Here is a 56,959-nt window from a genome sequence, read left to right as displayed (position 1 = left end):
GCGACGGCCGGCGCCAACCAGGCGCACGACAACCGCATGGCGACGCAGACGCTCAACTACCTGATCTGCCTGAACGGCTTGTTCCCGGACAGGCCGTGACCGGCCATCGCTAAGGAGTTCGACATGTCCAACAGTTTCATCGGCGAGGTGCGTGCGTTCACCTACAACTTCGCGCCCGAGGGATGGCTCGACTGCATGGGCCAGTTGGTGAGCCTGCAGCAGTACCAGGCGCTGTACGCGGTGATCGGCATGCGCTACGGCGGCGACGGCCGCACCACGTTCGGGCTGCCCGACCTGCGCGGCCGCGCAGGCATCGGCCAGGGCCAGGGCGCCGGCTTGAGCAATTACGTCATCGGCCAGTTGCAGGGCGCCGATGCGGTCGCGCTGACGTCCGCGGCGCAGCTGCCGGTGCACAACCACCTCGTCGCCAGCAAGTTCATGGCGCCGGCCACTGCGCCGGGCGCGTTCAGCAGCGCGCCCAGCGGCAATGCCTACGTGTCGCGCCTGCTCAATCTCTCGACCACGCCGCCGACCACGTTCCTCGCGTACGTGCCGGAGGCCTCGGCGCCCGCGCTGGGGGCGATGGCGCCCACCGCACTGTCCGCGTTTCCGCCCACCCCGGCGGCGGTCCAGGCGCATGAGAACCGGCAGCCGTATGTGACGCTGCGGTTCTGCATTTGCGCCACCGATGGCGTCTATCCGCCCCGGCCCTGACGGCGCGGCCATGCCGCGCCTGCCTGCGCCATGGCAGGCGCGCGGATTGGCGCTGCGCCACGAAGACGCGCAGGACCTGCCGGCGTTGCGGGATATGTTCCGGCAGCAGCGCTGGGGTGAGTTCGCGGCGATGCCCTGGGACGACGCGGCCAAGGCCGCGCTGCTCGACCAGCAGTTCGATGCGCAGCGCCGCGACTACACGCGGCGCCATCCGGACGCGCGGTTGCTGGTGCTGACCGAGTACGCACAGGTCGTGGGCCGGCTGTACCTGGCGCCGGACACCGACGGCACAGTCCGCATCCTGGACATCGCGCTGCGTGCCGCCTGCCGCGGCCAGGGCATCGGCCGTGCGCTGATCGGCGCGGTGCAGGTGCAGGCGCGCCGCGTGCGCTTGCAGGTGTACAAGGACAACCCCGCCGCGGCGCTGTACCGGCAGCTGGGTTTTCGCGCCGTCGCCGACACCGGCGTCGCCTGGCAGATGCAGTGGGATCAGCCGGACGCGGTGCCGGTGTCGTAGCCCAGCTGCCGCATCATCGCGCCGTGGTCGGTCACCAGTCGCGCGGCCTGGCGCGCGTGCAGCGCGCTTTGCCAGGCGCCGGCGCGGCCCTGGCGGAAAAAACGCGGTTGACCGTCGCGGCGCTCGATGAACCCGCTGTGCTCCTCGATTTCGCGCAAGGCGTCGAAACGGCAGGCCGCGACCGCGCGCGCCACCCGGTCCGCGTCGGCGGGCAGACCGAGAAACGCCGCCAGGCGCGCGGTCTCGCGCGACGGCTGCGCCTGCAGGTCCTCGTAGCGCAGCAGCAGACACGGCGCCGGCGCGTGGTGCAGCCAGGAGGCGACGTGTCCCGACCAGGAGCCGAAGCGCTGTCGCGCCTGCGGCCGGTAGGCATGCAGGCCCTCGCTCATGGTCAGGTGCGGATCGGCCATCTGCCGGATGGCGGTGTCCAGATCCACGCGCATGTGGTCCGCCCAGGAGGGCGCCACATCGCGTGGATCGCGCACGATGTAGACGGTGCCCAGCGTGGCCTCGGCCGGAAACAGGTCGGCGTCGTAGCTGTCGTGGATCTTGAGCAGGCTCATCGCGTGTGCCGCGCATTGCCGGTAGGCGGCGCTGCGCAGCAGGTCCAGTTCGGCATGCATGAGATCGCCGGTGTCCATGTCGACGAAGCGTTCCAGCCAGATGCGCGAGGCCGCATTGGGCAGTTGCCGCCCGAGACCGTTGAGGTCCATCGCCGCGGCGTCGTTCTGCAGGCTGGCGATCAGGCAGCGCACCCAGGTGTTGCCGGACTTCGGGTAGGACGCGAGCCAGAAGATCCCGTGTCGGTTCATGTGCCCAGTTGCACCTCGATCAGGTCCGCCGTCGCCTCCAGCGCGTCGAAGCGGCGCGGCCGCTGCAGCCGCCAGACCGGGATCTGGCGGGCGATCGCGGCGGCCTGGGCGAAGGTGGTCGCGCGCAGGCCCAGACGCGCGGCCACCTGCGGCCGGGCCAGGTAGCCGTGCAGCACCGGCAACGCGGCGCTGCGCGGATAGCGCTGCAGTTGCAACTCGGGCGCATCGCGCAGCACCACGATGCCATCCAGCGCGGCAGGCGCGGTATCGAACCCGGAGCGCGGGCGCAGATCGAACTTCTCCATGCCGGGGCGCACCCGCGGCACGCCGGTGTCGGGAAGCTGCAGTGATTGCAGCGTGTCGCGCCACAGCTTCAGTCGCGGGAATGCCGGCAGTACCTCGATGCCCCGGTCCTGAGGGATGTCGCGGATGACGGTCAGGTCGTCGCTGAGCAGGCCGTGGCCGCGCTTGAGCAGCGTGGCGGCGAGGGTGGATTTTCCGGCGCCGCTGTGGCCCGCGATGGCCAGGATGCGGGTGCCGATGCGCACGCTGGCGGCATGCAGCGGAAACACGCCGCGTTGCAGACACAGGTAGCCCAGCGCCGAGCCGAGCAGGAACAACCGCCAGCCTTGGTCGTGCAGGCACAGGCGCTGTACCCGGATCGTGTGCCCGCCCAGGACATGGATGCGGACCAGCTGCGGAACCTGCAGCAGCACGGAGCCGTCGTCGCCGACGCTCAGCCATGTCCCGGGGGGCGCCGCCGGATCCAGCCGCTCGGGGAGCGGCGCATCCTCGATGACCACATCCGCGTGGTCGGCGCCGGCGGCCGTTCCTGGCCATCGCGGCAGCTCCGGCAGCGCCAGAGCACTGCGCACGTGCCAGCCGCAGAGCAGGTAGTCGTGGCCGCCCGCCTGCATGGCCGCCCGCGTCCGGCTGGCCGGCGTGCGGCTCAGGCGCGGATCTCGACCGCGCCGGCGCCGCGCAGCGTCTCCAGCAGCGCCGCCACGTCGGTGGCGATGGCCGCCCTCGGCCCTGCGTAGTCGGCGCTCAGGCGATCGCACAGGGCGGCGAAGGTGCAGGGCGAGGCGAGGCGCGACCAGACGTCCCTGCCGACCGGGTCCAGCGAGAAATACAGGCCGCGCTCGACGCTCATGATCACCAGCTCCTCGCCCATCTCGGCGGCCAGGCAGCCAGGCGTCTGCGCGATCACGGCGTTCGGCTCGATGCTCATTCGCGGGATCTGAGGGAGGAAATCGCGACCTTACCTGGGAAGCGTTCCGCTGGAAAGCACGCCCTGGCCCAATGGGTGCGCGCGGCGCCGGAACACCACCTGCTCGTCGGCCGGCACGCGCAGGCGGACGTTGTCCGGGCCGAACAGCGGGGTGTCCGCACGCTCCGGCAGCGGCATGCACAATGCCGTCTCGAACCAGCGTGCCGCTCCGGTATCGCGCAGCCGGAAGTGGGCATGGCGCAACACCAGCAGTCCGCCCGGGCGCAGGCAGCGCGCGAAGTCCGTCAATTGCGCATCGACGTCCTGGAACTGGATCAGATGGTCGCAGCGGTCGCCGCGGTGCGCCGCCAGTTCGCCGCGACGCAGCACCGCCATGCAGAAGATGGCATCGTAGGCGGCGTCGGCCTCGCCCGAAGTGCTGCCGGCGACGCGAAAGTGCAATTTCGGATCGGGCCTGGCACGCAGCTGCCTCCGACAAGTGGCGATATGCCCTGGATGAATATCCAGGCCGGTGATCGTCGCATTCCGAAAATAGGCGCGCAGGCTGAACACCTCTTCGCCGCTGGCACAGCCGAACGAGAGCAGCTGCGCGTCCCGATCCGCGCCCAGCGCCGCCTGGACGAAGCCGAACAAGGCCGGATAGCGGTCCATGGCGGTGGTGCCATAGTCCTGAAACAGCGGGAGCGGCGAGGTGAGGTGCAGCCACGCGTAGGCACGGCCCTCGCGGCTGCGCAGTGCGCGATAAAGCAGTCTGGCTGCGGAGAGCGACAGCAGCCGCGGCCGGCGGAGGCGTGGCAGGGTCATCGAACGTGCGGTGTGTAACGGGCAACCTGGGGTCAAGTGGCAGTCGGGCCGGATCGCGGCCCACTGGAAAGCGGCGCAGGAAACGCAGATGATAAACGCGCGAAGGGCGCGCGGCGCGCGGTGATAGCCTGTCCGGGCAGCGCATCGCGTGTGCCGGCGACAGGTGCCGCCGGGCGCGCAGACAGAACCGGAAGCCGGCCGCCCAGGCGCCGCGTTTGGCATTGGCACAGGAGATTTCGCAATGTACGAGAACCGTCCCGTATCGCCCGAGCCGTCTCTCCAGGACGGGCGCAAGCCCTGGTCGACACCGGTGGTGTCGTTCCTGGCGATCGAAGAAACCGCCAACAATGCGACCCTCGGCAACGATGGCGCGGGACCGACCACTGGCTCCTGAGCGGCGGCACCCGCCAGCGTGAGCGACTTCGCCGGCGTCTGGCGCCTGGACGGCGCGCCGGTCGCGCCGGCGGATCTGCACCGACTGGGCCAGGCGCTGCACGGGCGCGGTATCGGCCCGGCGCGGGTATGGCAGGACGGCGCGATCGCGATCGTCCATCGCCAGCACCGGTTCACCGCCCAGGACCGGCACGAGGCGATGCCATGCGTCGGCGCGTCCGGCGCGGTGCTGGCGGCGGACGTGGTCCTGGCCGCGCGCCATGAACTGGCCGCGGCGCTGGGCGCGCCGGCGCCCGCTTCAGCACCCGACGGCGCGCTGGTGCTGGAGGCGCTGCAGCGCTGGGACACTACGGCGCTGCAGCGCCTGTACGGTTCCTACGCGTTGGCGTTGTACCGGCCCGACCGGCGCCGGTTGTTGCTGGCGCGCGACCCGTTGGGCCTGCGCTCGCTGTTCGTGCACCGCGGGCCGCGCCTGATCGCCTTCGCGACCCGCTTGCGCGCCTTGCTGGTCCTGCCCGGGATCCCGCTGGAATTGGACGAGCAGGCACTGGCCGACCAGTTGCTGATGGACCGCACGCGGTCGGCGCGGACCGCGTACCGCGCCATCGATCGGGTGCCGATGGCCCATGTCATGGTGATGACGCCCGAACACACCCACCTGACGCGCTGGTGGTCGCCGCCGCAGGCCGGTGCGTTGCGCCTGCGCAGCGATGCGCAGGTCGAAGCGGCCGCCGCCGAGGTCCTGGACCGTGCCGTGGCCGACGCGTTGCGTGCCGAGGGGCCGGTGGCCGCCTGCCTGACCGGCGGTCTGGACAGCGGCTCGGTGGTGCTGTCCGCGGCGCGGCAACGCGCACCCGCGCCGCTGCTGGCGCTGACCCGGGTGCCGCAGGCGGCCACCGCGCCGGACAGCGCGACCCATTACTACGACGAGTCCGCGCGCGCGCGCCTGCTGTCCGCCACGCATCCGGGAATCGATTGGCACCAGGTCGGCGACGACGGCGGCGACTGGGGCGAGCACGACGCCGAACGGTGGTGGCGCGAAAGCGCGCAGCCAGCGCGCGCGCCGCTGAACATGGCCTGGTTCTTTCCGCTCTACCGGTTCCTGGAGGCGCGTGGCGGCCGGGTCCTGATCGGCGGTGAACTGGGCAATGCGGTCTTCAGCTACGACGGCCTGACGCTGCTGCCGCAACTGTTGCGCGAGCGGCAATGGCGGGAGTTGCTGGCGCAGACGCGCGCCCTGGCCGATAGCCAAGGGCTGGGCCTGCGCAAGGCGGTGCAGCGCCATCTGCTGCGCCCGCATGCGCCGATGGCGGTGTTGCGCCGCTGGCACCGGTTGCCACGCGACGTCTGGGCGCGCGCCGCCGCGCTCAACCCGCGGCTGGCGCGGCAGCTGAATCTGCGCGAGACGCTCGACCATGACCGCTACCGGATGCGCCTGGGCGGGCGCCACCGCTCGCTGGCGGTCCTGCGCGAGTGGCTGCTTGGCAATGTCGCGGCGATGGATGCCTGGGGCGTGCTGCGTGGCATGTCCGGGGTGGACATGCGCATGCCGCTGGGAGACCGGCGCGTGATCGAGTTCTTCGGCGCGCTGCCGCTGGACCAGTTCCTGCGCGAGGGCGTCAGTCGCTCGTTGCCGCGCAGGATGCTGGCGGCGCGCGGCGCGCCGCAGGAGATCTTCGACAATCGCGCGGTCGGCGTGCAGCATGGCGACTGGTTCGCGCGCCTGTGCACCCAGCGTGGCGTCATGCAGCGGCAACTGGCGCAGTTGCGCGCTTCGCCGCTGGCCAGCCGCATCCTCGATCTGCCGCGCCTGCAGGGCCTGCTCGATCGCTGGCCGGCGGATGCCGCGGCCGCCGAACCCAGGCGCGACGAGTACCTGCAGACACTGGCCCACGCGTTGCAGATGGGCGGCTTTCTGGCCTGGCGCGAGCGCGGCGGCGATTGATCCGCCGCCGCGGCGCGGCCGCGCCTCACTCGGCGGGCGCGTCGTCTCCCAGCCACGCCGCCACGGTCCGCGCGTACTCGCCGCTGGCCTTGCTCAGGTGCAGCCACTGGTCCACGTAGGCCTTCCAGGCGATGTCCCCGCGCGGCAGCAGGAACGCTTTCTCGCCGTACTGCAGCGGCCGCGGCGGGTCCACCGCGCACAGGCCGGGCCTGCGGCGCTGCTGGAAGCGCGCTTCCGATGCGTCGGTGATCATCACGTCGGCGCGGCCCTCCAGCAGTTCGCCGAAGATCGCGGCGTTGTCGTCGAGCACGGTCAGCCGCGCCAGCGGCAGTTCGCGCCGCGCGAAGGCTTCGTTGGTACCGCCGCGCGGTTCGATCACCCGCACGTCGGCGCGATTGATCCGGGCGACGTCGCGGTAGCGGTCGCGGTCGGCGCAGCGCACCAGCGGGATCTTGCCGTCGACCTCGAGCACGGCGCTGAACCAGGCCTGGCGTTGCCGCGGCAGCGATATCGAGATGCCGCCGACCGCGATGTCGCAGCGATCGGCCAACAGGTCCGGCAGCAGCGTCGGCCACCGCGTGGGCACCCACTGCACCGTCGCCTCCAGGCTGGCCGCGAGCGATTGCGCCAGGGCGATGTCGATGCCTTCGTAGCCGCCATCCGCGCGCAGGCGGCTGTAGGGGGCGTAGTCGCCGGTGGTGCACACGCGCAGCGTGCCGCGCTGCACGACGGCGTCCAGCTGCGACGCGGCGGCGGGCGCCGGTAGCGCAGCGGCGGCACTCAGCAGGCAGGCGGCCAGGCATCGGATCATGGAATGCTCCACAGGGGGCGTCGTCGGTGCGGCGCGCGCCAGCTGTACGCCGGCTGTCCCTGCGCCTAGGCCGGCCACCTTAGCCGGTTTCCGTGCGGCATGGCGCAGCGCCAGGCGCGGCAAGGCGTTGCCTACGCTGCGCGGCGGCCGTTGCCGGGCCATGGCCGCATGCCGCCGCGCGCCACGCGCCGACACCGGAACTCACGGCGCCCTTCTCCGGTCCGGAGACAATCTTGTGGTGGACGCCTGCCTCGCCATGCAATCCCGATCGTCGTGACGTCTGCGCTTGCGGAAGAGCGGCTGCTGCGCCTGGGTGCGGCGGCCACGACAGCGCTGATCCTGCTGGTGCTGGGCCGGCTGCTGTGGATCGCGCCGTCGTCGTCGCCGACGCCCGCGCACGCTGCGCTGCGATTGGCGTTCGTGCCGCGCCCCGTGGCGGCGGCCGCGGCGCCGCGGCCGTCGGCGCCCGTGGCCCAGGCCGCGCCGCAGGCGCCACGGCGCGCGCCTGCCGCGCCGCGGTCGCCGCCAGCGCCGCGCGCCGCCAGCGCCGCGCCTGCACCCACAGCACCCGCAGGCACAGAGTCGCTGGCGGCCACCCTCTACGGCCGCGACGGCCATGCGCGGCTGCCGGACGGCGTGGCGGTGGACCCATTCGCCGAAGCGCAAGGCACCGCGCCCGGCACCACCAACCCGCGCGACCTGGCCAAGGCCAAGCGCTTGCTCGAGCGCCCGAACCCGATCGACTACCGGTCCACCCGCTTCGACAAGGATTGGGCCAGCGACGGGACCCTGGGCGATGTGGCGGTCCAGGGCATCGGCAATGCGATGAAGAAGCTGCTGTCCAAGCGCGCGCACCAGCCGGCGGTGGCGCGGCCGCCGCCGGACGTGCGCTTCAACCCGGCGTTGCACGAGCGCCCGAGCGACTTGGGCAGCCAGGCCACCGGCGACGCTTACAAGGCCGCGCCGATCGCCTTCGAGAAGGCGCCCGGGCTGCAGGGCGAGGCCAGTCGCCGCATCCGCCAGGCCGTGGGCGACCTGGAGCGGCGCCGTGCGGCCTGCCCGTGGCCGCAGCGCGAGCGCCTGTTGGCGCCGGTGCTGGTGCACCTGGACGCGCTGCAGCGGGTGGAAAGGGCCATGGCCAAGGGCGCCGATCCGATCCTGGCGCAGCAACTGCTGCCGCGCGAGGCCGACAGCGCCTACGACCTGGCGCGGCGCGCGCTGTGGTACGCGGACCAGACGTTGGCGGCCTGCGCGCCGTAGGGGTTTCTCTCTGCGGTTCTTTTGTAGGCGGCTTCAGCCGCGACAGGAACTTTCGTCTCCCTGTCGCGGCTGAAGCCTCCCACAATGCGTGCGTCAGAACGAGCGCCGCGTGTCCTCACCCGCGCCGACGCGCGGTGCGCGATCATCCGCGTCTTGCCTCGCCCCGCGCGGTCGCTGCCCGATGCCCTTTTCCCGGACGCCGCCGAGCCTGCTGTCGTGGTGCTGCGTCGCCGCCGGCGCGCCGGCGCGCACGTTGTACCGCTGCGTGCGCGACGCTACGGCCAGCCTGGCGCCGCGCCGGAGCCGGGCGCGTGCTGCACGCCGAAGCAACTCGGCGATGCCGCGATCGGCACGCCCAACCTGTGGGGCAACATGGGCGCGTTCAGCGGCATGCTGTACGAGCGCGAGCAGGACGGGCGGCTGGTGTGTACTCCACGCGCAACCTGCCGGGCGCGCCGGTACCTGCGCTTCACCGCCGTCCCACCGCCAGGCGAGATCGCGCATCTGGGCCTGGGCAAGGTCGGCGCAGCACGGTTTAACGTGCATGCCGGGCAGTTCCGCGCCGCCGCGCGCGCCACCGGCGTCGACGATGCGTGGCTGCGCGCGATCACGCACGCCGAAAGCGGCTTGGATGCCGCAGCGGCGTCGCCGAAGGGCGCGCAAAGGGGTGATGCAGCTGATGCAGGAAAGCGGCGAAGGAGTATGGCGTGGCCGACCCGTTCGCCGCCGGCCGGTCGATCGCCGGCGGCGCGCGCGACATGCAGTCGCTGCTGCGCCGCTGCCGGGGCGACCGCCTCCTCGCCGCCGCCGCGTACAACGCGGGCATCGGCACCGTGGCGCGCACCGCGGCGTGCCGCCGTATGCGCAGACCTGCGAGTACATCGACAAGGCGATGGCGCCGTACCAGCGCCATCGCGCGGCGATGGGCATCGGCGCGCAGACCCCGGCGCAGTAGCGTGCCCGCGCGCCGGCAGCGCGCAGCGCTACGCCCGTCGCGCGCGGGGCCGGGGCGCGAGAAGCACGTTCGCTGTCGGCCACGCCGACCGCGCGCGACGGCTGGCCCAGCACGGCTTCGGCCCGCTGATGGGCGCGCGGCCGGTGCGCGGGCCGGCCCGGACCGCCGGCGCCGGCCATGGCGGCCGCGTTCAGCGCCTGGCCTGCAGCGCCACTTCCTCGTACGGTTGCACCACCACCCAGCCCTCGCCGGCGAAGCGCAGTTGGATGCTCTCGCCGGAGCCGCGCCCCAGCAGCGTGCCCAGGCTGAGGTCGGCGACGATCTTCGGGGTCAGCCCGCCGGACCAGGCCACGGTGGCGTTGGGGTCGGTGAACACCGGGCCGCTGTGCCCGTTGACCGGCAGCGTCAGCGGTTCGTAGTGCGAGGTGATGGCGACGATGCCGTGGCCGCTCAGGCGCACGTTGAACAGGCCGCCGGAAAGCATGCCGGCGACCCTGCGCATCATGGCGATCCGGCTGTCGATGCCGGCTTCGGTGGCGAGTACGTCGTTGCCGTTGACGAAGATCGATTCGCCGGCCAGGCGCAGCAGGGTGATCTTCTTGCCGGCGTCGGCCAGGTACACGCGGCCCTGGCCTTGGACCTTCATCAGTTGCATGCCTTCGCCGCTGACCGCCTTCTTCAGCAGGTTGCCCAGGCCCTGTTCGATCAGTCCCTGGCGGGTGAACTTGACCGCGCCCTTGCGCGCCACCATGGTCCCGGCCTTGGCCCAGACCAGGCCGTCCAGGCGTACTTCCAGCAGGTGCGGGCTTTCCAGTTCGAACGCGTCGGCGCAGGCGTCCTTCTCGCGCGAGGCGGACAGGAAGTCCGCCAGGGTAGGGATGCTCATCCTCGGTCCTTGGGTGCGGGCAAGGATCGCAGCATACCGGTCGCCCGCCGCGTCAGGGCGTGGCCGGCTCCGGCTGCCGGTGCCGGTGCCGGTGCGCGGCCGCGGCGGCCGGTGCCGGCGCGGCTGGCGCGGCGTACAGGTCCAGCAGCAACAGGGTCACGCCGTTGGTCCAGCCGAAGCCGTCCTGCAGCGCGTATTCGCCGCCGCCGCCGCCGCTGGCCTGCGCGTCCATGCCGTACTTCTCCACCAGCTTGTGCTGCTGCGCGAACAGCGCCTGCACCCGCGCCAGGAAGCGGCTGCCGATGCGTTGCGCCAGCGCGTCCTGGCCGTAGCGGCGCAGTCCGTTCACCGCGATCCACTGCAGCGGCGCCCAGCCGTTGGGCTCGTCCCACTGCTGGCCGGTGTGCAGCCGGGTGCTGGCCAGGCCGCCGGGGCGCAGCAACTGCGCCTGCACGGTGGCGGCGCTGCGCCGGGCGCGCGCCGGCGAAGCCACGCCGACGAACAGCGGATACAGCGCCGCGGCGGTGATCTGGTCGCGCAGCCGGCGTTGCTGCCAGTCGTAGTCGGCGTAGTAGCCGGCCTCGCTCCACAGGTGCTTGTCGATCGCGCGCTTGCGCGCGCCGGCCAGCGCCGCGTAGTCGGTGTCGCAGCCGGCGGTGCCGGGGTTCTTGGCGCAGGCCACGGCCAGGGTGGTCTCGAGGTGGTAGAGCAGGCTGTTGAGGTCGACCGGGACGATGGCGGTGGTGCGGATCGTGGCCAGCGTCCTGCGGTCGCCGAGCCAGCGGCTGGAATAGTCCCAGCCGCTTTCGGCGCCGGCGCGCAGGTCGCGGTAGACCTCGGCGGCCGGGCGGTCCTTGGCTTGGGCGGCGGTGCGCACGTCGTGCAGCCAGGCTTCCGGGCGCGGCGTGTCGCGCGCGTCCCAGTAGCGGTTGAGCAGGCTGCCGTCGGCCAGCCGCACCGCGTGCGCATGGGCCTGGCCGGGCGCCAGCGACTGCGCGCCTTCCATCCAGTACGCGTGTTCCTTCTGCAACTGCGGCAGGTAGCGCGCGTAGGCGGCGTCGCCTTCCACCCTGGCCTGCAACTGCACCATGTGCGAGAAGAACGGCGGCTGCGAGCGGCTCAGGTAATAGCTGCGGTTGCCGTTGGGGATGTGCCCGTAGGTGTCGATCAGGTAGGCGAAGTTGTCCAGCATCTGCCGGCTGCGTTCGGTCTCGCCGCTCTCGACCAGACCGAGCATGGTGAAGTAGGAATCCCAGTAGTAGACCTCGCGGAAGCGCCCGCCCGGGACCACGTAGGGGTGCGGCAGCGACAGCAGGCTGCTGTGCGCCGGCACGTCCACCTGGCGCCGCACCAGCAGCGGCCACAGCGCGTCGATGTGCTCGCGCAGGTCGGTGTCCTGGCGGATCGCCTCGGTCTGCACCGGGCCGGATTCCTCGAAGTTGGCGGCGACGAAGCGGCGCAGGTCGAAGCCCGGCTGCTGGCGCTGGGCCAGGTAGTCGGCGTTGATCAGCGCCGGGTCGCGCAGCGGCAGCGCGTCGACGAAATGCTTCTGGTCGTCGAACAGTTCCTGCTGCTGCACCGCCTGGAACAGTTCCGGGTAGGCCAGGTCCGGGGTCGGCGGCGCGGGCGCAGGCGTAGTCTGCATCGCGGTCGGCGCGGCTTGCGCCGAGGCAGGGTCGCAACTGACCAACAGCAGGCCCAGCGACAAGCTCAGCAACGGCGTGCAGCAGGGAGGTGCGGCATGGCTCATGTCGGGTCCAGAGCAGGATGCGTGCGGCATGGTAAACGACCCAGGAGGAGGCGGGTGACCGGCGGCTGTGGCCGCCGCCGGCCGCACGCGGGCGAAGGAGGGGGAACACGCAGCGGTCCGGGCCGAGGCACGGCGCCGGCAGCCGATCTGACCGCCATATCGGCCGGGCGCCGGCGGGCTTGAACCAGCGTTGCCGGGAGCTGCCGGGAGCGATGCAAGACTGGGGCCGCCGGTGCGGCGGCGGGGTCTGGCTGTGCGGGCCCGGCGGCCGCCCGCACAGCCGGGGCGGCGGGCGGCCGTGCCATGCGCGGCGCGGGACCTGCGCGACCGGGGATGGTGCGGGATGCCGGCGAGCGCGGGCCGCGCCGCCGGCCGGTGGTGCCGGCGGGTCGCGGCGCGGTCAGGCAGTTCCGCCTGTCGCCGAGCGGGTCCACGTCGCCGAGGAACGCCTGCAGCAGCGGCGCGACGCGGTACAGGCGTGTGTCGTGGGCGATCGTGCGCGGCGGCTCGGCCGCCAAGCGGAAGTCCGCCGGCACGCTGTCGGCCCAGCGTTGTGCCGGTAGCCGGCGGGACGATGCGCGCGGCAGAACGGGAATCGATCTCGACCGCGTCGAAGCGGATGGCATAGCGCGCCAGCTGGCTGGCGCCGTCGCCGACCAGCGTGCGCTGCGTGCCGGCGATCGACCAGCCGGCGCGCCGACGCGGATGAGGGGCCGGGGGCGGCGTTGCGCGGCGAAACGGTCGGTATCGGAGCAGGCGGCGGGGACGGGGTCCCGGGATAGCAAGCGCCGCGGCCAAGTGCCGCGAAGGCGCTGCCCGGTCCGCTCGCCGGGTGCGCACCGCAACGAGAAGCAAGCGGGCCGGGTCGCGTGCCGCCGCGCTCGCATATCGCGTCGCGGAACCGGGACGTCGGCGCGCGCACCGCAGACGACCCCGCGGCTGCCGGCCGGCGCCGCGCATGGCCGGGAACTCCCGGCCATGCGCGGGCCGTCTCACTGCCTGCCGGCGTCCTTGGCGCCCGCCTTGACCGGCCGGCCGTCGCTGTCCAGCACCTGCACCTCGCCCAGCTTCAGCGCGCGCACCGGCGCCTCGATCTGCTTGAGGTCGCCGACGATGACCCAGGTCATCGCCTGCGGTACGACGATCTCCTTGATCGCCGCTTCCGCGGCGCGCTGGTCGATCCCTTCCAGGCGCGCCTTCAGGGTCTGCACGTAGTCGTCCGGACGCCCGTACTGCACGATGCCCTCGAGCGCGCCCAGTACCGCGCCGGTGGTCTCGAAGCTGCCCGGCAGGGCGCGGATGCGCTGGTTCTTGATCTTGCCGATCTCGTCGGCGGTCAGTGGTTTGTCGCCGACCACGGCCTTGGCTTCCTTCAGGATCTCGGCCGCCGACTCGGCGGTCTTGTCGGTCTGCACCGGGGCGAAGAACAGGAACGGGCGCTGGCCCTGCGCGTCCAGCATGAAGCTGTTGGCGCCATAGGCCCAGCGCTTGTCCTCGCGCAGGTTCATGTTCAGCCGCGAGGTGAAGGTGCCGCCGAAGGCGCCGTTGGCCACGCCGATGGCCAGGTTGTTCGGCGCTTTGGTCGAGGGCGCCAGCAGGCCGGCCAGGATCAGCGACTGCGGCGCGTCGCTGCGGTGGATCAGGAACACGCGCGGCTCCGGTTGCGCGGCGACCTGCGGCAGCGTCTTGCTCGGGCGGCGGGCGGCCGGCGGCTGCCAGTCGCCGAACGCCGCGTCCAGCTGCGGGATGATCTGCGCCAGGGTGGTGTCGCCGGCGACCAGGATGCGCAGGTTGTCCGGGCGCAGCCAGGCGTCCTGGAACGCGCTCAGGTCGCTGGCGGACAGGCTCTCGATCGCCGCCTCGGTGCCGCTGCCGGTGAGCGGCACGCCGTAGGGGTGCCGCGGGCCATACAGCAGCGGCGGCAGGGTGCGCAGCGCCAGGCCCTGCGGTTGGGTCTTCTCCTGCGCGATGGAGGCCAGCCACTGGCCGCGGATGCGCTCGATGTCCTCGGCCTTGAACGCCGGGTTGCGCACGATGTCGGCAAATAGCGCCAGCGACGGCGCCAGTTGGTCGTTGAGCGCGTCGAGCGAGGCGGCGCAGCTGTCCAGCTCGCACGCCACGCTGGTGATCGCGCCCAGGCGCTGGCGCCGCTGCGCCACTTCCACCGAATCCAGGCTGCGGGTGCTCTCGTTCATCAGCGCGGCGGTGAAGTTGGCGGTGCCGAGCTTGCCGCCCTGGTCGACCGCATAGCCGGCGTCGAACAGCAGTTCGACCTGGGTCACCGGGATGGTGTGGCGCTCGGCCAGCACCACCTCGATGCCGTTCTTGAGCTTGCCGCGCTGCAGCGGCGGGAAGCGCAGGCTCGGGAACGCGCTGGTCTCCGGCACGCCGGCGGCGCGGTCGAGCTGGTGCTTGCCGACGCTGTAGCTGGCCTTGGCCGGCAGCTTGGGCGCGGGCTTGCCGTCGGCCGCCGGCAGCGGCTTGACCGCCTTGTCCTCGGCCGCCGCGTCGAAGCCCGCGGTGGCCGGCAGCACGGTCAGCAGGTAGTCGCCCTTGCCGAACCAGGTGGCGGCGGCCTTGCGCACGCTGGCCGCGGTGGCGGCCTGGGCGCGTTGCAGGTCGTGCTTATAGGCGCCCGGATCGTTGCGGTAGACCTGACCCTCGGCCAGGATCGCGGCCTTGCCGCTGAAACCGCCGACCTTCTCCAGGCCGCGCACGAAGCCGGCGCGGGAGGCGACCTGCGCGCGCTGCAGTTCGTCGGCGGTCGGGCCTTCGGCGAGGAATGTGCGCAGTTCGTCGGCGATGGCGGCCTCGACCTTGGCCGGGTCCACGCCGTCCTTCACGTCGGCGCTGATCTGCAGCTGGCTGGCCAGCGCGAACGGCTGCAGCGAGGCGGAGACGTCGTCGACCAGCCTGTCGCGGTAGACCAGGCGCTGGTACAGGCGGCTGGTCTTGCCGCCGCCGAGCACGGTGGTGGCCAGGTCCAGCAGCACCGCATCGTCGGTGCCCAGCTGCGGCGCCACCCAGGTGCGGTAGATGCGCGGCTGCGCGACGTGGTCGTGCTGCACGCCGCGGCGCTGCTTGGCCAGCGGGGTGATCCACGGCTGCTGGCGCGGCACTGGCCTGCCGGCGGGGATGTCGCCGAAGTACTGCTCGGCCTTGGCCTTCGCCTGGGCCACGGTGATGTCGCCGGCCAGCACCAGGGTGGTGTTGGCGGCGCCGTAATTGTCGTGGAACCACTGCTTGACGTCGTCCAGCGAGGCCGCGTCGAGGTCTTCCATCGAGCCGATGGTGTCGTGCTGGTAGGGATGGTTGGCCGGGAAGAGGTTGGCCAGGATGTTCTGGTCCACGCGGCCGTACGGACGGTTCTCGCCCTGGCGCTTCTCGTTCTGCACCACGCCGCGCTGGGTGTCCAGTTCCTTCTGCCCGATCGCGCCGAGCAGGTGGCCCATGCGGTCGGACTCCATCCACAGCGCCATGTCCAGGGCGGTGGTCGGCACGGTCTCGAAATAGTTGGTGCGGTCGAACCAGGTGGTGCCGTTCATGTCGGTGGCGCCGACCTTCTCGAACGGCTGGAAATAGCTGCCCTTGTGGTTCTCCGAGCCGGAGAACATCAGGTGTTCGAACAGGTGGGCGAAGCCGGTCTTGCCGGCCGGCTCGTCGCCGGAGCCGATGTGGTACCAGATGCTCACCGCCACCACCGGCGCCTTGTGGTCCTCGTGCACCACCACGGTCAGGCCGTTGCGCAGGGTGAAGCGGGTGTAGGCGATCTCCGGGACGGTGGCCTTGGCGGCCAGTGCCGGCGGCGCGGCCATGGCCGGGGCGGTCGCGGCGCCGACGCCGAGGGTGAGAATGCTGGAGATCAACAGCGACAACGGTCGGGGCATGGGCCTGGCCTGACGAGGAGAATGGACCAGCATAGAGGGCGCGCGCTGGACCCGGAACGTGACTGATGGCATGGCGGTGGCGCGCTGCCGCGCAGCGCCGCCGGCCGCTGCCGCTCGGCGGCCGGCGGACGCGGCGGGGTCAGCGCGCGGCGCAGAAGCCGAACTCGGTCGTGGCGCCGGGCGCCAGGGTCTTGCTGGAGCCGACGCCGGCGGCGGTGAGGGTGGTGCCGGACTGGCTCCAGCTGGCGTTCCACAGGGAGGCGACGGTGCCGCTGATCGACAGCGACACCGACCAGTCGGCGGCCGCGGCGCCGTCGTTGGTCACCTGCACGCGGTGGCAGTAGCCGGCGTTCCAGTCGCTGTCGACCAGGGTCTTGCTGTGGAAGCTGGCGCCCGGGGCCGGCGTGGGAGTGGGCGTTGGCGCGGTGCGGCCGGAACTGCCCCATAGCCTGTTCAGCAGGGCGATTTTGTCGGTCCGCACCGAGGTCCAGTCGTCGTTGAGGATGCCGCCGGTGTCGCCGCTGTCCGGGTTCCACGACCAGTAGAACCCGCTGTGGATGCCCTTGCCGATCAGGTAGTCGACCAGCGCGTTGTGCCAGGCCACGTCCAGCGCGTTGCCCCGGCCGTACTTGCCGCCGAACTCGCCCAGCAGCAGCGCGTGGCCGGACTGCACGAACTGGCCGAAATGCCGCTCCCAGATCGCCGGCATGTTGGCCGGGAAATTGCCGGCGCCGAAGTAGGACTGCATGTACGTGTCCGGTCCGTACACGTGCGGTGCCAGCAGCAGGCGGTTGGCCGGAATGGCGAGCGGGGTGCAGGCCAGCGGTTCCAGGTTGCCGCCCCAGAAGTGGCCGCCGCTGCTGGAGCAGGCCGGATTCTCGCCGATGCCTTCGACCACGATCAGCCATTTCGGCGCCACCGCCAACACCGCCGCCGAGACGCGTTCGGCCGCCTTGTTCCAGTCGGTGGCGATGTTGCCGGCGCCCCAGGTGGCGGCGCCGTGCGGCTCGTTCTTCAGGTCCAGCCCGATCACCCCCGCCACGCCGGCGTAGCGCTTGGCCACCAGGCGCAGGTCCTCGAGCCATTGCCGCTCGCTGTAGGACGGGGTGTACCACAGCTCGGAGATCGCGTTGCAGTCCGGGGTGTGGTGGTCGAGCAGCACGTACATGCCGCGGCCGCTGAGTTCGCCGATCACCTTGTCCAGCACCTGCAGCGCGGTCAGGCCCCGCAGGTCCGGGTTGCGCGCATAGTCGATGCTGCCCGGCGCGGCGCCATGCAGGGTCTGCGGGCAGAATGGCAGGCGCACCGCATTGAAACCCAGGTGCTGCATCTGCGCGATCATCTCCTTCCAGTTGCGCGTCCACAGGCCATGCACGACGTGCTCGTTGGTCTCGAAGCCGAACCAGTTGACGCCGCGCAGCTGCACCGCGTTGCCTTTGTCGTCGACCACCTTGCCGCCGGCGATGGCGTAGCTCCAGGCCGACCCGCTGGCGGCCAGCAGTGCTGCGGCCAGCAGGCAACGGGTGATGCGGGATTTGGTCGATGGCGACATTGGTTCTGTTGTTCTCCGAAAGCGGCCGGTCCAGGCGGGATCGGCCAAGATTGCGAGCGCCCGTGCTGCGCAGGGCCGCCATCATCGAGAGCGGTCGTGGCCGGCGTCGTGACTGGCGGCGCAGAAGGACGCATTGTCTACGGGTGCTGCGCGGCGCCCGGCACGCGTGGCATGCCGGCGCCGCGCCCGCTACACTCGCAGGCGGCACATCAACCGAGGGGCAAGCGTGAGGCGACCGATCGTGAGCATGCTGGCGTTGGCGGTATCGAGCGGTGCGATGGCGGCGCCGGCCGCGCCGCACTTCGACACGCAGCGCATTTCCGCCGACGTCAAGACGCTGGCGTCCGACGCCTACGAAGGCCGCGCGCCGGCCACGCCGGGCGAGAACAAGACCGTGGCCTACCTGAGTGCGCAGTTCCAGGCCGCGGGCTTGCAACCCGGCGGCGACCTGCGCGACGGCAAGCGCCTGTGGACGCAGGCGGTGCCGCTGCGCCGCGCCGACATCGTCGGCACCCCGCAGGTGGCGATCGCGGCCGGCGGCCAGCGCCGGGCGCTGATCCAGGGCCGGCAGATCGCGCTGCGCGCCGCGCTCGACGGCAGTGCGCAGGTCGCCATCGACGGCGCGCCGCTGGTGTTCGTCGGCTACGGGGTGAAGGCGCCGGAGCGCGACTGGGACGACTTCAAGGGCGTGGACCTGACGGGCAAGATCGCGGTGGTGCTGATCAACGACCCGGACTTCGAGACCGGCAAGGGTGCGTTCGACGGCAAGGGCATGACCTACTACGGCCGCTGGACCTACAAGTACGAACAGGGCGCGCGCCAGGGCGCGGCCGGCGTGCTGATCGTGCACGAGAGCGCACCGGCCTCCTACGGCTGGGTCACGGTCGCCAGCTCCAACACCAGCAGCATGTTCGACGTGGTCCGCGACGCTCCCAAGGCCGCGCATCCGGCGCTGGAAGGCTGGATCCAGCGCGCTCTGGCGGTGGATCTGTTCAAGCGCGCCGGGCTGGATTTCGAGGCATTGAAGAAGCAGGCGCAAACGCGCCAGTTCAAGCCGGTGGAGCTGAAGGGCGAACGGCTGTACGCCGACTATGCGGTGAAGTCGCAGGTCATCACCTCGCACAACGTGGTCGCGCGGCTGCCCGGCAGCACGCATCCAGACGACAGCGTGATTTACACCGCGCACTGGGATCACATCGGCGCCGGCGCGGCGGGCGCCAACGGCGACCGCATCTTCAACGGCGCGCTGGACAACGCCAGCGGCACCGCCGCGCTGCTGGAACTGGGCCGGGTGTTCGCCAAGGGGCCGGCGCCGCAGCGCTCGGTGGTGTTCCTGGCGGTCACCGCCGAGGAGAAGGGCCTGCTCGGCTCGGAGTACTACGCGTCCAAGCCGCTGTATCCGCTGGCGCGCACGGTGGCGGTGATCAACATGGACGGCATGAACCCGTTCGGCCCGTCGCGCGATTTCGGCATCTACGGCACCGCCAAACTGGACCTGCTCGAGGACCTGAAGACGCTCGCCAAGCGCTGGGACCTGCGCTACACGCCGGACCCGAAGCCGGAGGCCGGCTATTTCTTCCGTTCCGACCACTTCTCCTTCGCCAAGCGTGGCGTGCCGGCGCTGTCGTTCTCGGCTGGGCAGGACTGGGTGGACGGCGGGATCAAGGCCGGCAAGGCGGCCGCCGACGACTACACGGCCAAGCGCTACCACCAGCCCGGCGACGAATGGCTGCAGAGCTGGACCTTCGCCGGCGCCGCGCGCGACCTGCAGGTGCTGTACACGCTGGGCGCGGAGCTGGCCAACTCGCCGCAATGGCCGAACTGGAGCGGCGATTCGGAGTTTCGCGCCACCCGCGACGCCAGCGCGGCGCAGCGGCAGTCCGACGCCCCGGCGTGGTGAACCCCCAGGTGTCGGTGCCTGCGGCCGAGCCGCGGGCGGTCCCGGCCGGAGAGCGGGACCGCCTCGCCGGGCTTGCGCCGGACCAGGCCGTCGATCCGTTGCCGCGCTGGCTGGTCTACAGCGGGGTGGTGCTGGCGTTTCCGATCGCTGGCCCGCCGCTGGGCACGCTGGTGGTCGGCGTGCCGGTGGCCATCGTGTGGTCCGGGGACGGCCTCTCCGTCAACGCCCTGCTGCTGGCGCTGATGATGGCGCTGTTTTCCTATGCGTTCGGCGCGCTACCGGCGTTGCTGACCGGCCTGCTGGCCGCGCGCTGCTGGCCGCGCCTGCGCGGCTGGCGCGCGCATCTGCGCCTGGGCCTTGCCGCCGCGCTGCTGTCGGCGGTCTGCGTCGGCGCGGCCATCGCCCTGCTGAGCAGGGTGCCGGCACCGGCCCACCAGGTCGCCATTGCGCTGGCCTTGTGCGCGCTGGCCGGCTTCGTCGGCAGCCTCCTGGTCTCGCGCCTGCTGCAGGCGTTGCGCGGCGGCTGAGCCGGCGCGGCGCCTCAGCCGGCGCTGGCCTGCTGCAGCGACGGCGTGCGCCAGCCGGCGCGCACGCCCCAGAAATAGAAGCCCAGCGCGACCACGGCGACGACGACCAGGTCCGGTCCGTAGGACAGGTAGCCATGCCCGCCGAAGGTGGTGCTGCCGGCCCACGACAGCAGCGCGATGGTCGGCAGGTAGGCGATCAGCCAGCTGGCGCCGCGCAGGTGCCGGCCGACATCCTGCCAGCCCTGGCGGTGCTGGTAGTAGGCGTACACCGGCAGCGCCACCAGCATCAGCACGATGACCTCGCCGGTCAGCGGCCAGCGCGCCCAGTACAGCAGCTCGGTGGCCAGCACGAAGGCGACGGCGGCCAGCACCGGCAGGCCGACGATGCGCAGCGGGCGGTGCGTCTCCGGCGCGTGGCGGCGCAGCGCCATCGCGCTGATCGGGCCGGTCAGGTAGGAGATGATCGTGGCCACCGAGATCACCGCCGCCAGCGTGCCCCAGCCGCGGAAGAAGAACAGGAACAGGTAGGACACCGCCAGGTTGAAGAACATCGCCGGGCGCGGCACGCCCCAGTGCGGATGCAGCTTGCCCAGCACCGCCGGCAGGGTGCCGTTGCGCTCCATGCCGTAGATCATCCGCGCGGTGGTGGCGGTGTAGGTGATGCCGGTGCCGCTGGGGCTGACGAAGGCGTCCACGTACAGCAGCATCGCCAGCCAGTGCAGGTTGACGATGATCGCCAGCTGCGCGAACGGCGAGCGGAAATCGATGCCGTGCCAGCCGGCCTTGGCCAGCAGCTCCGGCGGCACCGCGCCGATGTAGGCCACCTGCAGGATCAGGTAGATCACCGTGGCCAGCGCGATCGAACCGAGCACCGCGAACGGAATGCTGCGCCCCGGATCGCGCGCCTCGCCGGCTAGGTTCACCGGGCTCTGGAAACCGTTGAAGCTGAACACGATGCCGGCGGTGGCCACCGCGGTCAGCACCGCGGCGAAATCGAGCGTATGCGCGCCGCCGTGCAGGCCGACGCTGAAGTTCTCGCTGTGGAAGCCGCTGGCGACCAGCGCGATGCCGGTCAGCGCCGGCACCACCAGCTTGAACACGGTGATCAGGCTGTTGGAGCGGGCGAACAGCTTCACGCTCCAGAAGTTCAGCAGGAAATACACCAGCACCAGCACCGCGGCGATGGACAGGCCGGGCACCGACAGTTCGCCGCCGCCGCCGGGCTGCTGCACGTACAGATCCTGCGCCCATCGCCACGGCCAGGAGGCCATGTACTGCACCGAGGCCTCGGCTTCGATCGGGATCACCGACACGATCGCGATCCAGTTGGCCCAGCCGGCGATGAAGCCGACCAGCGAACCGTGCGAGTAGTGGCTGTAGCGGACCATGCCGCCGGACTCGGGGAACATCGCGCCCAGTTCGGCATAGGCCAGGGCGATGGTGGTGACGATCGCCGCGCCCAGCAGCCACGCCCAGATCGCCCCCGGGCCGGCCAGCCCGGCGGCGCGCCAGGCGCCGAACAGCCAGCCGGAGCCGATGATCGAGCCCAGGCCGGTCAGCATCAGGGCGAACGGGCCGACATCGCGGCGCAGGGCGGTTTGGGTCATGGCATCGTTCCTGACGGCGACGGCAGCGGGAAACCGGCAATGATCGCAGAAGCGGGCGGCTGTCGCACGGTTCGGGAATGGGGACTGGGGACTCGGAAAAGCGCAGCGGCGCGACCTGACGCTTTACCGACCTTCCTTTCTTCGAGTCCCGAGTCCCCGGTCCCGAGTCCCGCAACGCTTACGCAAGCTTTACGCCGCAGGCACCTCAACGAATAGCGCGCTTACGCACCCCACGCCTAGAGTCTGCGGCGTCCTTTCCGTTGGATGTGTTCCATGTCGATTCTGTTGATCCAAGGTCCGCACCGCGGTGCGCCGGCCATTGCCGTGGCCCGGCGGCTGGCCGGCGCGTCCGGCGCCCGCGTGGTGCCGGTGGCCTGCGCCGATGCGGCGCAGATCGTGGCGCGGCTGCAGCAGGGCGCGCACGACGAGACCGAACTGGTGCTGCTGGATTCCGGCGAGCTGCCGGCCGCGGACCTGGCCGAGCAGGGCGCGCAGCTGCGCGAGGCGCTCGACGCCCTGGGCCACCCCTACATCGAGGTGCACGACGCCAGCGCGCAGGCGCTGGAGCCACTGCTGCATCCGCGTCACGCACCGCTGCTGACGGTGATCGCCAACGGCGCGCTCGCCGACGGCTACGCGATCGCGCTGGGGGTGGCCGCGCGCCGCCTGGGCGCGCCTGCGGCGGCGGCCGGCTGAGGGCGCCGCCATGTCGATCCTGTTGCTCCGCGGCCCGGACTGCGTGGCCGGCCATCGCGGCCGCCCCGCGCGCATCGCGCCGCGGGTGATGGCTCAATTGCTCGCGCACGCCGGCCGCGCCGGCAAGACCCTGGCGGTGCGCGGCTGCGCCAGTGAGGCCGAACTGCTGCTGGCGCTGGCGCAGGTCGACGCGGCGCGCGTGGAGATGCTGCTGCTGGATCCGGGCGCCTGCTCGGACAGCGCCGCCACCGCCGCTGCGGTCGCACACCTGGACCGGCCGTACGTGGAAGTGCACGACGATGCCTGCGACCAGCGCGAACCCTGCCTGTGCGCGGTTTCGCGGCAGCGCGTGGGACAGGTCGGCGGCTACTGCGCGCAGAGCTATGCGCTGGCGCTGTCGATCGCGCTGGAACACCTGGGCTGCAACGGCTACGAAGGCGATGTCCACGTCGGCACCTGAGCGCGCGCGCCACTACCTGGCCGACTACGACGCCTACAGCTACGGCCAGCGCGTGGCCTGGGGCACGCTGGCGCACAGCTGGGACGAAGACCTGCCGCTGGATCCGCAGTCGTTGCTGCGGCAACTGCGCATGCAGGCGGCGCAGCGGCACGGCGTGGACAGCGACGACATCCGGATCCGCAGCGTCAGCCGCCTGTAGCAGGGGCCAGCCATGCGGGCGCGGCCTGCTTCGCAGAGGCAGCGGGACTCGGGACTCGGGACTCGGGACTCGGGACTCGGGACTCGGGAAAAGCTTAACCCAGCCATGCCGGCGCGGCCCGCTTCGCAGAGGCAGGACGGCGGCGGCGCGGCGGCGTGGCGCAACCGGTGCGGGCGGGTGTTTGCTAGGCTAGCGGGCGCTCCCGGTCGCGCCGCGGCCAGCGCAGCAGCCAATGCCGCCGCGTCCGGCGGCGGCGCTGGCCGGCGCGGCGCCCGGGCTGTCGCCACCTCACTTGGATAGGTGTCCACGCAATGCGTGTTGTGCCGTCGGTCCAGCGTTTGTGCGTGTCCCTGCCGCGGCGCATCCGCGGGACGGGCAAGGCGCCGAGCATGCACGCGATCCGTGCCGTCGCCCCCGGTCCGCCGCGGCGGCGCGCATGACCGCGACGCCGGCGTCCCGCCGCCTGCGCGACAGGCTGGCCGCGTTCCTGCGCCTGCCGCGTTTCGAACGGTGCCTGCTGCTGCCGACGTGGATGGTGCTGGGGCTGGCCCGTGCGGCGGTGCTGGGCCTGGGCTTCCGGCGCCTGGCGCCCTGGCTGGGACGGCGGGTCGCGCTGCCGCCGCCGTTGCCGGCGCTGGACGCGCGGGCGCAGCGCCGCGCGCTGCAGATCGGGCGCACCCTGCGCCTGGCCGCACGGCATACGCCGTGGCGGTCCAACTGCCTGGTGCAGGCACTGGCCGCGTGTTGCCTGCTCGGCTTGTTCCGGGTCGCCCATGTGCTGTGCTTCGGCGTGGCGCGGACCGCGGACGCGTCGCGGCAGCTGCAGGCCCATGCCTGGGTGGTCGCCGGTAGCCTGCGCGTCACCGGCGGTGGCGGCATCGAACGCTTCGCCCAGGTGGGCTGCTTCGTGGCGCGTGCGGGGCCGGCGCGGTGACGGCGTGGCGCGCATTGGCCAGGTTGCTGGAGTGGGCGCCGCGCTCGCGCCGACTGGGCCTGGTCCTGCTGATGCTGCTGGCCGGCGCCAGCGAAGGAGTCGGCGTGCTGCTGCTGGTGCCGTTGCTGGGGGCGTTGCAGGGCGATGCCGGCGTTGGCGGCAGCGCGATCGCGCGCGGCGCGGTCCAGGCCATCGCCGCGCTCGGGCTGCCGCCGGCGTCGCCGCTGCCGCTGCTGGCGCTGTTCTGCGTGCTGGTGCTGCTGCGCAATGCGATCCAGCATGCGCGCGAGCACGCGGCCGCGCGGCTGCAGCAGGACGTGGCCGAGCGCTTGCGCGAGGCCGGGTTCGCCGCGTTGCTTGGCGCGCAGTGGCGGTGGCTGGTCGCCCAGCGCAGCGCCGCTCACGCCAGCCTGATGCTCGGCGACGTGGCCCGCATCGGCGTCGGCTTGGGGCATGGGCTGGGCTTGCTGGCCTCCGCGGCCACGGCGGCGATCTATCTGCTGGCGGCATTCGCGCTGTCCTGGAAGCTGGCGCTGGCGGCGACGCTGAGCGGGGCGTTGCTGCTGGCGCTGCTGCTTGGCCAGCGCCGTGCCGTGCTGGCCCTGGGGCGCCGGCTGACCCAGGCCAGCCAGCGCCTGCACGCCGGCCTGCACGACAGCCTGGCCGGCTTGCGCCTGGCCAAGATCCTCGGCGCCGAAGCACGCTACCGGGCCCGATTCGCCCGCGCTGCCGGCGCGCTGCGCGACCAGCAGCTGCGTTTCGCGTCCGCGCTCAGCTTGTCCAAGGCGCTGTTGCAGAGCGCCGGCGCGGTCCTGCTGGCGGGCTACGTGTATCTGGGTCTGCAGGTCTGGCAGATACCGGTCGCCGAACTGCTGGCGCTGGTGCTGGTCTTCGCGCGCCTGCTGCCGCTGTTCGTCTCGGTGCAGCAGCAACACCAGCAATGGCTGCATGCGATGCCGGCGTTCGCCGAGGCCGAGCGGCAACTGGCGCAGGCGCGCGCCTGGGCCGAGCCGGATGCGCAGGCCGACGCGCCGGTCGCGGTGGGCGCGACGATCGCCTTGCGCGCGGTCGAGGTGCGTTACGCCGGCCGCGTGGCGCCGGCCCTGGACGCGGTGTCGGTGACGCTGCCGGTGCGCACCACCACCGCGATCGTCGGCGCGTCCGGTGCCGGCAAGAGCACCCTGGCCGACGTGCTGTGCGGCCTGCTCGGCGCCGATCGCGGTGCGCTGGAGATCGACGGGGTGCCGCTGGACGCGCGCATGCGCCGTGCCTGGCGGCGGGCGGTGGCCTACGTGTCGCAGGAGACGTTCCTGTTCAACGACAGCATCCGCAACAACCTGCTGCTGGCTTCGCCGCAGGCTGGCGATGGCGCATTGCGCGAAGCGCTGGAGCAGGCCTCCGCGCAGTTCGTGCATGACCTGCCGCGGGGCTGGGACAGCGTGGTCGGCGACCGCGGCGTGCAGTTGTCCGGCGGCGAGCGGCAGCGCCTGGCGCTGGCGCGCGCGCTGCTGCAGCGCCCGGCGCTGCTGATCCTGGACGAAGCCACCAGCGCGCTGGACCACGACAACGAGCACCGCATCCGCGCGGCGATCGAGCGCCTGCATGGCGATCTGACCGTGGTGGTCATCGGCCATCGCCTGGCGTTGCTGGAACGCGCGGACAGCGTGGTGGTGCTGGAACATGGCCGGGTGCGTGCGCAGGGGCGATGGAGCGAGGTGGCGCCGGCCTGGATGGGCGCGCGATGAACCGTCGGCGCGGATGGAGGCGCCGATGACCTGGGCGATTCCACCGGGTTGGCGCGCAGGCGCCGGGGCGCTGTCGGCGCAGTGGCTGTCGATCCTGTTCGCCGCGGCGGTGTCGCTGGGCCTGTCGGTGTGGCTGGCGCGCGGCATGCAGCCGGCCGGGTTCGGCCGCTACGCCTATCTGCTGAGCGTGGCCACGCTGCTGGCGCTGGCGCAGGACGCCGGGCTGCGCACTCTGGTGCTGCGCGAACGGGTTGCCCCCAGTCCGGGGCTGGCCGCGTTCGACGCGGCGCTGCCCGGGCTGGCGCGCGGCCACCTGCTGCTGGTCACGCTGCTGCTGGTCGGCGCGAGCGGCGCGCTGGCGCCGTTCTACGGCGATCCGGCGCTGCCCTGGGCGGTGCTGTGCTTCGCTGCGGTGACCCTGTCGCAACTGGTCTCGGCGCAGCTGAAGGGGGCGGGCCAATGGCGGCGCGAGGCGCGCTGGCAGGCCGGCGCGCGCGCGCTCAGTGCGCTGTCGATCGTCGCCGCGGTGCTGCTGCTGGGCGCGGCGCCGGGCGTGGTGTTCGGCGCCTGGGGGCTGGGCCTGTTGCTGGCCTACGCGCTGCTGCGCCAGGACCTGCGCGACCGGCCGCAGTGGCGGCCGCAGGCGCCGGTCTATCGCGCCGCGGCCGGCTTCCTGTGGATCGATCTGGCGACCTGCCTGTACCGGCGCAGCGACATCGTGATCCTGCATCGCGTCGTGGCGCCGGCCGAGGTGGGCCAGTACGCCGCGGCGTATCGCTTGTTCGACGGCGTGCTGCTGCTGGTCGCGCCGCTGGCGCTGTGCTTCTTCCGCCGGCTGCGGCTGACGCGCGGCGACGCCGCCGCCGCGCGGCGCCTGCAAGGCCGCACCTTGCTGGTCGCCGCCATCGCGGGCGCGTTGCTGGCGCTGTGCGGCGCATGCCTGGGGCCGTGGGCGATCGGCGTGCTGTACGGCGCGGCGTACCAGCCGCTGGCCGGTGCGCTGGTCGCCTGGCTGTTCGCCGCCTTCGTGTTCGTGCTGCCCAACTATGTGTTGACCCAGGCCGCGATCGCGCTGGACCGCGAGCGCTGGTACGTGCTCGGCGCGAGCCTGGCGGCGGCCACCAATCTGGCGCTCAACCTGGCGTTGGCGCCGCGCTACGGGACGCATGGCGCCGCCGCCGCGGCGATCGCGACCGAGGCGGTGCTGGGCGCGACGTTGTGGCTGGGACTGCGCAGCGCGCAGCGCAGCCCGCGTTGACGCCCGACCGCATTGCCGCGCTCGCGGCGCCTGTGGCACAGTGCCGGCGCATCCGCTCGCCGGCGTGGCCGGATGCGGTCCCGTCGCGGATCCCGGCAGCGTGCCGGATGGGCGCTCCACCTTGCACTTGCACTTGAACAACGGCGACTGCTCCGATGCCAGGCTTAGACGATGTGCGTGACCGCAGCGACGACGCGTCGCTGGGCGACCTGCTGCTCGGCGTGTTGCGTTTCTACCGCCAGTTCGGCCGCTTGCTGATCCCGCTGGCGTTGTCGGTCGCGGCGATGGCCGGCGTGCTGGCCTGGCTGCGCCCGGCGTACAGCGTCACCGCGCTGCTGGAAGTGCCGCAGATGCCGCTGGAGCAATGGCGCCAATTGCAGCCGATGCTGTCGGATCGGGATCTGGTGGCCGATTCGCTGGCCGGCGCGGCGCTGCCGGCCGCGCAGCGCGAGCGGCTGCAGCAGCAGTTCCTGCAGCCGCGGTACTGGGAGACGCGGATCAGCTACCGCAGCACGGTCGAACGCGAGGATATCCGCCAGCAGGTCAACATCGACCCCAAGACCGTGGGCGCGCTGGGGTTGCAGGTGTCGCTCAACGCGCGCGACGACGCCGCGGCCGCGCAGCAGTTGCAGGCGATCGCGCGGCATGTCCGCCAGGTCATGCTGTGGCGCGGCCTGCGCGACTACCTGGACGCGCTGCGCCAGCAGACGCTGGAGAAGCGGCCGCAGCTGCAGATTGCGCAGATCGAGCAGCAGTTCGCCATCGAGCAGAGCACGCAGCAGGCGGCCGAGATGCAGAAGCTGCTGGAGCAGTATCCGCAGCTGCGGCGCAGCGAGGTCAATACCGTGGTGTCGGTCGGCGACGGCGGCGGCAAGTACCTGTCGCCGCTGGCGCAAATCGTGGCGTTGCAGGCCACCATCACCGAAACCCGCGCGAATCTGCGCCAGGCGCAGCGCGAGCTCGAGCAACTGGACTGGAGACAGCGCTTCCTCGACCGGATCGATCCGCAGGCGCGCGCGCTGCATTCGGGTTCGGCCTTGGCCGACTTGCTGCAGGCGCGCAGGCGCGCGCTGTTCGCCGATGCCGCCGCGGGATCGTCGGCGCAGCGGCAGGTCGCGCGCGAGCTCGAGTTGAATCTGGCGCAGCAGCGCTGGCGCGTGCAGCAGGTCCGCTACAAGGCGGTGCCGGCGCTGTCGGCGTCGCCAGTGCCGTCGCGGCGTCCGTTGCTGGTCGCGGCGGTGGCGTTCGCCGGCGCGCTGCTGGCGCTGTCGCTGGCGCTGGCGCTGTACGTGGCGATGCGGCGCCTGGGCGAGACCGGCGAGCAATGGTCCGCACAGCGCGATCCGCTGTTCGCCTGGCTGCCGGCCGGGCTGCGCAGCCGGCTGCTGCGGCCGGTGCCCGCTGCGCCAGGGCCGCAGCGCGGATGAGGCGGGTCCTGGTCACCGGCGCCGCCGGCATGATCGGGCGCCGGGTGGCCGCCGCGCTGCTGCGCCGCGGCGATGCGGTGGCGGGCCTGGACGATCTGTCCAGTGGCATGGCCCTGCCGGACGGGCTGAGTGCGGCTGCGATCGCCGACGTGCGCGATACCGCGGCGGTGGCAGCGTTGCTGCGCGATTTCCGTGCCGATGCGCTGCTGCACCTGGCGGCCGTGCACCATATCCCGACCTGCGAATCGCAGCGCATGCACTGCCTGCAGGTGAACGTGGTCGGTACCGAAAGCGTGCTGCACGCGGCCGCGGAGACCGCGCTGGAGCAGGTGGTGCTCGCCTCCAGCGGCGCGGTCTATGCGTGGGCGGCGGCGGCCTTGAGCGAAGCCGGCAGCCCCACCGAGGCGCGCGACAACTACGCCTTGTCCAAGCTGTGCAACGAGGGCCAGCTGCGGCTGTGGTGCGAACGCGGCGCTGGCCGTCGCGGGCGCGTGGCGCGGCTGTTCAACAGCATCGCCCACGACGACCCGAATGCGCACCTGATTCCCGAGGTGCTGGCGCAGCTGCGCGCCGATCCGGCGGCGGCGCCGGTGGTCCGGCTGGGCAATCTGCAGCCGCGCCGTGACTACCTGCATGCCGACGATGCCGCCGCGGGCCTGCTGGCGCTGCTCGACGACGCGCGCCCGGCGCCGGCCTTCGACGTGTTCAACCTGTGCTCCGGCGTGGAGTGCTCGGTTGCCGAACTGGTTGCCGAAATCGGCGATCTGCTCGGGCGCCGGGTGCGCGTGCAAGTGGATCCGCTGCGCCGCCGCGCGCTCGATCGCGCGCATCAACTCGGCGATCCGGCCAAGGCGGCGGCCTTGCTCGGTTGGCGTGCCCGCTGGGACCTGCGCCAGGCGCTGCGGCGCACCCTGTTCCCGGAACAGGCGGGCACCGCGCGGCCGTGAGCGCGCGGGACCTGGTCAATCTCGCCGGTGCCGACCTGGTGGCGGAGCCGGTCGCGCATTTCGTCAAGGACGGCTTCCTGGAGCCGCCGCGCTTCGCTGCCTTGCGCGACAGCTTTCCCGGCCGCGATGCATTCGCCGCTCCGGAGGTGGCGCGGTTGGCTGGCGGCCGCAGCGACCTCGAACCCGGCATGGAGGGCTACCGCCGCTTCCTGGCGGCGACGCCGGTGTGGCGCGACGGCATGGCCCCGGTCGCATTCGCGCGCCTACGCCGAGTTCCTGCTCGATGTGTTCGCGCCGTCCCTGCGCGCGCTGTCGAAATGGCGCCCGGCGTCGCTCGCGCCCCATCCGGACAGCGCCTATCTGCGTCGGCAGCGGCCACTGGGTGCGGCGTTGGCGCGCGCCGCGCGCCATCCCGGGGCCGCGCCTGGACCGGTTCGCATATCGCGGCATCGCCGCCTGCGCGGGCGCTTCTTCCTTGACGGCTGCGCCATCGCCAGCGCGTGGGACGGCGATGCGCAACCGGCGCACCGCGACACCCCGGACCGGATCATCGTCGACCTGGTGTATTTCAACGACCGGTCCGCCACGGCGGTGGTCGCGGCGGCGAGTTCCGCTTGTATCGGCCGCAATCCGGCGCGCGGCTGCGCGACGGGAGATGGGCCATTCCGGAGCAGGTCCGGCCGCTGCTGCGGGCGCCGCCGCGCGCCAACCTCGGGGTCGGGCTGCTCAATGTCCACGGCCTGCTGCACAATGGCGAAGCGTTCGCCGCCGGCAGCCAGCCGCGGCGCTTTTTGCATCTGGCGCTGAGCAAGTGCGACCCGCCCTATCCGTGGTGATCGCGACCGTGCCTGCGGCATTGCGCTGGCCGAGAGGAAGCCGCGATACTGCCGGTTCCCGCCCATCGCGCGATCTCCGCTTGCCCCCGACGCCGATCCAACGCCGCCCATTCGCCCATCGCCGTTGCCGGGCGGGGTGCGCGCCGCGGCGCGGCGGACGAGCGCGGCGCGCGCGGCACGCGTTCGCGCCGCATGTTCCGGCCACGGCGACCTGCGCCCGTCCGTGACCGCGGCCCGGCGCCTGCGCACGGGGTTCGTCGCGGGCGCGGTGCTGTATACGCTCGGCCAGGGCTGCACGCTGCTGTTGCAATGGCTGCTGCTGCGCCAGTTCGGCCTGCACGGCTACGGCGAGGTGGGACTGGCGCATCTGGCGTTGCCGACGGTACTGTTCCTCGCCGACCTGGGCTACGGCTCGCTGTTCCTGCGCGAGGATCCGGCCGCCGCGGGCTGGGCCACCCGCTGGCGGCAGGCGCTGGGCCATCGGCTGTGCGCGACCGTACTGCTGGACCTGCTGCTGTTGGCCGCCGCGTGGCGGCGCACGGCCGGGCACGGCGACGGGTTCGCGTATCTGGTGGCGGCGCTGCCGGCCACCGTGTTCGGCCTGGTCGGCTACTCGGCGCCGCTGCTCGCGCAAGGCCGGCGGATGCTGGGGTTCCTGGTCCAGCAGATCGCCATGCCGGTGGCGATCGTGGCCTGGCTGGCCTTGCGCGCGACGTCCGGCAGCGGCAGCGGCGGTGTCGCCGGCTTGGCGGTGAGCATCGGCTACCTGGTGCAGGCGCTGGTCAACGTGGCGGCGTTCGGCGGCCCGTTGCGCCTGCTGGCACCGCGTCGCGGCGGCGGCCGGCGCCTGATCGGCGCGGCGCTGCACCTGTCGCTGCTGGGGATCGCGGGCCTGCTGCACGACCGGCTGACACCGGTGCTGCTGGCATCGATCGCACCGGCGGTCCTGCCGGGCTATCTGATCCTGGGCTACGCGCTCAGCGGCGCCAGCGGCGTGTTCAACCAGTTCAACCGGCTGCTGCTGGCCGAGGCGGGGACCGAACTGGGCGAGCGCTGGACCCGCGGGCTGGCCTCGCTGGTGCTGGGCCTGTCGGCGCTCGGCGCGCACGCCCTGCTGCTGGCCGCGGCTGGCTGGGATGGCGCCGTGCGCGCCTGGTTGCCGTGGGCCATGCCGGTCCTGGCCGCGGGTGCGGTGTCGTTGCTCAGCGGGGTGCTGTCGGCGCTGTTGATCGGGCGCCATCGCGAACGCGCGCTGCTGTGGCTGTTGCTGTGCGGCCTGTCGTGCAGCGCCCTGCTGCAACTCGCCGCGGCTGCGCAGTCGGCCCCGCAGGTGCTGTTGTGGGCGCGGCTGCTGTGCCTGCTGGCGATCGCCGCGGCCAGCCTGCGCCTGTGCGGCATACGGCTGAATCCCGGCGGCCACGCCGCCGTGGCGTCGGCCCTGCTGGCCTCGGCGCCGTGGCTTGGCACCGGCGCCTGGATGGTCTCGGCGGCGTTGCTGCCGCCGGCGGCCTGGTTCGCATGGCGGCAGCGCGGCTTGCTGCGGGAACGCACGGCGGCCCACGCGCGATGAGCGGCGAGACAGCGCGATCCGCGCCCCGCGGGAGGCGATCATGTGCGGCATAGTGGCCTTGCGCAGCTTCGCTGGCGACACGGACTGGCAGGCGCGCGCCGGCCGCGCGCTGGATGCGCTGGCGCGGCGCGGCCCGGATGCGCGGGGCCTGCTGTGCCTGGAGCAGCCGCTGCCGACCGCGCTCGGCCATCGCCGCCTGGCGATCCTGGACCTGAGCAGCGCCGCCGATCAGCCGATGCGCTGCGCCGACAGCGGCAACGCGGTGGTCTTCAACGGCGAGATCTACAACTTCCTGGAACTGCGCCGCGAGTTGCAGGCGCTCGGCCACCGCTTCCGCACCGACAGCGACACCGAAGTGATCCTGCATGGCTGGCGCGCCTGGGGCGAGGCGTTGTTCCCGCGCTGCAACGGCATGTGGGCGGTGGTGGTGCTGGAGCAGGCGACCGGCGACCTGATCTACTGCCGCGACCGGCTCGGGGTGAAGCCGCTGTATCTGCACCACGATGGCCGGCAATTGCTGCTGGCCAGCGAGATCGGCGCCATCGCCGCGGCGCTGGGCGGATATCCGCCCCCCCACCCTGGCGCGATCTTCGATTTCCTGGTCGCCGGCCTGTCCGATCACCGCGGCGAGACCTTCTACGCGGGCATCCGCGCGGTGCCGCCCGGCTGGCTCTACCGCGTCTCGCCGTGTGGACACTCGCGCCGCCGCCGCTATCACCAATGGCCGTTGCCCGGCGAGGCGGAGCCGCTGGACGCCGACGCCGCGCGCGCGCTGCTGGAGGACGCCACGCGCCTGCGCCTGCGCTCGGATGTGCCGAGCGTGGCGCTGCTGTCCGGCGGCCTGGACAGTGCGATCCTGACCCGGATCGGCCTGCAGGCCGGCAACGCGCCGCGCACCTGTTTCGCCGGCGCCTTCACCTATGGCTACCGCGACAGCGCGCAGGCCGCGTTCGACGAGACCGCCCCGGCCGCGGCGCTGATGGCCGAGTGGGGCCAGAGCGCGCGCCATCATCTGCACCGCGCGCACGCGATCCCCGACGAGGACGAACTGCTGGCGCTGGTGGCCGCGCAGGAAGAGCCGTTCTGCACGCCGTCGATCCTGGCCAGCTTCCGCATGTACCGTGCGATCCGCGAGGCGGGCTTCAAGGTCGTGCTCAACGGCGAGGGCGCCGACGAACTGTTCGGCGGCTACGTGCGCGTGTACCTGGCCCTGGCCGCGCGCAGCGCCGTGCACGGCGCGCGCCTGCCGACCCTGCTGCGGCTGCTCGGCAGCGGCGCGGTCGATCCGCGCCTGCTGCTCAACCGCCTGGCCTGGGACCTGCCGGCGCCGCAGCTCGGCGCGCTGCTGCGCCGGCAGCGGCCGAGCGTGGCCTGCATGGCCGCCGGCCTGTGGCACGACCAGGCGCCGCGCTTGCGCGCGTTGCAGGCCGATCGCCGCGGCGATGTGCAGGCGCGGCTGCGCGGCGATGTGCTGGCGACCAATCTGCCGATGGTGCTGCGCATGACCGACCGCAACAGCATGCATGCTGGGGTGGAGGTGCGTGCGCCGTACCTGGACTGGCGGTTGGTGGCGCGCGCGCTGGCCACGCCGGCGCCGCAGCGGATGGGCGACTATCACGGCAAGGCGCTGCTGCGGCAGGCGTTCGCCGCGGACCTGCCGCAGCGCATCGTGGGCCAGCGCAAGAGCACCGGGTTCGGCCACGCCGAGCAGTTCCTGGTCGATCGCATGCCGTTGCAGCGGGCGCTGGCCTCGCTGCCGCCGGGGCTGGGCGCGTTCCTCGATCTGGGCCGCTTGCGGCACGAACTCGCGCAGGGCCGAGCGCACAGCACGCTGTGGTTCGCGGTGTCGGTGGCGCTGTGGTATCGGAGCGTCTATGCATAGGCAGGCGACGCCGATCGGCGCGGATCTGGCGCCGGACGACGGCCGCTGCCGCTGCTGCGGCGGCACCCAGGCGCAGCGCTCGGTCTGGCCCGAGGTCTACCTCGGTGCCGGCCAGGAGCTGCGCCGGTGCGGATTGTGCGCGGCGGCGTACCTGGCTCCGGACTTCAGCGATGCCGCCTTGGCGCGGTTCTACGCGCACGACTACCGCCTCCTGTTTCCGATGGAGGCGCCGTGGCGCAGCGAGGCGCGTTTCTTCGCATGGCGCGGCGATTGCCTGCTCGCACAGCGCCGCTTGCGCCGGATCTCGCCGGACCTGCCACACGGCGCCCGTGTGTTCGAGATGGGCTCGGGCTTCGGCGCGTTTCTCGGCGCCGCTGCGGCCGCCCGGGCGGACCTGCGGCTGTCGGCATGCGAGCCCGACCTGGCGCACCGCGCGCGCCTGCTCGACGGGGCGGCCGTGCGGTTCCTGCCGCAGTTGCACGCGCTGGCCGATGCGAGCGTCGACGCACTGGTGGCGTTCCACGTGCTGGAACACCTGCCCGATCCGCGCGCGTTCCTGGGCACGCTGGTGCGGGTGCTGGCGCCTGGCGGCCAGGCCTGGATCGAGGTGCCGGACGTGATGAGCGACTGGCGTTCGCGCAACTACGTGCATCCGGCGCACCTGAGCTATTTCTCTGCCGCGCTGCTGCAGCGCCTGGCACTGGCGGCCGGACTGGAGGTGGTCCGTTGCGGCCCCTGTCCGGGCGGCGGGGCGCTGGCGGAGAACCTGTGGGCGCAGCTGCGGCGCCCGCTGCGCGCGCGCGCAGCCACGCCGCTGGCGGCCGCGACGGCGCAGGAACTGCGCCTGCTCGACGCGCGCCTGGATAGCGTGCCGTGGCGCGCCCGCGATCGCCTGCGGCGCCTGCTCAAGCGCGCCGTGGTGCGCATGTTCGGCAGCGGCCTGCCCGGCGAGCTGCAACGCTGGCGCGGGCGCCGGCGGGTGCTGGAGGAAGAGCGCGATGCGCTTCCCTGAGTTCCAGCAGGCGCTGCTGGCGCAGTACGGCGAGGAGGCCGCGGCGGCACGCCACGAGGTCTACTTCCTGGCGCGGCGCGGGCGCAGCGCCGGCCTGCGCGCGGCGCTCGCCGCGTTGCGCGATGCCTGGCTGTGTTGGCGGCTGCCGCGCCGCTCGCCGCCGCTCGCCGGGTGGGCGGCGCTGGCGACCTTGCCGGGCAGCAACGGCTGGGGTGCGCTGGCGCCCTGCGTGGCGGACCTGACGCGGCGCGGCATCGCCTGCAGCGTGCTGATCCATCCGCGCCTGCGCGGCCAGGTCGCCGGCGAACTGCCTGCGCGGCCGGCGGCCGCGGCCTGGCGCCACGCGCTGGGCGCGTGGCGCTTGCCGCGCGGCGCCGGCCGCGCACACGTCGCGCCGCTCTGGCTGGTGCGCTGCTGCGTGTTCCGGCAACGCCTGTGGCGCGGCGCCTGGGCGCGCACGCTGCGCTCGGCCGCGCCAGGCGCGGCGCTGCTGCTGCACAACGATGTCGACCTGTATGCAGTGGCCGCGTTGCAGGCCGCCGGCGAGCGCTGGCGCAGCGTCTGCGTGCAGCACGGCCTGCCGACCGACGAGTTCTTCCCGGTGCGCGCGCAGCGCCATCTGTTGTGGGGAGAGAGCAGCGCGCGGGCCTACGCCGGGCGCGGCGTGGCGCCCGCGGCGATCGGCTACGGCCCGGCCCGGCCCCTGGCCGAGGCGGCCACCGCCACCGCGCCCACCGTGCTGTATCTGCTGTCGCAGACGCATACGCCGATCTATGGCCGCGCGCTGGCGGCGGATTTCCTGGCGCTGGCGCAGGCCCTGGCGCGAATGCGCCTCGCCGGGATCGCGCTGCGCATCCTGCTGCATCCGGAAGAAGCGCGCGGCGGCCATCCGTATGCCGGAACCCCACTGGCGGCCTTGTGCCGGACGCCGCCGCATCCGTTGCTCGATACCGAGGAGGCGCCGGCGCTGGTGGTCGGGTTCTGTTCCACCGCGCTGCTGCAGGCCGCCTGCCGCGGTCACTACGTCATCGGCATGGCGTGGCCGGCCGCGGCGTCGGCGGACGCGCTCGCCATCGGCCGTCCGCCGCGGCAGGTCGCCGATGCGGCGGAACTGGGCGCACTGCTCCTTGCGTTGCGCCAGGACGTCCGCGCGCGGCAGGCTTTCCAGCAGCGCCAGCGCGGCTGGCTGCAGCGCAGCTTCGCCGCCGATGCACAGTGGCCGCAGCGCCTGGGCGGCGGCGCATGAAGCGCGCGTACCTGCTGCTGCTGATCCTGTGGGTGCACATGGGCGATCTGCTGGCGGCCTGGCTGTATGCCGGCGGCGCCTGGCCCGCCGCCGCGCTGCTGCGCCCATTGCGCGATGGATACGTGCTGGCGGGCGCGGCGCTGTGCCTGCCGACGGTGCGCATGCCGCGCGGGTTGCTGCTGGCGATCCTGGCGTTCGGCGCGATCGCGGCGGCCTATGCGCCGGTAGGCTATGCGTACGGCCTGCCGGGCGGCGTGGTGCTGGGGTCGTTCGGCGTTCTGGTGCTGCCGATGCTGTTCCTGCTGGTCGGCTACGGATCCATGCCGCATCCGCAGGACTGCCGCCGCGCGGCGCGCTGGCTGTTGTGGCTGGGCGTGGCCAGTGCGCTGTTCGGCGTGTGGGACATTGCGCATACCGAATTCTGGGTGCGTGGCGTGCGCCTGCCGGACTACCTGGCCGAGGTCAAGGGCGTGCTGCCGAAGGACACCGATCCTGACACCGGCCTGCCGTGGAACTTCTTCGGCGGCGAGCGCTATGCGCGCCGCGCCGCGGGCCTGCTCGCCGCGCCGCTGGCGCAGGGCCAGTTCCTGTTCACCGCGGCGCTAGTCGCGCTCGGCCTGTGGCAGCGGCGCCGGCCCTGGCGCGCGCTGCTGGCCTGCGCCGGTCTGTTCGTCGGCATCTGGATGTCGGGCACCCGTGGCGCGATGCTGGCCGGCAGCGTCGCCGTGCTCGGCTATCTGCTGACCTCGCGCGGGCTGGTCCGCTCGGCCGCGGCGCGGGGGCTGCTGGCCTGCGCCGCGCTGCTCGCGATCGCCTGCGCGTCCTACGGCATCGTGGTGATCTCGGTGAACTTCCGCGACGGTTCCACCATCGGCCACTGGTGGGCGCTGCAGCGCAATCTGGCCGACCTGCACCAGGTGCTGCTGTTCGGCGGCGGGCTGGGCCGCCAGGGCGCCGTCGCCGCGCGCCAGTCGCTGACCGACCTGGGGGGCGGCGAGGGCGCGCTGTTCAGCATCGCCTACCAGATGGGGCTGCCGGCCGCGCTGTTGTTCCTGGCCTTCGTCGGCGGCTGCCTGCGCATGTTGTGGCAGGCGCACCGCGCGCACGGCGATCCCCTGGCGCTGGCGACCTTCTGGCTGCTGTGCGGGATGGCGACCACGCTGGTGTCCTCGGACAACGCGCTGACCGTGTCCGGCGCCGGCGGATTCTGGCTGTTGCTCGGCGGGGTGCTGCGCCACTGCCGGGAGCTGCCGCGGCGCCTGCCCGCCGGCGCCGCGGCCACGGCCTGCGCGCCGGCCGCGGCGCAGGGCTGAGCCGGTGCGCATCCTGCACGTCTACAAGGATTTCGCGCCGCACGCCGGCGGCGGCGGCGTCGGCCGCCATATCCACGGCGCGGCCACGCTGGCGGCGCAGGCAGGGCATGCGTTGCGCGTGGCCGCGCCGCTGGCCCAGGTGCAGGCGGCGCGGCACGGTTATACGGTGGTGCGCGCCGGCGCGTTGCGGCTGTGGCCGCAGATCGGCTGGGCCGACGTCGTGCACGTGCATGGCGCGCGCACCCCGCTCGCCGCGCTCGCCGCGGCGTTGGCGCGGCTGCGCGGCAAGCGCGTGGTCTACACGCCGCACTGCTACTACGACGACGATGCCGGCCTGGGCAAGCGCCTGCGCAAATGGGGCTGGGACCGGCTGATCGAACGTGCGCTGCTGCGCGGCGCCGATCGCGTGGTGCTGCTGTCGGCATACTGGCAGGACTATCTGCAACGGCGCGGCATGCCGGCCGCGCACCCGCTGCTGCTGCCCAATGCGGTGCTCGCGGCCGAGCTGCCCGCAGCGCCTGCCGCCGCGCCGCGCCTGGCCGGCGCGCCGGCGCTGTTGTCGCTGGGACGGCTGGATGCGGTCAAGCGCCTGCACGATGCGATCGCGGCCCTGGCCGGGCCGGGCATGGAGCAGGCGGTGCTGCACGTGGTCGGGCGCGGTCCGGACCGCGCGCGGCTGGAGGCGTTCGCGGTTGCGCACGGCGTCGCCGCGCGCGTGCGCTTCCACGGATTCGTCGCCGATGCCGAGGCGGCGGCGATGGCGGCGGCCGCGGATGTGTTCGTGCTGCCGTCGGCGGTGGAGGGGATGCCGACCGTGCTGATCGAGATGCTGCTGCTCGGCTGCGCGGTGGTCGCCAGCGACATCCCCGGCAATCGCACGATCCTGGCCGAGGTCGGTCTGCACGCTGCGCTGTATCCGCTGGGCGACGTCGCCGCGCTGGTCGCCTGCATCGCGGTCCAGCGGCAGCGCCGCCCCGCCCCGCAAGTGGCCGTGCTGGTCCGCGCCGGCTTTACCTGGGAAGGCCTGCGCCCGCGGGTGCTCGCGCTGTACGATGCGCTGGCCGTACAGAAGCCTGCACCTTGACCGACGCTGCCGTCCGCCTGCGTTTCCTCGACTGCCCGCTGGATCTGCTGACGCCCGGGCAACTGCTGCGGCGCGCGCAGGACGCGGTGGACGGCGGCGCGCCGCTGCGCATCGAAGGGCTGAACGTGGCCAAGCTGATCGACGCGCGCGCGCAGCCGCCGCTGCGCGCGGCGCTGGAGCAGGCCGAGGTGGTGCATATCGACGGCGGCGGCATCAGCATCGGCCTGCGCTGGCTGCAGCAGGAGCCGCCGCCGCGGCGCGCCGGCATCGACCTGATGCAGGACCTGTGCGCGCAGGCCGCGCACTGCGGCGCCGGGGTCTATCTGCTGGGCGCGCGGTCCGCGGTGGCGGCCGCCGCGGGCGAACGCTTGCGCGCGGCGTCGCCGGGATTGCGCATCGTCGGCGCGCGCGACGGCTATTTCGGCGACGCCGAGCTGCCGCAGGTGATCGCGGCGATCCGCGACTCGGGGGCGCGCTATCTGTTCGTCGGCATCAGTTCGCCGAAGAAGGAACTGTTCTTGCAGCGGCACTGGCGCGAGCTGGGCGTGGCGCTGGCGATGGGCGTGGGCGGTTCGTTCGACGTGCTGTCGGGCATGTTGCCGCGCGCGCCGCGGCTGATGCAGCGCTTCGGCATGGAATGGCTGTTTCGCCTGGCGCTGGAACCGCGGCGCCTGGCCTGGCGCTACCTGCGCACCAATGTCCTGTACTTGCTGCTGTTGCTGCGCGCCCGGCTGAGTCGGCGCTACCGGGCGCGCGCGTTGACCCGCGGATGAACCCGCGGCCGGGTTCGCCCGCCGCGGCCGCGGCGCGGCCGCCACAGACGCTGCTGGTGGTGCTGTGCCTGGGTGCCTACCTGCTGTTCTGCCTGCAACAGGTGGTGCTGACCGGCCGCTACTTCGGCGTCGGCCTGTCGCTGGGATCGATGGCCATCCGCGGTTTCGCGGTGGGCGTGTCGGCGTGGGCGCTGTGGCGGCATGGCGTGCCGGCGCGCCTGCGCCGGCCGCTGCTGGCAATCCTGGCCTGCATGGCGGCGCTGGCGGCCTCGGTGCTGGCCTCCGACCATCCGGCGCTGGCGTTCAAGTTCGCGGTGCGCTACGCGACCGCCTTGCTGTCGTTGTGGGCGCTGCTCAACCTGGCCGTGGCGTGCCCGCGCTGGCCGCGCGCGGCGACGCTGGCGGCGTCGATCGCGCTGTGGCTCAACCTGGCGCTCGGGGTGGCGGTGCAATGGCAGTGGGCGCCGGCGCTGCGCCTGTCGCTGGCCTTCCATGCGCAGGACACGTTCAAGTACCTGCCGCGGATCTCGGGCATGTACGACCATCCGGCGATCCTGGCCGCCACCGCCGTGGTGGTGGCGGTCCTGGTCCTGCGCCTGTACCGCCGCGGCGACCTCGGCCAGGTGGCGCTGATCGCGGCGCTGCTGGGCGCGGTGGCGGCGCTGGCGCTGACTCAGGTCCGCAACCCGCTGTTGCCGGTCGGCGGATTGATCGTCTGGTGGGCCTGGCCGCGGCGCGGCGCGGCGCGCGGCAGACGCCACGCATCCTGGCTGGCGTTGCTGGGCCTGGCCGCGACCGCCGGCTTCGTGCTGTGGCGGCGCTACGCGGAGATGACCAGCGCCGTGCACGAAAGCGCGCTGACCGCGATCTCGCTGGGACGCACCTACCTGTGGGCGGGGGCGATCGAGGCCTGGCGCAGCCACCCCTGGTTCGGGCTGGGCGCCGGCGTGTTCCAGTTCCTGGCGCCCGACTACACCGGCGGGCGTTTCGATCGCGGCGAACTGCATGCGCACAACCTGCTGCTGGCGGTGCTGTCCGAGACCGGGCTGTGCGGCCTGCTGGCCGGCCTGGGTCTGCTGTACGCGCTGTGGGCGCCGCTGTTGCGCGATGCCGCCGGGCGCGGTTGGGCGCTGATCTGGTTGCTGCTGCTGCTGGGCCTGGGCGTGTTCGATTCCTACCTGCCGTTCTACCCCTTCGCGCTGCACGCGGCGCTGGCCGTGGCCTCGCTGTATGCCAGCGGCGGCGACGGCGGCCACCGGCTCAACGACGCACCGCGATCCACGACTTGGTGAGTCCGCAGAAGCGTTCGCTCGTCAGCGCGCTGTCCGGAAACAGCCGTGCCATGTCGCGGCGGGTCAGCAGCCGGATCTCGTCCACCAAGCGGCGCGCCTGCGCGCGCGTGGGCGGCCGTTCCATCCGGCCCAGGGGGATCCGGTACAGCAACTCGGCCTGCCAGGCCGAGGGCAGGAACTGGATCCCGGGCGCAAGGTAGTGCGGCTCGATCGGGAACCAGTAATTCGGGGTCTGGACGTAATGCCGCGGCGCCACCCGCTGGATCTCGCCGGCGAAGGCCTGCATGCGCGCCGCATCGCCGACGTGCTCGATCACCGAGTTGGAGTGGGCGATGTCGAACGCAGCGTCGGCGAAGGCCAGCGCACAGCCGTCGCCGCGCTGCACGTGCAGGTGCGGGCATGGCGGCGATACCGGATCCGGCTCCAGGTTGACGATCGTCACCTCGCAGGCATGGTGCGCGAAGAACGCCTGCGGGACGTGCGCCCAGTAGGCGGGCGTGCCGCCGACGTCGATCACCCGGCAATGGCCCTGCCGGCGATGGCAGCCGCGCACCAGTTCCAGGAACGTGCGCAACCGCCGCGCACGCAGCCGCGCGCTGAGCGATGCCGGGTCGTTGTAGTCGGCTTGCGCAGCCAGTCCCATCGCCGGGCCGCCGTTCAGACGTGCTGGACGCGAAGGCGCGGCGCCTGTCGCCGGTCCTCCATCGCCAACAGCGCATCGAGAATGCTACGGAAGGCGTACCCGTCGCCGAACGGGTTGCGCCAGGTCACCGAGCGCGCGAGCAGCAGGTCGGCGGCGCGGCGCAGGCCGCGTTCGTCCAGGCTCAGCGGCAGTTCGGCGCCGCCGACCTGCAGCGTCTCCGGCCGTTCGGTATTGGTGCGCAGCACCAGGCATTTGCGCCGCAGGATGCAGGCTTCCTCCTGGATGCCGCCGCTGTCGGTCATGATCAGCGCCGCGCCCTGCTGCAGCGCCAGCATGTCCAGATAACCGACCGGGCCGATCGCGCGCAGGGCGCGATGGCGGGCGGCGGCGGCGGCGCCCAGCGCGGCCAGGCGCGGATGCATCGGGAACACCAGCGGCCGGCCGGCGGCGTCGGAAATCGCCGCCACCGCCTGCATCAGCGCGGCGAAATGCTGCGGATCGTCGGTATTGGAGCGGCGATGGCAGGTCAGCAGGTGGTAGCCGCCTGCGCGCAGTCCCAGCCGTTGCAGGATGTCCGAGCGCCGCAGCGCGGTCTGCGCATGCGCCAGCGTCGCGTCGGCGACGGTGTTGCCGGTGATGCGGATGTTCGCCGCAGGCAGGCCTTCCTCGCGCAGGATCTGCGCCTGCAGCGCGGTCGGGCAGAACAGATGTTCGGAGAGGTGGTCGATCAGCACCCGGTTGATCTCCTCCGGCATGCGCTGGTCGCGGCTGCGCAGCCCCGCTTCCACGTGCGCCACCGCGATGCCGAGCCTGTTGGCGGCCATGGCGCCGGCCAGGGCGCTGTTGGTGTCGCCCTGCACCACCACCACGTCCGGCCGCGTCCGCGCCAGCACCGGTTCGATGCCGCACAGCATGCGCCCGATCTGCGTGGCGTGCGGGGCCGAGCCGACGCCGAGGTTGTGGTCGGCCGGCGGCAGGCCCAACTCGTCGAAGAAGATGCGGTCCATCGTCTCGGCGTAATGCTGGTTGGTGTGGATGATCGAGAAGCGCAGCCCCTCGCGCACGCTGGCGGCGATCAGCGAGGCCAGCTTGATGATTTCCGGGCGGGTGCCGAGAACGTAGCTGATGTGCATTGGAATCGGACTCCCCTGGCTCGGCATCAGTAGGCGTCGCGGTCGAACAGCACGATCGCGGCGGTCTGCGCGATGATGCTCAGGTCCAGCCACAGCGACCAGTGCTGGATGTAGTGCAGGTCGTATTCGACGCGCTTGCGCATTTTCTCCAGCGTATCGATTTCGCCACGCAGGCCGTTGACCTGGGCCCAGCCGGTGAGGCCGGGCTTGACCCGGTGGCGTTGCAGGTAGTTCGGGATCAGGTCCTGGTACTGCGCGTGGTGCGCGAGCGCATGCGGGCGCGGGCCGACGATCGACATGCGGCCCTGCAGCACGTTGAAGAACTGCGGCAGCTCGTCGAGGCTGGTGCGGCGCATGAAGGCGCCGAAGCGGGTGACCCGAGGGTCGCCGCGCGCGGTCTGCGGCGCGGCGGACGCGGCGTCGTGCACGTGCATGCTGCGGAACTTCCAGACCTCGAACGGCTGCCCGTCCCAGCCGTGCCGCAGCTGCCGGAACAGCACCGGCCCGGGCCCGGACAGCCGGACCCCCAGCGCCAGCGCCAGCAGCAGCGGACCGGACAGCAGCAGGATCAGGCCGGCCAGCAGCTTGTCGGTGGTTTCCTTCAGCAGTCGCGCCGCGCGCGGCAGCGGGCGTACCGACAGTTCCAGCAACGGCGCGCCGGCCAGCTCGGCCATGCCGTGGTGGATCGTCCGGAACGCGAAGATGTCCGGGATCCAGCGGACGTCCACGCAACTGGCGCCGAGCTGGCGCACGCTTTCGCGGATCAGCCCTTCCTCGCGCATCGGCCAGGTCAGCCAGACCTCGGCCACGCCATGGCGCTGCAGCCATGGCGGCAGCGCGGCGATGTCGCCGCCACGAATCGCCGCCGGCACCGGCACCAGTTCCAGCCCGGACCACGGGCCCTGGCGGATCCGCATGCCGACCTGCTCCACGCGCTCCGGCGGCCCGAGCAGCACGATCCGGCGCGTGCCCACGCCATGACGGTGCAGCCAACGCAGCAGCCGGTCCATGGCCAGGCGCACGCCGACCAGGCCGAGCACGCCGAACCCGGCCCAGTATGCAAACCACAGCCGGGAAAAACTGGGACCGGTCTTGCTGAGGAAACTCAGCGAGGCCAGCACGCCCAGGACCACGCTCCAGCCCAGCAGCAGCCGGCCCAGCATCATCGCCGGCAGCGCCAGGCGCCAGCTGCGGTACAGCGCCAACTGCGAGAACACCAGCAGGGTCAGCAGCGCGCCGGCGAGCAGCGCATACGGGTAGCGGGGGGCGTCCGGCAAGCTCGCGTGGCCCACGCGCAGGGCATAGGCCAGCAGGCCGCTGCCGATCACCACGGCCACGTCGGCCAGCTTCAGCGCCGACACCGCCAGCGCCATCGCGTCGCCGACCAGCCCCGGGGCCGCCGCCGCGGCGCGCGGCAGCGGCCCGCGCAGCGATCTCATGCGCCACGGCCTCGTCGGTCGCACGCCCGGGATCCGGCCGCCGGCCTGTCTTGCCCTTGCTCCCACCACTGTCCTGTCATCCTTGTGCCCTGTCGTTGCCGTCTCCGAACGATGCTCCGCAGACGCTGCGGTACAGCGCCAGATAGGCGTCCACCATGCCGGCGGCGGTGAACAGCCGGCGATACCGCGCCTGCGCCCGCGCCCCGTAGACTGCCGCGGTCCGTGGATGGTCCCATAGATAGCGCATCGCGTCGCGCAAGGCCACCGGATCGCCCGGGGCCACCACCAGCCCGGTCTCGCCAGCGACGTTGACGAAGCTGGTGCCGGTGCCGATTTCGCACGAGATCATCGGCTTGGCGTGCATCGCCGCTTCCAGCAGCGCGATCCCGAACGCTTCCGAGCGCAGGTGCGAAGGGAACACCAGCGCCTCGCACGCGGCCAGCAGCGCATGTTTGTCGGCTTCGTCCAGCTGCCCGAGGAAATGCACGTGGGCCAGGCCGCGGCGCTGCGCCTCGCACCGCAGCGCCCCGGCTTCCGGGCCGTCGCCGACGATCGCGATCGGAATCTGCGCGCCCTGCGCGGCCTGCAGCAGGAAGGTCAGGCCCTTGTAGTAGCGCAGTACGCCGACGAACAGCAGGAAGCGCGGGCCGAGCCGCGCGCGCCAGGCCTGCAGCCGCGGCGGCAACGGCGTGCGCGGCGGCGCAACATCCAGCCCGATCGGGATCACGCTGACCTTGGCCCGGTGCTCGTCCAGCACCGCGCTGCTGGCCAGGTAGTTCGGCGAGGTGGCGACGATGCGGTCGACGCTGCGCAGGAAGCGCCGCTGCAGCGGGCGGTACAGGCGCAGCAACTGCCGCTGGCGCACGATGTCCGAGTGGTAGGTCAGGATCGACGGCGTGGCTGCGGACGCCGCGAAATGCAGTACGTCCATGAACGGCCATGGAAAGTGGTAGTGGACCAGGTCCGCGCGCTTGGCCAACTGCGCATAGCGGCGCAGCAGCCGCAGCGAGACCGGCATCGACGCGAACTCGAAGTCGCGCTGCACCCGATGCACGGCATAGCCGGCATGGCGGCAGCTGCCGGCATCCTGCGCGTCGGCGCACAGCGCCAGCACGTCGCAGTCCACGCCCTGTTCCTGCGTCCGCGCGGCCAGCGTATGCACCACTTGCTCGATGCCGCCGACCGACTCGGGCAGCGCGGTCTTGTAGACATGCAGGATGCGCGTCATCTGGCGCGGGCCCGGCTCACGCGGACCATGCGTCGCGGTAGGCGTCGGCGGTGAGTTCCGCGCAGCGCCGCCAGCCGAACTGCGCTGCGCGGCGGCGCCCGGCCGCGGCCAATGCGGCCCGCCACGGCGCATCCTCCAGGCCGCGCGCGAGCAGCGCGGCCAGCGCATCCACGTCGCGGGGGGCGAACAGCGCGGCGGCAGCGCCGGCGACCTCGGGCAGCGCCGCCGCATCCGAGCACAGCACCGGGGTGCCGCTGGCCATCGCCTCCAGCACCGGCAGGCCGAAGCCTTCGTACAGCGACGGGAACGCGAACAGCCGCGCGCCGGCGACCAGCGCCGGCAGGCGCGCTTCCTCAACATAGCCCAGGTAACGCAGCCAGCCGGCCTGTTCGGCCCGGCGCATGCGCGCATGCAGGCCGGCGCTGTGCCAGCCCGGATGGCCGGCCACCGCCAGCGGCCAGCGCGCGCGCAGCGCCATGGGCAACTCGGCGTAGGCGCGCAGCAGCGTCTCCAGGTTCTTGCGCGGCTCGATGGTGCCCAGGAACAGGCCGTAGCCGTCGTGGTGCAGGCCCAGCGCGTGCAGCGGCGCGGCCAACTCCGCCGCGGCGTGCGGGCGGAACGCGGCACTGGCGGCCAGCGGGACGGCGCGGATGCGCGCCAGCGGCCAATCGAACCGGTCGGCGATCTCGCGCCGCGAGAACTCGGAGACGGTGAGGATCAGCCGCGCGCGGCGCAGCGACAGGGCCAGTTCCTTGCGCATGTAGCGCACGCGGTCGGCGCGGTGGCATTCGGCCCAGCGGTAGATCGAGATGTCGTGGAAAGTGGCGACGCTGGGACCGTCGAAGGCGGGCAGGTAGTAGTTGCAGCCATGCAACAGCGCCGCGCCCTCGCCGCGCAGCGCCCTCGCCCTGGCCAGGTTGTGCAGATGCCGGTAGGCATCGGCGGCGGCGTGGACCCGCGACAGGCGGTCGCGCAGCCACGGCACCACCGCCGGCGCCGCCACGGGGTCGGGCAGGCGTTCGCACAGGCGAGCGCCATGCAGGAAACGCAGCGAGGTGATCTGCGGCAGCGCGGCCAACTGCCTGGCCAGTTCCTGCGTATAGCGGCCGACCCCGGTCAGCGGATGCCGGATCGATTCGGTGGCCAGGATGATCCTCACCTAGGCGAACAGGGCGGCCAGCCGCGCCACCGCCGTTTCCGAGGCGGCTCGGTCGGGCGTGGCGTTGGGATTGCCGAAGTCGCCATCGGCCTGCGCCTGCACCAGGATGCCGTCGCGGCGCGGCACCACGTCGAGGTTATGGCCGCGGTAGGCCAGCCCGTAGATCGCCTCCGGCTGCGGCACTAGCCGCGCGGTCTGCCCACGCACCGGCGCCAGGCTGTCGTTGCCGAGCAGGGCGCGCGCGCCGTAGCCGGTGGCGTCGACCAGGGTCTTCTCGCGCAGCTCGGCGAACTGGCGCGGGCTTTCGAAGTCGTGTGTCGCGAACTCGCCGCCGGCGGCCAGGAAATCGTCCATCAGCAGCCGCGCGTAGGCGCGGATGTTGAACGCCAGTTGCGTGTAGCGGCGGCGCACGTGCTGCACCGGGAACGGATGCCGGCCCGGCGCCGTCGGCTGCGCGCGCGGGTGCAGGTCGGCAGGCGCCGCGCTTCCAGCGGCCGATAGTCGGGCCCGCCGTCCGCGCCATGCGCGGTGGGCCGGTCGAACGGCACATCGGACAGCACGTCGCCGTCGCGCCACTCGATCGGGTCGCCGGGCAGGCCGAGCAGGTTCTGGTAGATGCCGAACGAACTGCGCGCCATCCGTTCCCGGCGCCGCGCGAACGCCGGCGTGGCATAGGCGCTGGTGCATACGCGCCAATCCGGCGACCACAGCCCGGTGGCGAACGAGGAGCGCACCGCCGGCGGCCGCTCCCTGGCGCAGACGCGCACGCGCAACCCGGCGCGCTGTGCGACCAGCGCGGTGGTCAGGCCGATCGCGTCGCAACCGATCACCGCCTGCTGCGCCTGGCCGGTGGCGCGCGCCAACTGCGTGGCGATCGCCGTCGATCCTCACGACAGCGACCAGCCGCTGCCCGCCATGGCCGCAGTTGTGGATCAGCGTCTTGCGGCCGCTGCGCTCGGCCTCGATGCGCGGCCCCTGTGCGCGGAACGGGCGCGTACAGGCATACAGGGCCACGATGCGGTCGGCGCTGGCGCGGATCGGCGCCAGCGCTGCCGTTGCCGCGGCGGCGAATGCGGCGCGGGGTGCGGGCGCCAGCGGCAGTGCAGCAGAGCCGCGCGCGGCGGCGACCAGCGCACCGCTGCGCAGGAAGTGTCGTCGATGCATGGCGGGCTCCCGATCGTGACCGGCTAGAGTCTAAGCGAGCGCGTGCACTTGCGCCGTCGTCCGCTGCCGTCGCGGCGCGCGGACGCGCATGTGGCGCGGCAGTGCGATTGCCATCACAGGCGGTGCGCGCCGCGCGGCGGCGCATGCCCTGGTCCGGCTTCAGCGCCGAGTCGGTTTCGGCGTTGCCTGTGCCGCGCGCGCCGCCTACCGTGGGGCCACCCCATGCATGCGGCGACGTCCGCAGGAGTTCGTTTCGGTGACCAGCCCGCTTGCTGCCGCTTCCGCCGCGCCGCCGCGCATCGTCGACCTGTCGATGGCGATCGAGAACGATGTCCCGTCCGATCCGCCGGTGATGGAACCGCAGATCACCTATCACGGGCACCACCAGACCGCGCCGCAAATGGCCGCGTTCTTCCCCGGGCTGGGCACCGCCGACCTGCCCGGCGGCGAAGGCTGGGCGATCGAGGAACTGCGCCTGACCACGCACAACGGCACCCACATGGACGCGCCGTACCACTACCACTCGACGATGGACGGCGGCGCGCCGGCGATGACCATCGACGAAGTGCCGCTGGACTGGTGCCTGCGCCCCGGGGTCAAACTCGATTTCCGCCACCTGCCCGATGGCCACGTGGTCGGCGCGGCCGAGGTGGAGGCGGAACTGGCGCGCATCGGCCACGTACTGCGGCCGCTGGACATCGTGCTGGTCAACACCGCTGCCGCGGCCCGCTACGGCGAGCCGGCCTATGTGGACAGCGGTTGCGGCATCGGCCGTGAGGCCACCCTGTACCTGCTCGAACGCGGCGTGCGGGTCACCGGCACCGACGCGTGGAGCTGGGACGCACCGTTCAGCCATACCGCGCGCCGCTATGCACAAAGCGGCGACGCCAGCCTGATCTGGGAAGGCCACCGCGCCGGCATGCATACCGGCTATTGCCACATGGAAAAGCTGCGCAACCTGGAGACGCTGCCGGCGCACGGCTTCCGCGTGTGCTGCTTTCCGGTCAAGATCCGCCGTGCCTCCGCCGGCTGGACCCGCGCGGTCGCGCTGCTCGACGCCTGACCCGTCGCGCCGCCGGCGTCGGGGGAGTCGCCCCGTCGATCCGGCGCTGCCCGCGCGGCGGCCTGCCCGCGGTTGCAGCGCCGGCCCGGTCCGGTCCGTGCGGCCTGGCGCCGCCTCAGCCAGCGACGCGGAGCACGCCGTTCTGGCCGCCGGGCGGCAGGCCCTCGAATTGGGTCAGCGCGGCCACAAGTTCGGCGTGCAGGCGGATGCGGCCCATCTCGCGCATGATGCGGATGTCCTCGTGGCGCAGTTCGCGGTTGGCGACCACCTCGCGCTTGTAGTCGAGGATCTCAGGATACTTGCGCGCCATGTTCAGTGCATCGGCGACGCATTCCACCGTGTCGGCATCGGCGGACAGCGGTTCGCGGCTGTTGAAGGCAGTGAGCCAGCGCTCGAAGCCGGCGGTGCGGTCGAACATGTTGGCGATGAACCAGATCACGAACAGGATCGCCACCCACGAACTGAACACGATGACGATGCGCGAGAAGGTCACGTGATAGTCGTGTTGCCAGAGCTGGTTGGTGACGACCCCCAGGATGATCAGCGACATCGCCTGCCAGCCGATGATCGAGGCCACCAGCCATTGCTGCTTGGCCTTGGCCAGCAGCGCCACTTCGGCGCGCAACTCGGATTCGCTCTTGTGCTGCCAGTGCGCGACCTGTTCGGGGAACGCGCGCTGATGCAGCGCGTTGTCCTCCAGCAGCAACCCCAACCCCTTGAACAAAGCGATCATGACAGGCTCCTCGCAGATGCGATGACGGACGACGGTGTCGTTGACGATCTTGCGGCAGCTCCTTTCTAGCACAACGTCCTGCATCGGCATGCTGCAGTCGCACATGCGGGGCGCGCCGCCCGCTGCCATGGCGCGATGACCGCCATGCTGCGTACGCTCGCCGCACCTGCCTCTGCCCAGCTCCGCCGCTGGGTGCTGGCGCCTACCCGGGCGGCCACAGTGGCATCGACTACGACCGGCCGCACGGCGACGCCTGCCTGTTCGGCGCGGACAGCGTCACCTGGTGCATCCATGCCGAGTTCCCCGGCGGGCTGTGCGCGCGGTTGCTGCAGACCCTGCACCCGCTGGCGTTGGCCGGGGTCTACGACCACTCCAACTTCCGCCAGGACCTGGTCGGACGCCTGCGCCGCACCACCCAGTTCGTTGCCGCCACCCGCTACGCCCCGCTGGCCGAGGCGCAACGCCTGATCCAGCGCGTGACCGCGATCCACGCGCGGGTCCGCGGCCACACGCCCGATGACCACGCCTATGCCGCCGACGATCCGGCGCTGCCGACCTGGGTGCACGTCACCGAGGCCTATGGCTTCCTGCAGGGCGACCGCCGCTATTGCCGCGCGGCGCCGGCGACCATCGCCGATCGCTACTACGGCGCGGCGCGTGGCCGAGGCCTTGGGCGCACGGCCGGTGCCGGCGGCCTGCGAGCGCGAGGTGCTGGCGTACTTCGCGCAGGTGCGGCCGCAGTTGCGGATGGACGCGCGCGCGCGGTGCTCGCGGTGCTGGCCGGCCTGCGCCTGCCGGTGCCGACGCCGGGCCTGTTGCGCGTGTTGTTGCTCGGCGCCGGTGCGGCGCTGCCGCCGCCATGGGCGGACGCGATGCTGGGGCGCGGGCGCCGGCAGCGGGCACACGCAACGGCGGCGTCGCGGGTCCGGCAGCGGCTGGCGCCGCTGTTCCGCGCGTCGCGCGGCGGCGGCGTCGCGCACCGCGCCTGCCGGCGGGTCGGCATCGCCCCGCAGCGGCTGGCGCATTGGCCCGACTGACCGGGCCGCGGTGCGGCGCCGGAGACGGTCGCGGCGCAGGCTGAACCATGCGGCGGAAAACCGCCATGCCGTCGGCGCTGTATCGGCCGTCGGTCAAGATCGCGCCGCCCAGGCCGCTTTATGCAACACCGATGCAGCCCTGTTTCTTCACCGACAAAACGCGCGAGGGCGGTTCCACGCAGCGCCTGCGGCAGGCGTTGCGGGCGCCGCTGCGCGCGATCCTGGTCTCGGGCATGGCGCTGGCGGCGATGCTGGCCTGCGCGCCGGCCTGTGCGCTGGCGCAGGACCGCGCCGACCACCGCCCGGCCGCCGGCTGCCCCGCTGGCGGCGCCTTCGGCCTCCCGTTGCGGTGGCTGCCGGGCGTGCGGCGCGGCCCGCCGCCGGGCAGCGCGTCGTTGGGCAACGCGCACCACGGCCGCATCGGGCCGCGGCGGCTGGCGGTCAGTGGCGGGCATGTCTTCGCCATGCCGGCGGTCGCCGCCGCGGCGGTACGCGCGGTGCCGTCGGCCTGGCGGTGGCCGGCCATGGGCGCGGCCGCGGTCTGCCTGCTGTCCCTGGCCGGGTTCACCTACCTGCTGGGCCGCCTGCGCCGCGCCGAGCACCGCCAGCGGCGGGTGCTGGACCGGCTGCACCGGAGCGAGGAGGCGGAGGCGCGGTTGCTCGACGCCGAGCGCCAGTTCCGGCTGGTGTTCGAGCGCAATCCGCTGCCGTACTGGCTGTTCGCAGTGGACAGCCTGCGGTTCCTGGAGGTGAACCAGGCCGCGATCCGCCAGTACGGCTATAGCCGCGACGAGTTCCTGGGCATGACCCTGCTCGACCTGCGTCCGCCCAGCGACGCCGAGCGGCTGCTGCAGGACGTGCGCAAGCCGCGCGACGGGTTCGACGAGCCGAGCGTCTGGACCCACCGGCGCAAGGATGGCAGCCTGCTGTCGGTGCGGATCCACAGCGCCGACCTGGCGTTCGGCGGCATCGCGGCACGGCTGATCCTGGCCGAGGACGTCGGCCAGCGGGTGGCCGACGAGCGCGCGTTGGCGTTGCGCGCCAGCCACGACGTCGCCACCGGCCTGCTCAATCCGCGCGCGCTGGCCGAGGAGCTGGACGCGCGGCCGCAGGCGGACTATGCGGTGGTCTACGTGCAGCTGCGCGGTCTGGCGCTGATCGGCGATACGCTGGGCCGCGCCGCCGGCGACGCAGTGCGCTGCGCGCTGGCCGCGCGGCTGCGCGCGCTCGGCGCGCGTTTCGGGCTGACCGCGCACCAACCGTCGCAGGACTTCGTGCTGGCGGTGTTGGATCCACGGCAGTTGCCGCAGGCATTGCAGGCCTTGCTCGATGCGGTGTCCGCGCCGGTGCACGGCGGCGGCTTCAGCCAGCAGCTGCACGCGCATGTCGGCGTGGCGCTGTACCCGCAGGACGCCAGCGGCGCCGACGCGGTCATCGGCAGCGCCGCGCAGGCCGCGCACGCGGCGCAGGCCGACGGCCGCAGCGTCGCCCGCTTCGAGCGTGGCATGTCCGCGCGCATCGGCGAGCGTCTGCGCCTGGCCGGGCGCATCCACCAGGCGCTCGCGCGGCAGGAATTCCAGTTGTACTTCCAGCCGATCGTGCGCCTCGCCGACGGCGCGCCGCGCCTGCTCAAGGCGCTGATCCGCTGGCCGCAGGCGGACGGCAGCTTCATCGCCCCGGACCAATTCATCCAACTGTGCGAGGACACCGGGCTGATCCTGCCGCTGGGGCGCTGGCTGATGCGCGCCGCGGCGCAGGCGCGGCGCCAGCTGGCCCTGCACGGCTGGGCCGGGCTGCCGGTGGCGGTGAACGTATCGGCGTTGCAGTTCTTCGACGGCGACCTGGTCGCGGAACTGGAGCAGGCCTGTGCCGATGCCGGCGTGGGCGCCGACGGCCTGTGCCTGGAACTGACCGAAAGCAGCCTGATGCGGCAGCCGCAGCAGGCGCTGGACGTGCTGCGGCAGTTGCGCGCGCGGGGCGTGCGCGTGGCGCTGGACGACTTCGGCACCGGCTTCTCCAGCATGGCGCACCTGCGCGACCTGCCGCTGGACGCGATGAAGATCGACCGCAGCTTCGTCGCCGACGTGCACAGCGATGCGCGCAACGCCTCGATCTGCGAGGCGTTGCTGACCCTGGGCCACCGCCTCGGCCTGCAGGTGGTGGCCGAGGGCGTGGAGACCCAGGCGCAATTGCAGTGGCTGCGCACGCACGGGTGCGACCACGTGCAGGGCTACCTGCTCGGGCGGCCGGCGCCGCTGGCGCAGGTGATCGGCACGCTCGATCCACGCGCCGCGCTCACGACATGAGCTCGATGCCGTGTTGCGCGCCGGCGTCCGGCAACGGCGCGCCATCCCAGTAGCGGCGCAGCGGCGCGCGCACCAGATCCAGCGCGGTCGAGGCGGCGCGCGCGCCGGGGAAGCGCTGCTGGTTGCGCGACTGCAGCGCCAGCATGTGCCGGTCCTGCTCGCCGACTTTGCGCAGCAGCGGTCACACCAGCCAGCGCGCCGCCCACGCCGGCGCCCAGCGTACTGCCAGCGGATCGGCGCCCGGCAACAGCAGCGCTGGCGCGCGACCTGCTCCAATGCAATCGCTGCCAACAGCAGGCCTGCTCGACGCGCGGCACCTTGTTCGCCGATGCCACGTCGCCGTTGCGCAGCTGGTTCCTGGCGATCTACTCGCTCAGCCAGCACGGGAACGGCATCCCGGCCCTGGCGCTGCGCCGGCAGCTCGGAGCGGGCGAGGACACCGCCAGGCTGATCAAACACAACTGGATGCAGGCCAGGGTCGAACGCGAAGCCTGCTGCCATCCGTTGAGCGGGTATGTGCAACGGGACGACGCCTTGGGGGGTGGAGAGCGGCAGGGGGCGGGGCAGGCCGTGGCAGCCCGGGCAAGACCCGGTTCGTGGCTGCCGTTCCGTGCTCCCCGCAGGGACATCCCTGGCCATGCGCCGGGAGGCAGCGGCCGGTCTTCGCAAGGCCGACTGGCCTGCTGGGCCAGCCGCTCTGGGGCACCCGGCAGTGGAGTCGTTTCCGATGGCCTGAGCTGCTTCCAGGCGTGGCCCTGGCCGGATGCCACCATACCGCCATCCTCGACCGGGGCCGGCCGCTGCCAACAGAGCCGGCGCTCATCCGGGTCGACGCCCTGCTGGGCACCATCCAGAATGCCTGGCATGGCGCCATCACGCCTTGCCCCCGAAGTCCCTACAGCGCTACCTGAACGCGTTCTGCCATCGCTTCAACCGACGCGTGGACCTGGCGGCCTGGGTCCCACGATCGATCTGCGCCGCCCTCCACCGCGGCCCTATCGGCTCGCAGCGTTGGATGCGTGATGGGGGGAATCAGGTCCCGGTAAAACCCCGGTCGCGGCTGAAGCCGCTTACACGTGGCGCCATCGGCTGGCAGCATCGGCATCGAAAATGCGCTGGCTCAGGCGCCGCGGCGGCGGATCGGGATCGCCGACACCGGCACGGCGGCGATCTCGCTGCCGCCCTCGCGGATCGGCGTGCCCGGTGGCGGCGCCCAGGCATGGGCGTAGATCACTTCCCAGCTGCTGGGCAGCATGCCGTCGGCATTGCGCAATGGCTCGTAGGCGGCGTTGGCCGCGGCGAAGCGGCCGCGGCCGGTCAGGGTATGGCGGCGCGCGCGCAGGGCGTTGGTCGCGCCGATCGCGCGTAATTCGCGCATCAGCGCGGCGAGGTCGGGGTAGGTGAGCGTGAACAGGTCGCGGTCCAGCACCGGGTCGCGGAAGCCGGACAGCATCAGCGCATCGCCGAACTGCGCGATCGGCGCGAAGTGGTTCACGTGCGGCGTTTGGCGGTCGGCCTGCGCGAACGCCTCGCGCAGTTCGACCAGCGTGTCCGGGCCGAAGCTGGAGCACAGTAGCAGGCCGCCGGGCCGCAGCACGCGGCGGAAACCGGCGAACACCGAGGGCAGGTCCTCGACCCACTGCAGGCACAGGTTGCTGAAGATCACATCGACGCTGCGTTCGGCCAGCGGCAGCGCGCGCGCGTCGGCGCAGACGCGGCCGAACGACTTCCACCAGCCGGCCTGGCGCTTGGCCTGGTGCAGCATCGGCAGCGCCTGGTCGAGCGCGATCACCTGCGCGCGCGGCCAGCGCTTCTTCATCGTCGCGGCGGCGTGCGCCGGGCCGCTGCCCACGTCCAGCACCACCTGCGGGATGCGTTCACCGAGATAGTCCAGCGATTCGAGCAGGCGCTTCTCGACCTCGTGCTGCAGGGCCGCGGCGGCGGCGTAGCCGGCGGCGGCGCGGGAGAACGCGCGGCGGATGTGGTTGGCGTCGAACGAGGCAGGATCCATCGGCGCATTATCGCGCCCCCGCGCACGGGTGCAAAGCGCGCGGGGCCAACTGCAGCTCGAGACACCGCGCGACCGTGACGGCAGCGTTGAGCCGCAATTGGCGCAGAAGCGGCAGGTGCGACTGGTGGGAATGGAAGCGGAGATGTTGGCCTTGTACGCCAAGGGAATGACGACACGGGACATTGCGTCGGCGCTGATGGATTTGTCTGGAGTGACGATCTCTCATGCGTTGATCGCACAGGTCACCGGTGCGGTGCTTGACGAAGCGCGGGCATGGCAAACCCGGCCGCTGGAAGCAATTGATCCGCTGATGTGGCTGGACGGGATCGTGGTGAAAGTGCAGCACAACAAACAGGTGGTGAACGAATCGCCACATGTGGTGCTGGTAAACTTGCGCGGGGAGAGGGAAGTGCTGGGCCTGTGGTTGGCCGACAGCGAAGGCGCCAAGTGCTGGCTATCGGTGTTGACTGAGTTGCGCCAGCGCGGTGTGCAGGACGTGCATGTGGCCAGCATGGATGGCTTGAAAGGGCTGCCTGAGGCGGTCAATGCCGTGTTCCCGAAGCCGCTGACTGCGTTGTGCATCGTGCACTTGGTGCGAGCCAGTTTAGCTATGCGGCGGCCAGGGACGGCAAGGCGGTGGTGGTCGCACTGCGGCGCGTATACACCTCTGCCACGGCCGAGGAAGCGAACCGGGAGATGGATGCCTTGGCGGTCGATCGGGGTGGTAAATACAAGGCGGTGGTGCGCTTGTGGCGCGAGGACCGGGCCAACATCATCCCGTTCTTCCAGTTCTTGCCGGAGATCGGCAAGGTTATTGGCACGACCAACGCGATTGAGTCGCTGAACATGGCGATGCGCAAATACACACGTATTCGGCGCATTTTTCCAATTGACGAGTCGGCGCTAAGTCGCTATTGCTGGCGATCGGCGTAGCCTCGAAGAATTGGAAAGCGATCCATCATTGGAGGCCTGCGTTGCAGAGCTTTCAGGTGATGTTCGGCCAAGAGCGTGCGCCGCTGCATGCGCTATGAAAATCCCGCTTACACAGTTCCGTTGACAGACCCACCGAGGGAATGCAGGCAGGCACGTCTGCGTCGTGCCGCTGGCGGGTGCCCTGTCGGCGGGGCGGCAGCCCCGACGGCACCCGAAGCCGGAACGCTCGCGGTTGCGCTCGTCGCGGTTGAAACCGCTCCAGGGGGCCGGCGATTGGCTGGCGGGTGCACTGTGGGAGGGGGCTCTGGGCGGCCTCGGGCCATCAGCCGCGGCAGGGTCCCACGCCCGCAAACGCATCCCACGCTCGCCACCATCCTGCGCATCGCCGCCGCTCCGATCATCCCCCGCCAGCACCGTCCGTGTACCGTTACCGGACCCGCTTGCCCGCCCCGCCCCGCCATGAGCACCTACCACCTACAGTCCGTGTTCCGCCCCGCCTCGGTCGCCATCGTCGGCGGCAGTCCGCGCGAGCGTTCGGCCGGGCGCGCGGTGGTGCGCAACCTGCGCGCAGCGGGCTTCCCCGGACGGATCGGTTGGGTCAGCCCGCGCTATCGCCAGATCGACGGCGTGCCGACCGTGCGCCGGCTCACCGACCTGCCGTGGGTCCCGGACCTGGTGGTCGTCACCGCGCCGGCGCGGATCGTGCCGCGCATCGTCGCCATCGCCGCGCGGCGCGGCGCGGCTGCGGCGATCATCCTCACCGCCGGGCTCGGCGCCGGCGCCGGCTCGGCGGCGGCGCGGGTCGAGGCGGCGGCACGCGCCAAGGGCCTGCGCATCCTCGGCCCGCATTGCCTGGGCGTGATCGCCCCGCACGCCAGGCTCAACGCCAGCATCGCCGCGCACTGCCCGCAGCCCGGCGACCTGGCGCTGATCTCCGAATCCAGCGCCATCGCCGCCGCCTTGGTGGAGTGGGGCGTGGCGCGGTCGGTCGGCTTTTCCGCAGTGGTCTCGCTGGGCGATGCGCTGGACGTGGACTTCGGCGATCTGCTCGACCATTTCGCCACCGACCACCGCACCCGCGCGATCCTGCTGTACGTCGAACACATCCGCGACGCGCGCAAGTTCATGTCCGCCGCGCGCGCCGCGGCGCGCGCCAAACCCGTCGTGGTGGTGAAGTCAGGGCGCCAGCTGCGCATCGATCCCGCTGCCGACACCCACGTGCAGGCGCTGGCCGGTTCCGATGCGGTCTACGGCGCGGCCTTCGCCCGCGCTGGCCTGCTGCGCGTGCGCGCGCTGGACGAGCTGTTCGCCGCGGCCGAGACCCTGGGCCGGCTCGGCACCTTCCCCGGCCGGCGCCTGGCCATCCTCAGCAACGGCGGCGGCGTCGGCCGCCTGGCGGTGGACAGGCTGGCCGATCTCGGCGGCACCCTGGCCGCACTGTCGCCACAGACCCTGCAACGCCTGGAGCAGGCGCTGCCGCAGGAGTGGTCGCACGCCAATCCGGTGGACATCGTGGTCGACGCCGACGGCGAGCGCTACGCCGCTGCCGCCGAAGCGTTGCTGGCCGACTCGGAGAACGACGCGGTGCTGGTGGTCAACGTGCCGACCGCATTCACCTCATCGGCCGATGCGGCGCAAGCGCTGACCCGCGCGCTCGGCCTGCGTCCGCGCCACCACCGCGACAAGCCGGTGTTCGCGGTCTGGCTCGGCAACGACGAAAGCGCCACCGCCGCGCTCAACGCCGCGCGCATTCCCACCTACGCCACCGAGGCCGACGCGGTGCGCGGCTTCATGCACCTGGTGCGCTACCGCGAAGCGCAGGCGGCGCTGATGGAGACTCCGCCCAGCCTGCCGGCGGATTTCGCGTTCGACGCGGCCGCCGCGC

General features: G+C 72.5%; 48 protein-coding genes and 3 pseudogenes (2 of these 51 running past the window's edge). 32 read left to right on the top strand and 19 right to left on the bottom strand.

What is annotated here, in order from left to right:
- The 3 genes in view from G4Q83_RS17390 to G4Q83_RS17380 are tightly spaced (at most 24 nt apart) and all read left to right on the top strand, a layout consistent with a single transcriptional unit that may run on beyond the window.
- Positions 1-99: the final stretch of a phage tail protein gene (locus G4Q83_RS17390; protein WP_128419069.1), read on the top strand. 456 nt of this gene lie to the left of the window's left edge; only the last 99 of its 555 coding nucleotides appear in the window; its start codon lies beyond the left edge, outside the window; it ends in the stop codon at positions 97-99.
- A 24-nt stretch (positions 100-123) separates the two neighbouring features.
- Positions 124-714, top strand: coding sequence for a phage tail protein (locus G4Q83_RS17385; protein ID WP_128419070.1), 591 nt, complete (start codon positions 124-126; stop codon positions 712-714).
- Between the two features lie 10 nt (positions 715-724).
- Complete coding sequence (locus tag G4Q83_RS17380) at positions 725-1,231, top strand: GNAT family N-acetyltransferase (RefSeq protein ID WP_246432149.1); 507 nt, start codon at positions 725-727, stop codon at positions 1,229-1,231.
- On the opposite strand, the gene G4Q83_RS17375 is transcribed toward G4Q83_RS17380, so the two are convergent.
- Genes G4Q83_RS17375 through G4Q83_RS17360 form a run of 4 tightly spaced genes read right to left on the bottom strand, consistent with a single transcriptional unit; the run spans position 1,204 to position 4,300 of the window.
- Positions 1,204-2,043: a sulfotransferase domain-containing protein gene (locus G4Q83_RS17375; RefSeq protein WP_128419071.1), complete on the bottom strand. Its 840-nt coding sequence runs from the start codon at positions 2,041-2,043 to the stop codon at positions 1,204-1,206. The genes G4Q83_RS17380 and G4Q83_RS17375 overlap by 28 nt on opposite strands.
- Entirely contained in the window at positions 2,040-2,960 is a 921-nt protein-coding gene (locus G4Q83_RS17370) for a hypothetical protein (protein WP_128419072.1), read from the bottom strand. Before G4Q83_RS17370 ends, G4Q83_RS17375 begins: the two co-directional genes overlap by 4 nt.
- Positions 2,961-2,992: 32 nt before the next feature.
- Positions 2,993-3,274 carry a PqqD family protein gene (locus tag G4Q83_RS17365; RefSeq protein ID WP_128419073.1) on the bottom strand — a complete coding sequence of 94 codons (282 nt, stop codon included), beginning with the start codon at positions 3,272-3,274 and terminating at the stop codon, positions 2,993-2,995.
- Between the two features lie 30 nt (positions 3,275-3,304).
- On the bottom strand, positions 3,305-4,300 hold the full coding sequence (locus G4Q83_RS17360) for a class I SAM-dependent methyltransferase (RefSeq protein ID WP_246432148.1): 996 nt from the start codon (positions 4,298-4,300) through the stop codon (positions 3,305-3,307).
- A gap of 19 nt (positions 4,301-4,319) precedes the next feature.
- Between G4Q83_RS17360 and G4Q83_RS17355 the strand changes: the two genes are divergently transcribed.
- Entirely contained in the window at positions 4,320-4,472 is a 153-nt protein-coding gene (locus G4Q83_RS17355; protein WP_170069125.1) for a hypothetical protein, read from the top strand.
- Positions 4,473-4,490: 18 nt separating this feature from the next.
- Complete coding sequence (locus tag G4Q83_RS17350; RefSeq protein ID WP_128419074.1) at positions 4,491-6,416, top strand: asparagine synthase-related protein; 1,926 nt, start codon at positions 4,491-4,493, stop codon at positions 6,414-6,416.
- Between the two features lie 25 nt (positions 6,417-6,441).
- On the opposite strand, the gene G4Q83_RS17345 is transcribed toward G4Q83_RS17350, so the two are convergent.
- Positions 6,442-7,227: a transporter substrate-binding domain-containing protein gene (locus G4Q83_RS17345; RefSeq protein ID WP_128419075.1), complete on the bottom strand. Its 786-nt coding sequence runs from the start codon at positions 7,225-7,227 to the stop codon at positions 6,442-6,444.
- 273 nt (positions 7,228-7,500) lie between these two features.
- Here G4Q83_RS17345 and G4Q83_RS17340 point away from each other — a divergent pair, with 273 nt between their 5' ends.
- Together G4Q83_RS17340 and G4Q83_RS17335 are read left to right on the top strand one after the other, a co-directional pair.
- Positions 7,501-8,487 carry a hypothetical protein gene (locus tag G4Q83_RS17340; protein WP_246432147.1) on the top strand — a complete coding sequence of 329 codons (987 nt, stop codon included), beginning with the start codon at positions 7,501-7,503 and terminating at the stop codon, positions 8,485-8,487.
- A gap of 181 nt (positions 8,488-8,668) precedes the next feature.
- A pseudogene (locus tag G4Q83_RS17335) lies at positions 8,669-9,442 on the top strand (lytic transglycosylase domain-containing protein).
- Between the two features lie 190 nt (positions 9,443-9,632).
- On the opposite strand, the gene G4Q83_RS17330 reads toward G4Q83_RS17335, so the two are convergent.
- The 4 genes from G4Q83_RS17330 to G4Q83_RS17315 form a co-directional block, all read right to left on the bottom strand.
- Positions 9,633-10,328, bottom strand: coding sequence for an AIM24 family protein (locus tag G4Q83_RS17330; RefSeq protein WP_128419076.1), 696 nt, complete (start codon positions 10,326-10,328; stop codon positions 9,633-9,635).
- Positions 10,329-10,380: 52 nt separating this feature from the next.
- Entirely contained in the window at positions 10,381-12,078 is a 1,698-nt protein-coding gene (treA, locus tag G4Q83_RS17325) for an alpha,alpha-trehalase TreA (protein WP_128419077.1), read from the bottom strand.
- Between the two features lie 992 nt (positions 12,079-13,070).
- Entirely contained in the window at positions 13,071-15,965 is a 2,895-nt protein-coding gene (locus G4Q83_RS17320; protein ID WP_128419078.1) for a M16 family metallopeptidase, read from the bottom strand.
- A gap of 139 nt (positions 15,966-16,104) precedes the next feature.
- Positions 16,105-17,517, bottom strand: a complete 1,413-nt coding sequence (locus G4Q83_RS17315; protein ID WP_128419079.1) for a cellulase family glycosylhydrolase — start codon at positions 17,515-17,517, stop codon at positions 16,105-16,107.
- Positions 17,518-17,764: 247 nt separating this feature from the next.
- Between G4Q83_RS17315 and G4Q83_RS17310 the strand changes: the two genes are divergently transcribed.
- Both G4Q83_RS17310 and G4Q83_RS17305 read left to right on the top strand, forming a co-directional pair.
- The gene (locus tag G4Q83_RS17310) at positions 17,765-19,417 is read left to right on the top strand and encodes a M28 family metallopeptidase (RefSeq protein WP_386273591.1); all 1,653 of its coding nucleotides are present in this window, start codon (positions 17,765-17,767) and stop codon (positions 19,415-19,417) included.
- Complete coding sequence (locus G4Q83_RS17305; RefSeq protein WP_246432146.1) at positions 19,411-19,944, top strand: hypothetical protein; 534 nt, start codon at positions 19,411-19,413, stop codon at positions 19,942-19,944. Before G4Q83_RS17310 ends, G4Q83_RS17305 begins: the two co-directional genes overlap by 7 nt.
- A 14-nt stretch (positions 19,945-19,958) precedes the next feature.
- Here the strand turns inward: G4Q83_RS17305 and G4Q83_RS17300 are convergent, their stop codons facing one another.
- On the bottom strand, positions 19,959-21,551 hold the full coding sequence (locus tag G4Q83_RS17300; RefSeq protein WP_128419081.1) for an APC family permease: 1,593 nt from the start codon (positions 21,549-21,551) through the stop codon (positions 19,959-19,961).
- 273 nt (positions 21,552-21,824) lie between these two features.
- Here G4Q83_RS17300 and G4Q83_RS17295 point away from each other — a divergent pair, with 273 nt between their 5' ends.
- The 18 genes from G4Q83_RS17295 (at position 21,825) to G4Q83_RS17210 (ending at position 40,225) form a co-directional block, all read left to right on the top strand.
- Entirely contained in the window at positions 21,825-22,247 is a 423-nt protein-coding gene (locus G4Q83_RS17295; protein WP_128419082.1) for a hypothetical protein, read from the top strand.
- A gap of 10 nt (positions 22,248-22,257) precedes the next feature.
- Positions 22,258-22,707, top strand: a complete 450-nt coding sequence (locus G4Q83_RS17290; RefSeq protein ID WP_128419083.1) for a type II 3-dehydroquinate dehydratase — start codon at positions 22,258-22,260, stop codon at positions 22,705-22,707.
- On the top strand, positions 22,688-22,906 hold the full coding sequence (locus tag G4Q83_RS17285; RefSeq protein WP_128419084.1) for a hypothetical protein: 219 nt from the start codon (positions 22,688-22,690) through the stop codon (positions 22,904-22,906). The genes G4Q83_RS17290 and G4Q83_RS17285 overlap by 20 nt, the downstream gene beginning before the upstream one ends.
- Positions 22,907-23,342: 436 nt before the next feature.
- Entirely contained in the window at positions 23,343-23,840 is a 498-nt protein-coding gene (locus G4Q83_RS17280; RefSeq protein ID WP_128419085.1) for a lasso peptide biosynthesis B2 protein, read from the top strand.
- On the top strand, positions 23,837-25,585 hold the full coding sequence (locus G4Q83_RS17275) for an ABC transporter ATP-binding protein (protein ID WP_246432145.1): 1,749 nt from the start codon (positions 23,837-23,839) through the stop codon (positions 25,583-25,585). Before G4Q83_RS17280 ends, G4Q83_RS17275 begins: the two co-directional genes overlap by 4 nt.
- Positions 25,586-25,610: 25 nt before the next feature.
- On the top strand, positions 25,611-26,843 hold the full coding sequence (locus G4Q83_RS17270) for a lipopolysaccharide biosynthesis protein (protein WP_128419086.1): 1,233 nt from the start codon (positions 25,611-25,613) through the stop codon (positions 26,841-26,843).
- A 173-nt stretch (positions 26,844-27,016) separates the two neighbouring features.
- Positions 27,017-28,270, top strand: coding sequence for a hypothetical protein (locus G4Q83_RS17265; RefSeq protein ID WP_246432144.1), 1,254 nt, complete (start codon positions 27,017-27,019; stop codon positions 28,268-28,270).
- Complete coding sequence (locus G4Q83_RS17260; RefSeq protein WP_128419088.1) at positions 28,267-29,217, top strand: NAD-dependent epimerase/dehydratase family protein; 951 nt, start codon at positions 28,267-28,269, stop codon at positions 29,215-29,217. Before G4Q83_RS17265 ends, G4Q83_RS17260 begins: the two co-directional genes overlap by 4 nt.
- Complete coding sequence (locus G4Q83_RS17255; protein ID WP_128419089.1) at positions 29,214-29,696, top strand: hypothetical protein; 483 nt, start codon at positions 29,214-29,216, stop codon at positions 29,694-29,696. The genes G4Q83_RS17260 and G4Q83_RS17255 overlap by 4 nt, the downstream gene beginning before the upstream one ends.
- 135 nt (positions 29,697-29,831) lie before the next feature.
- Positions 29,832-30,053 carry a hypothetical protein gene (locus tag G4Q83_RS17250; RefSeq protein WP_128419090.1) on the top strand — a complete coding sequence of 74 codons (222 nt, stop codon included), beginning with the start codon at positions 29,832-29,834 and terminating at the stop codon, positions 30,051-30,053.
- 223 nt (positions 30,054-30,276) lie between these two features.
- The gene (locus tag G4Q83_RS17245; protein ID WP_128419091.1) at positions 30,277-31,623 is read left to right on the top strand and encodes a hypothetical protein; all 1,347 of its coding nucleotides are present in this window, start codon (positions 30,277-30,279) and stop codon (positions 31,621-31,623) included.
- 40 nt (positions 31,624-31,663) lie between these two features.
- Complete coding sequence (gene asnB, locus G4Q83_RS17240) at positions 31,664-33,505, top strand: asparagine synthase (glutamine-hydrolyzing) (RefSeq protein WP_128419092.1); 1,842 nt, start codon at positions 31,664-31,666, stop codon at positions 33,503-33,505.
- On the top strand, positions 33,498-34,517 hold the full coding sequence (locus tag G4Q83_RS17235) for a class I SAM-dependent methyltransferase (protein ID WP_128419093.1): 1,020 nt from the start codon (positions 33,498-33,500) through the stop codon (positions 34,515-34,517). Before asnB ends, G4Q83_RS17235 begins: the two co-directional genes overlap by 8 nt.
- A complete protein-coding gene (locus tag G4Q83_RS17230; RefSeq protein WP_128419094.1) occupies positions 34,504-35,763 on the top strand; it encodes a hypothetical protein in 1,260 nt (419 codons plus the stop codon). The genes G4Q83_RS17235 and G4Q83_RS17230 overlap by 14 nt, the downstream gene beginning before the upstream one ends.
- Positions 35,760-37,076: a hypothetical protein gene (locus G4Q83_RS17225; RefSeq protein WP_246432143.1), complete on the top strand. Its 1,317-nt coding sequence runs from the start codon at positions 35,760-35,762 to the stop codon at positions 37,074-37,076. Before G4Q83_RS17230 ends, G4Q83_RS17225 begins: the two co-directional genes overlap by 4 nt.
- Before the next feature lie 4 nt (positions 37,077-37,080).
- A complete protein-coding gene (locus G4Q83_RS17220) occupies positions 37,081-38,160 on the top strand; it encodes a glycosyltransferase family 4 protein (RefSeq protein WP_128419095.1) in 1,080 nt (359 codons plus the stop codon).
- A complete protein-coding gene (locus G4Q83_RS17215) occupies positions 38,157-38,933 on the top strand; it encodes a WecB/TagA/CpsF family glycosyltransferase (RefSeq protein ID WP_128419096.1) in 777 nt (258 codons plus the stop codon). The genes G4Q83_RS17220 and G4Q83_RS17215 overlap by 4 nt, the downstream gene beginning before the upstream one ends.
- Positions 38,930-40,225: an O-antigen ligase family protein gene (locus tag G4Q83_RS17210; RefSeq protein WP_128419097.1), complete on the top strand. Its 1,296-nt coding sequence runs from the start codon at positions 38,930-38,932 to the stop codon at positions 40,223-40,225. Before G4Q83_RS17215 ends, G4Q83_RS17210 begins: the two co-directional genes overlap by 4 nt.
- Here G4Q83_RS17210 and G4Q83_RS17205 read toward each other — a convergent pair.
- The 6 genes and pseudogenes from G4Q83_RS17205 to G4Q83_RS17180 all read right to left on the bottom strand — a co-directional run bounded on the left by G4Q83_RS17205 (position 40,194) and on the right by G4Q83_RS17180 (position 46,991).
- Complete coding sequence (locus G4Q83_RS17205; RefSeq protein WP_128419098.1) at positions 40,194-40,868, bottom strand: methyltransferase domain-containing protein; 675 nt, start codon at positions 40,866-40,868, stop codon at positions 40,194-40,196. The two genes, G4Q83_RS17210 and G4Q83_RS17205, sit on opposite strands and share 32 nt — an antisense overlap.
- 14 nt (positions 40,869-40,882) lie before the next feature.
- Complete coding sequence (gene wecB / locus G4Q83_RS17200; protein WP_128419099.1) at positions 40,883-42,001, bottom strand: non-hydrolyzing UDP-N-acetylglucosamine 2-epimerase; 1,119 nt, start codon at positions 41,999-42,001, stop codon at positions 40,883-40,885.
- Between the two features lie 26 nt (positions 42,002-42,027).
- Complete coding sequence (locus tag G4Q83_RS17195; RefSeq protein ID WP_128419100.1) at positions 42,028-43,440, bottom strand: undecaprenyl-phosphate glucose phosphotransferase; 1,413 nt, start codon at positions 43,438-43,440, stop codon at positions 42,028-42,030.
- A 76-nt stretch (positions 43,441-43,516) separates the two neighbouring features.
- Positions 43,517-44,668 carry a glycosyltransferase gene (locus G4Q83_RS17190; RefSeq protein WP_170069126.1) on the bottom strand — a complete coding sequence of 384 codons (1,152 nt, stop codon included), beginning with the start codon at positions 44,666-44,668 and terminating at the stop codon, positions 43,517-43,519.
- Positions 44,669-44,684: 16 nt separating this feature from the next.
- The gene (locus G4Q83_RS17185) at positions 44,685-45,827 is read right to left on the bottom strand and encodes a glycosyltransferase family 4 protein (protein WP_128419101.1); all 1,143 of its coding nucleotides are present in this window, start codon (positions 45,825-45,827) and stop codon (positions 44,685-44,687) included.
- Positions 45,828-46,991, bottom strand: a pseudogene (locus tag G4Q83_RS17180) (FAD-dependent oxidoreductase).
- 256 nt (positions 46,992-47,247) lie between these two features.
- On the opposite strand from G4Q83_RS17180, the gene G4Q83_RS17175 reads away from it, so the two are divergent.
- Positions 47,248-48,054 carry a cyclase family protein gene (locus tag G4Q83_RS17175; RefSeq protein WP_211288257.1) on the top strand — a complete coding sequence of 269 codons (807 nt, stop codon included), beginning with the start codon at positions 47,248-47,250 and terminating at the stop codon, positions 48,052-48,054.
- A gap of 115 nt (positions 48,055-48,169) precedes the next feature.
- On the opposite strand, the gene G4Q83_RS17170 is transcribed toward G4Q83_RS17175, so the two are convergent.
- Positions 48,170-48,787 carry a hypothetical protein gene (locus G4Q83_RS17170; protein ID WP_128419102.1) on the bottom strand — a complete coding sequence of 206 codons (618 nt, stop codon included), beginning with the start codon at positions 48,785-48,787 and terminating at the stop codon, positions 48,170-48,172.
- A 323-nt stretch (positions 48,788-49,110) separates the two neighbouring features.
- On the opposite strand from G4Q83_RS17170, the gene G4Q83_RS17165 reads away from it, so the two are divergent.
- Both G4Q83_RS17165 and G4Q83_RS17160 read left to right on the top strand, forming a co-directional pair.
- Positions 49,111-49,824, top strand: coding sequence for an oxygenase MpaB family protein (locus G4Q83_RS17165; RefSeq protein WP_158254962.1), 714 nt, complete (start codon positions 49,111-49,113; stop codon positions 49,822-49,824).
- 131 nt (positions 49,825-49,955) lie between these two features.
- Entirely contained in the window at positions 49,956-52,130 is a 2,175-nt protein-coding gene (locus tag G4Q83_RS17160) for a putative bifunctional diguanylate cyclase/phosphodiesterase (RefSeq protein WP_246432142.1), read from the top strand.
- Here G4Q83_RS17160 and G4Q83_RS17155 read toward each other — a convergent pair.
- Together G4Q83_RS17155 and bioC are read right to left on the bottom strand one after the other, a co-directional pair.
- Entirely contained in the window at positions 52,120-52,275 is a 156-nt protein-coding gene (locus G4Q83_RS17155; RefSeq protein ID WP_246432141.1) for a hypothetical protein, read from the bottom strand. The two genes, G4Q83_RS17160 and G4Q83_RS17155, sit on opposite strands and share 11 nt — an antisense overlap.
- A gap of 975 nt (positions 52,276-53,250) precedes the next feature.
- Entirely contained in the window at positions 53,251-54,141 is an 891-nt protein-coding gene (gene bioC, locus G4Q83_RS17150; RefSeq protein WP_128419103.1) for a malonyl-ACP O-methyltransferase BioC, read from the bottom strand.
- 13 nt (positions 54,142-54,154) lie between these two features.
- Here bioC and G4Q83_RS17145 point away from each other — a divergent pair.
- Positions 54,155-55,172, top strand: a pseudogene (locus G4Q83_RS17145) (IS256 family transposase); the annotation flags it as partial.
- A 361-nt stretch (positions 55,173-55,533) separates the two neighbouring features.
- On the top strand, positions 55,534-56,959 hold the 5' portion of the coding sequence (locus G4Q83_RS17140; RefSeq protein WP_128419104.1) for a bifunctional acetate--CoA ligase family protein/GNAT family N-acetyltransferase. The gene runs 1,271 nt beyond the window's last position; 1,426 of the gene's 2,697 nt are visible here — the first part of the coding sequence; it begins with the start codon at positions 55,534-55,536; its stop codon lies off the right edge, out of view.

The organism is Xanthomonas theicola (assembly GCF_014236795.1).
Classification (GTDB): domain Bacteria; phylum Pseudomonadota; class Gammaproteobacteria; order Xanthomonadales; family Xanthomonadaceae; genus Xanthomonas_A; species Xanthomonas_A theicola.
This window is presented reverse-complemented; position numbering and strand designations above follow the sequence as displayed.

Excerpts from the sequence above, each read along its gene's own strand:
- G4Q83_RS17385 (WP_128419070.1), top strand. The coding sequence starts at position 124 with ATGTCCAACAGTTTCATCGGCGAGGTGCGTGCGTTCACCTACAACTTC.
- G4Q83_RS17380 (WP_246432149.1), top strand. The coding sequence starts at position 725 with ATGCCGCGCCTGCCTGCGCCATGGCAGGCGCGCGGATTGGCGCTGCGC.
- G4Q83_RS17375 (WP_128419071.1), bottom strand. The coding sequence starts at position 2,043 with ATGAACCGACACGGGATCTTCTGGCTCGCGTCCTACCCGAAGTCCGGC.
- G4Q83_RS17370 (WP_128419072.1), bottom strand. The coding sequence starts at position 2,960 with ATGCAGGCGGGCGGCCACGACTACCTGCTCTGCGGCTGGCACGTGCGC.
- G4Q83_RS17365 (WP_128419073.1), bottom strand. The coding sequence starts at position 3,274 with ATGAGCATCGAGCCGAACGCCGTGATCGCGCAGACGCCTGGCTGCCTG.
- G4Q83_RS17360 (WP_246432148.1), bottom strand. The coding sequence starts at position 4,300 with ATGCCAAACGCGGCGCCTGGGCGGCCGGCTTCCGGTTCTGTCTGCGCG.
- G4Q83_RS17355 (WP_170069125.1), top strand. The coding sequence starts at position 4,320 with ATGTACGAGAACCGTCCCGTATCGCCCGAGCCGTCTCTCCAGGACGGG.
- G4Q83_RS17345 (WP_128419075.1), bottom strand. The coding sequence starts at position 7,227 with ATGATCCGATGCCTGGCCGCCTGCCTGCTGAGTGCCGCCGCTGCGCTA.
- G4Q83_RS17330 (WP_128419076.1), bottom strand. The coding sequence starts at position 10,328 with ATGAGCATCCCTACCCTGGCGGACTTCCTGTCCGCCTCGCGCGAGAAG.
- treA (WP_128419077.1), bottom strand. The coding sequence starts at position 12,078 with ATGAGCCATGCCGCACCTCCCTGCTGCACGCCGTTGCTGAGCTTGTCG.
- G4Q83_RS17320 (WP_128419078.1), bottom strand. The coding sequence starts at position 15,965 with ATGCCCCGACCGTTGTCGCTGTTGATCTCCAGCATTCTCACCCTCGGC.
- G4Q83_RS17315 (WP_128419079.1), bottom strand. The coding sequence starts at position 17,517 with ATGTCGCCATCGACCAAATCCCGCATCACCCGTTGCCTGCTGGCCGCA.
- G4Q83_RS17310 (WP_386273591.1), top strand. The coding sequence starts at position 17,765 with ATGCTGGCGTTGGCGGTATCGAGCGGTGCGATGGCGGCGCCGGCCGCG.
- G4Q83_RS17300 (WP_128419081.1), bottom strand. The coding sequence starts at position 21,551 with ATGACCCAAACCGCCCTGCGCCGCGATGTCGGCCCGTTCGCCCTGATG.
- G4Q83_RS17295 (WP_128419082.1), top strand. The coding sequence starts at position 21,825 with ATGTCGATTCTGTTGATCCAAGGTCCGCACCGCGGTGCGCCGGCCATT.
- G4Q83_RS17290 (WP_128419083.1), top strand. The coding sequence starts at position 22,258 with ATGTCGATCCTGTTGCTCCGCGGCCCGGACTGCGTGGCCGGCCATCGC.
- G4Q83_RS17285 (WP_128419084.1), top strand. The coding sequence starts at position 22,688 with ATGTCCACGTCGGCACCTGAGCGCGCGCGCCACTACCTGGCCGACTAC.
- G4Q83_RS17280 (WP_128419085.1), top strand. The coding sequence starts at position 23,343 with ATGACCGCGACGCCGGCGTCCCGCCGCCTGCGCGACAGGCTGGCCGCG.
- G4Q83_RS17270 (WP_128419086.1), top strand. The coding sequence starts at position 25,611 with ATGACCTGGGCGATTCCACCGGGTTGGCGCGCAGGCGCCGGGGCGCTG.
- G4Q83_RS17260 (WP_128419088.1), top strand. The coding sequence starts at position 28,267 with ATGAGGCGGGTCCTGGTCACCGGCGCCGCCGGCATGATCGGGCGCCGG.
- asnB (WP_128419092.1), top strand. The coding sequence starts at position 31,664 with ATGTGCGGCATAGTGGCCTTGCGCAGCTTCGCTGGCGACACGGACTGG.
- G4Q83_RS17235 (WP_128419093.1), top strand. The coding sequence starts at position 33,498 with ATGCATAGGCAGGCGACGCCGATCGGCGCGGATCTGGCGCCGGACGAC.
- G4Q83_RS17230 (WP_128419094.1), top strand. The coding sequence starts at position 34,504 with ATGCGCTTCCCTGAGTTCCAGCAGGCGCTGCTGGCGCAGTACGGCGAG.
- G4Q83_RS17225 (WP_246432143.1), top strand. The coding sequence starts at position 35,760 with ATGAAGCGCGCGTACCTGCTGCTGCTGATCCTGTGGGTGCACATGGGC.
- G4Q83_RS17210 (WP_128419097.1), top strand. The coding sequence starts at position 38,930 with ATGAACCCGCGGCCGGGTTCGCCCGCCGCGGCCGCGGCGCGGCCGCCA.
- G4Q83_RS17205 (WP_128419098.1), bottom strand. The coding sequence starts at position 40,868 with ATGGGACTGGCTGCGCAAGCCGACTACAACGACCCGGCATCGCTCAGC.
- wecB (WP_128419099.1), bottom strand. The coding sequence starts at position 42,001 with ATGCACATCAGCTACGTTCTCGGCACCCGCCCGGAAATCATCAAGCTG.
- G4Q83_RS17195 (WP_128419100.1), bottom strand. The coding sequence starts at position 43,440 with ATGAGATCGCTGCGCGGGCCGCTGCCGCGCGCCGCGGCGGCGGCCCCG.
- G4Q83_RS17190 (WP_170069126.1), bottom strand. The coding sequence starts at position 44,668 with ATGACGCGCATCCTGCATGTCTACAAGACCGCGCTGCCCGAGTCGGTC.
- G4Q83_RS17170 (WP_128419102.1), bottom strand. The coding sequence starts at position 48,787 with ATGATCGCTTTGTTCAAGGGGTTGGGGTTGCTGCTGGAGGACAACGCG.
- G4Q83_RS17160 (WP_246432142.1), top strand. The coding sequence starts at position 49,956 with ATGCAGCCCTGTTTCTTCACCGACAAAACGCGCGAGGGCGGTTCCACG.
- G4Q83_RS17155 (WP_246432141.1), bottom strand. The coding sequence starts at position 52,275 with ATGCTGGCGCTGCAGTCGCGCAACCAGCAGCGCTTCCCCGGCGCGCGC.
- bioC (WP_128419103.1), bottom strand. The coding sequence starts at position 54,141 with ATGGATCCTGCCTCGTTCGACGCCAACCACATCCGCCGCGCGTTCTCC.